Origin of the sequence: Janthinobacterium sp. NKUCC06_STL (assembly GCF_019345455.1) — a bacterium.
Classification (GTDB): Bacteria; Pseudomonadota; Gammaproteobacteria; order Burkholderiales; family Burkholderiaceae_D; genus Janthinobacterium; species Janthinobacterium rivuli.
Genome location: NZ_JAHKQY010000015.1, coordinates 1 through 57,671, shown reverse-complemented (window position 1 = coordinate 57,671; position 57,671 = coordinate 1). Strand labels below are relative to the sequence as shown.

The following is a 57,671-nucleotide window of genomic DNA, read 5'->3' as shown; positions in this document are numbered from 1 at the left end:
CACTATAAGGCATGGAAACGAGATTAAAAATCACTTCATCTATGCGTTTTTATCACAAGTGATGGCATCGCGGGAGCACGGCATGGGACAGTTCAGACAAATATCGACCTTCGTGGAAGTGGTGGCCAAGGGCAGCCTGTCGGCCGCCGCGCGCGCCGAGGGCATCGCCCCGGCCATGATAGGCCGGCGCCTCGATGCGCTGGAGCAGCGCCTCGGCGTCAAATTGCTGCAGCGCACGACGCGCAAGCTGGCGCTGACGAATGAAGGCGCCGCCTTCCTGGAAGATTGCCAGCGCATCCTCGGTGAACTCGAAGAGGCGGAAGCGGCCGTGGCCGAGCGCAGCGTCAAGGCCAGCGGCCATCTGCTCATTTCCGCGCCGGCCGGCTTCGGCCGCCAGCACGTGGCGCCTTTGATCCCCTCTTTTGTCGCCGAGCACCGCGACGTGACGGTGTCGCTGAACCTGAACGACCGCCTCGTCGACCTGATCGGCGAAGGCATCGACGTGGCCATCCGCATCGCCAGCCTGTCCGACTCCTCGCTCGTGAGCACCAAGCTGGCCGACAACCAGCGCGTGCTCGTCGGCTCACCCGCCTATCTGAAACGGGCGGGCACGCCCCGTATTCCGGCCGACCTGGCGAAACACAATTGCCTGGCGATCAGCAGCGAAGGCAGCCAGCGGGGCTGGACTTTCCGCGAAAATGGCAAGAATGTGATTTTAAAGGTGGCGGGCAATATGGTCTGCAACGATGGGGAAGTGCTGCACGACTGGGCGCTGGCCGGCAAGGGCCTGGCGTGGCGCTCGATGTGGGAAGTGGGCGCCGAGATCGCCTCGGGCCAACTGGTGACGGTACTGGACCAGTTCGCCGCGCCGGGCAACGACATTTATGCCGTGTTCGCCCAGCGCCGCCACTTACCGCTGCGCATACGGGCGTTTGTGGATTTTTTGAGGCACAGTTATTCGCAACCCGACTACTGGCGCGAGCGGGCAATCTAGCCACTGCAAGCTATATGGAAGAACGCAGCTGAGCGTAGGTTGGCGTAGGTTGGCGTAGGTTGGCGTAGGTCGGCTTAGCGCAGCGTAAGCCGACACCAGCCCATACGCCACCCTTGTCGGCTTACGCGCAAGCGCTAAGCCGACCTACCAGTGATGCCAGGCACGCAAAAAGAGCCGCGCAGCCCATAAAACCCTCGCAAAACCGATACTTCACGGAAATTTAGACGAAAAAAAATCCTCGGAGACCGAGGATTTCTTTATTTCGTTTGATCCAGCGTATTAGATTGGCTGAATGTTCGAAGCTTGCTTGCCTTTAGGGCCAGCGGTCACTTCAAAAGAAACGCGTTGGTTCTCTTGCAGGGACTTGAAGCCGTTCGACTGGATAGCCGAGAAGTGAGCGAACAGATCTTCGCCGCCTTCGTCAGGGGTAATAAAGCCGAAACCCTTCGAATCATTGAACCATTTTACGATGCCAGTTGCCATTACAATTTCCTATTTCAGTTAAGTTGGGCTTGCGCCCGTTATATCGTTTGAAGCAAGAAAGAAATGACAGACAAACTGCACTACTACCTCGAATCCAACGATGCCCAATTATACCAACAAAACTGAGAAAAACCATTCTTTCGCAAAATAAACTTGCGAACACTACTTTAATAGCCAAATCCCCGTCTTGCGGCGCCCTGTACCAGCGGCATGGAGACACTATATCCTAATCTGCGACGCGAGTGCTTTGCGTTGTATCAAATGAATCATTGCAACCACATTACTATGGCGCGGTCACTTACGCGGTGAAATGGGTGGCAGCCGCGTCGCGTCGCGCCCAGTCCAGCAGCGCCACCACTTGCGCCCGCACGGCAGACCATTCCGCCACCGCTTGCTCAGGGGTGTTGAGCATGGCGCGCACCAGTTGCTCGATGCGCCGGCACTCCTGCCCCAGCGCGGCAAAGCCAAAGGTAGCGGCCGAGCCGGCCACCGCGTGCAGCGCGCGGTGCAGCTCCGTCAACGGCTCCAGGCGGGGGCCTTCGCTGTCGCAGCGGCCGCTTGCCTGCGCAATCGCCTGCAACAGGGCCGGCACGCCAGCCGCATACTTTTCGTTCAGGGCGCGCAAACGCGCGCGGAAATCCGGGTCGATCAAGGTTGCCATCGCAATACTCGCCTGAGTTCGCTTACTTGGTGCCGAAGATGCGGTCACCGGCATCGCCCAGGCCTGGCACAATGTAGGCGTGATCATCGAGGTGCGAATCGAGCGAGGCGCAGAACATCTTGACGTTCGGATGCGCGTTCTGGAACACGGTCACGCCTTCCGGCGCGGCAACCAGCGCCAGGAAGATGATCTGTTCATCCGTCACGCCACGCTTTTTCAGCACGTCGACGGCATACACGGCCGAATTGCCGGTCGCTACCATCGGGTCGCACAAGATAAAGGTACGCTCATTCAAGTCGGGCAGGCGCACCAGGTATTCCACTGGCATGTGGGTGGTGGGATCGCGGTACACGCCGATGTGTCCCACGCGCGCCGATGGCACCAGGTTCAGCAAGCCATCGCTCATGCCGATGCCGGCGCGCAGGATGGGCACGATGGCCAGCTTCTTGCCAGCAATGACGGGCGCGTCGATGGTGACCAATGGAGTCTTGATTTCGCGCGTCGTCAGCGGCAGGTCGCGCGTGATTTCATAGCCCATCAGCAAAGTGATTTCCTTGAGCAACTCGCGGAAGGTGCGCGTCGACGTGTCGTGCTCGCGCATGTGGCTCAGTTTGTGCTGGATCAAAGGGTGATCGGTAATGAACAAATTCGGGAAGCGTGGATCTTGTTTCATCTTGTTTTTCTTTCTCTGTAGCTGGCGCGGCGGCAAGCCTGGGCCGCAAGCGCGCTGTGTATCGATAAAATGATGGATTGCAGCATTATCCCAGCCCCCAGCCCGCCTGTGGCCGGAATTTTCGAAATAATCGGATTTATTGAAATCAATACTCGCGCAGCGCGCGCGCCAGGATGGCCTTGCAATCGGTGCCGGCCGGCAAGCGGCCATACGCGCCGCCAGGCGCTTGCACCAGCCGCGACTGCAGGAAGGCTTGCGCCACAAACGGTGGCGCATGGCGCAGCAGCAAGCCGGCCTGCACGGCCAGCACGATGCGTTCGGATAATTGCCGGGCGCCGAATTCATCCGTTTGCGGCCCGTCCAGGTCGGCCAGCAGCCGCGCGCGGTATGCCGCAAAGTCGGCGTGTTCATCGCCGGCCAGCGCCAGTTCGGCCGCCAGGGCGTCGCGCGCGGCCGGCGACTTGCCGAAGGCGCGCAAGACGTCGAGGCACATGACGTTGCCCGAACCTTCCCAGATCGAGTTGACGGGCAGCTCTCTATATAAACGCGCCAGCGGCGCGTCTTCCACATAGCCGGTGCCGCCCAGCACCTCCATCGCTTCGAAGCCGAAGCCGGGCCCCCGCTTGCAGATCCAGTACTTCCCGGCCGGCGTCAGCACGCGCGCCAGCATCGCTTGCTGCGCATCGTCCTTTTCATCGAAACAGCGGGCCAGGCGCAGCGCGAAGGCCGTGGCAGCTTCCGATTCAAGCGCCAGGTCGGCCAGCACGTTTTGCATCAGCGGCTGCTCGGCCAGCGGCTTGCCGAACACGGCCCGCTGGCGTGCATGGTGCAGCGCCTGCGTCAAGGCGGCGCGCATGATGCCGGTGCTGCCCAGCACGCAATCGAGGCGCGTGTGGCTGGCCATTTCCAGTATCGTGGGAATACCCCGCCCCGGCTGGCCCACCAGCCAGCCGTAGGCATTGGTGAACTCCACTTCCGACGAGGCATTCGAGCGATTGCCCAGTTTATCTTTCAAGCGCTGCACGCGGATGGCGTTGCGGCTGCCGTCGGGCAGATAGCGGGGCAGGAAGAAGCACGACAATCCCCCCTCGTCCGCCTGCGCCAGGATCAGATGGGCATCGCACTGTGGTGCCGAAAAAAACCATTTGTGGCCGACGATGCGCCAGGCGCCGGCAGCCTCGCCGCCGAACAGGGTACGCGCCTCGGCCGGCGGCACAGGCGTCGCGCGCGTGGTATTGCTGCGCACGTCCGAGCCGCCCTGCTTTTCCGTCATGCCCATGCCGACCAGGGCGCCGCGCTTCTGCTCCACGGGCAGCGAGCGGGGATCGTATTCGCGCGAGAGGATTTTCGGCAGCCAGCGCGCAGCGATGTGCGGCAGGTCCAGCGCCTGGCGCAGGGCCGGCACCGAGGCATACGTCATCGTCACGGGACACTGCGTGCCGTTTTCCACCTGTCCCAATAATAGATAGGCAGCCGCGCGCGCCACCTGGGCGCCGGGGCCGGGCGTGGCCCAGGGCGAAGCGTGCGCGCCAGCGCCCACAAGGATGGCCATCAGTTCATGCCAGGCCGGATGGAACAGCACTTCGTCGATGCGGCGGCCAGCCCGGTCGAACTGCTGCAACTCGGGCGTGTGGATATTGGCCAGGCGCGCCAGCGCATAGGTTTCGGCGCGGCCCAGCCTGTCGCCCAGCGCGTCGAGCTCCTGCAAGGCCGCGCCACCGCCCTCGCGCAGCAGCGCTTCGATCAGCGCCGGGTCGCAGGCGAACAGATTGACGTTTTCAAAGGGCGTGGCCTGATTAAAAACTTCATGCGTGTCAAAGGCATTCATGGGAGTCTCCCGCGATTTGTTATCATGGCGCCCTTGCCGTCGCTGGCGCACCGTCAACACCGTCTGCCAGCCAGACTAGCGCAAAGCGCATGGCGGGGCAAGCGCGCCAGTGGAAGCAGGCGCAGATAAATGTTTCCATGTGGAATGAAAATGCCCACATGCCCCGCGCGACATGATTTTTTTCATGGAAGGCAGGAATATTTACAAAACCTGAAGCAATGTTGCTCTATTTCATGTAATCGGGTGCTTTTCAATGATACATTTCGTGTGGATCGCGTTCCGATAGCCGCCCTTTCGGCCCCTATGGCACGCGGCACGCACGACGCAGTCTTTCCGTTGGCGCCCTGCCCTGCAGCGAGCGCCGGCACTGATAACAAAAAGGTAAAAGCCAGCACGATGTTTTCCAGTACCCCATCCGCCGCCCACCGCGAGGCTCGCCACGAGTTGGACAACCTCATGGAAGAGGCAGGCGACGTCGTGTTCCGGCTCGATACGGACGGCCTGATCCTGTTCGCAAGCAAGCGCGCGGCCACCCTGTTTGCCGCGCCCTCGGGCATGTTCGGCCACTTGCTGCTGCCGCTGGCCGCCGAAGCGTCGCGCGCGGCGCTGCAGGCGGCGCTGGAAGACGCCCTGGAAGAACCGGGCCGCCTGGAAGTGCGCCTGCAAACGCCGGATCAGGAGATCTGGTTCGAACTGCGCCTGTCTTCTTATATGAACGCGGCCGGCATGGCCGAACTGCTGGTGGTCGGGCGCGACACGTCGGCCCAGCACAATACGGAAGAACGGCTGCGCCACATGGCCACGCACGACGCGCTCACGGGCTTGCCGAACCGCTTGCTGCTGTCGGACCGCATCCGCATGGTGATCGCCCAGGCCGCGCGTTCGGGCCAGGGCTTTTCCGTCGCCACCATCGGCCTTGATGGTTTCAAAAAGGTCAACGATGGCCTGGGCCACCCGGTCGGCGACGCCGTGCTGCGTCTGGCCGCGGCGCGCCTGCGCAAGACCCTGCGCGACAGCGACACCCTGGCGCGCGTGGGCGGCGATGAATTCGTCGCCGTGCTGCCCGGCAGCGCCACGGACGCGCAGATCAAGCTGGTGACGGGCCGCCTGCTGGCCACCCTGCAGGCGCCGTTCGAAGTCGATGGCCACACGATCTACGTGGGTGCCTCGGTCGGCGTGGCTATCTATCCGCTGCATGCGGAAGATGAAGTGCGCCTGGTGGCACTGGCCGATGCGGCCATGTCGCGCGCCAAGGAAACGGGCAAGGCCCGCTGCCTGGTCTACAGCCCGCGCCTGAATGGCCCGTCGGAACACGATATTTCGCTGGAAGCGGCCATGTTCCAGGCCGTGCGCGAAGGCGAGTTTTTACTCTTTTACCAGCCCATCGTCGACGCGCACACGCGGCAAATCCAGGGTTTCGAAACCCTGATGCGCTGGAAGCACCCGACCCTGGGCCTGGTGCCTCCCGTGCGCTTCATCCCGATTGCCGAAGCCAATGGCCTGATCAACCTGCTGGGCGCCTGGGCGCTGAAGGCGGCCTGCGTGCAGCTCAAGCAGTTCCAGGAAGTGGCCAAGCGGCCGCTGTACATCTCCGTCAACATCAGCCCGCGCCAGTTCCGCAACGACAAATTCCTCGACGTGCTCGATGACGCCATCGCGTTTTCCGGGCTGTCCGGCGAACACCTGGTGCTGGAAATTACGGAAGGCACCCTGATGATCGACCCCGTGCATGCGGAAACCATCCTCGTCAAGATGACGGAGCGCCGCGCGCGCATCGCCATCGACGATTTCGGCACCGGTTACTCCTCGCTCGCGTATCTGAAGCGCTTCCCCATTTCCGTGCTGAAGATCGACCGCACCTTCATCAAGGACTTGCCCGAATCGAGCAAGGATGCGGCCATCTGCAACACCATTCTTGACCTGGCCAAGCATTTGAACCTGTCCGTGGTGGCCGAGGGCGTGGAAACCGAAGAGCAGATGCATTTCATCGAGTCGCGCGGCTGCCAGTATGTGCAAGGCTACCTGACGGGCAAACCGATGCCGGCCCACGCGGCGCTAGCGGCCTTGAGCGACAAAACCTATGCGGCGCTGGTGCCTGCGCCGTCTGCCAATGAACCGCGCGGAGGGGTGCAATGAATCCAGGTCATTTCACGGTGCCGACACAGCTCGGCAAAAACACCCTGGACCTGCTGTGGGCGCGCACGCGCCAGCAGGGCGACATGCCCGGCTTCGCGAAAGCCATCAGCGCCATCCTGGGCGCCATGCGCGGCGAGGACGACCACGAATTCGACATCACGCAGACGGTGCTGTCCGACCCTGTCCTCACGCACAAGGTACTCAGACTGGCCAACAGCGGCATGTACTCGGCCTTCGGCCAGCGCGTCAACACCGTGTCGAAAGCCGTGCTGGTGCTGGGCATCGACGCTATCGGACACCTGGCATTGGGCTTGAAACTGATCGAGGAACTGTCGCAGGCCTCGCCCGATTCCGTCAGCGCCCACGTGGAAATGGAAAAGGCCGTGCTGGCCGGGATGGTGGCGCAGCAGGTGGCCACCAGCGCCGGCAGCCTGCAGGCGGAGCAAGCCGTCGTCTGCTCGATGCTGCACACCCTTGGTCGCATGATGGTGACGTTCTATATGACGGACTTCTGGGCCCGCATGCAGGCGCACGCCGGTCCCGGCAACGAGGCGGCCGCCGCGCGCGAAATCCTCGGCCTGTCGCTGCCGGAAGTGGGCTATGCCACGGCCGCCCACTGGGGCTTGCCGCAGCACCTGATCAACGGCATGCGTCCGATGGACCCGTCGCCGGATAATTCTCCCGTCAGCGGCGCCGACTGGATGGCCGGACTGTCGACGATGGCGGCGCGCTGCGCCGACTCGCTGTGGCATGACGATGCGGCCGGTGCGGCGCAAGTGCATGCGCTGATCGACGATTATGCGGGCACTCTGGGCATCACGGCGACGGACCTGGTGGTGGCCGTGGACAAGGCCAAGGCGATGGCGGCGGCCGACCTGTCGATCGCGCCCCTGTCGAAACCGGCCGAACGGCGCGCGCGCCAGCTGGCGTCCACGCGCATGCGCGCCGAAGGCAACCGCGTGCTGATCGGCGGCCTGGCCGACCTGCGCGGCGCCATCGGCAGCGCCAGTCCGGGACAGATGGTCTCGATGGCGCTCGAAACGCTGCATCAGGGTTTTGATTTTTCACGCTCGGTGGCGTTCGTGCGCAACCACAGGGATCATTTGTATTCGGCGCGCATCAGCATGGGCGAAGGCATGGCCGACCTGCAGGACCTGATGGTGTTTGGCGACGCGTATGAGCCAAACGTCTTCCACGCGGCCCTCAATAGCGACCGCGTGATTTTCATCGACAATGCGCGCGACCCGAAATTTGCCGCCAAGCTGCCGCAATGGTGGAAATCAACGTTGTCGGAAGCGCGCAGCTTCGTCGTGCTGCCCCTGTCGGCCAACGGCCACCCCACGGGATTTTTATATGGCGACTGGGACGACAGCTTCCCGCCAATTCAGCTGAACCAGACGGAATTCAACCTGATAAACGATATCCGAGCGTTGCTGGTGCAGTCGGTGGAGATGCGGCACCAGCTGGAGCTGGTGGCGAATAAAGTGGCGTGACCGGACGCCAACAATGTTGTCGGATTACGCGCTTTGCGCTAATCCGACCTACATTTTGCCGCTACGCATGGCATAGGTCGTAGGTCGGATTAGGGCCGCAGGCCCGTAATCCGACACCACAACATTCCTTACTTCAACTTCGGCGTATTCACGCTGACATCGCCGCATTGCGCGCGGTGCATCAGGGCGTGGTCGATCAGCACCAGCGCCAGCATGGCTTCGGCGATCGGCGTGGCGCGGATGCCCACGCACGGGTCGTGGCGGCCGAAGGTTTCGACCATCACGGGATTGCCTTCCTTATCGATCGAGCGGCGCGGCGTACGGATCGACGACGTCGGCTTGATGGCGATCGAGACACTGATATCCTGTCCCGTCGAGATACCACCGAGTACGCCGCCGGCGTTATTGCCGATAAAGCCTTCCGGCGTCAGTTCGTCGCCGTGCTCGGAACCTTTTTGCGCCACCGAATCGAAACCGGCGCCGATTTCCACGCCCTTGACCGCATTGATGCCCATCATGGCGTAAGCGATGTCCGCGTCGAGCTTGTCGTAGATGGGCTGGCCCAGGCCGACGGGCACGTTTTGCGCGATGACGTCGATGCGCGCGCCGATGGAATCGCCGTCGCGGCGCAACTGGTCCATCGCTGCTTCCATGCGCGCGATCAGGTCCGCGTCGCCGCTGGCGGCAAAGAACGGGTTCGCATGCACGTGCTCCCACGACTGGAACGGCACGGGAATGTCGCCCAGCTGGCTCATGCAACCCTTGAACGTGGTGCCGTACTGCTGCAGCAGCCATTTCTTGGCGATCGCCGCCGCGCCGACCACGGGCGCCGTCAGGCGCGCCGAAGAGCGCCCGCCGCCGCGCGGATCGCGCACGCCGTATTTATGCCAGTAGGTGTAGTCGGCATGGCCGGGGCGGAAGCTTTCCGCGATATTGCCGTAATCCTTGCTGCGCTGGTCTTCATTGCGGATCAGCAGCGCGATGGGCGTACCCGTCGTCACGCCCTGGTACACGCCGGACAGAATCTCCACCGTATCGGATTCCTGGCGCTGCGTCACATGGCGCGACGTGCCCGGCTTGCGGCGATCCAGTTCGGGCTGGATATCGGCTTCCGACAGGATCAATCCAGGAGGACAGCCATCGATCACGCAGCCGATGGCCGGACCATGCGATTCGCCGAAAGTGGTAACAGTAAACAGCTTGCCAAAAGAATTGCCGGACATAGTAGGAAGTGTGAGGACTGGAAAACTCAATTCTACCAGCCTGCGGGGCATGCCATGCCGCTAATGCCACGCCAGGCCCCGATATTCCCCCACCCATCTCGCCATTTTAAAATCCCGCGTATTTTTTCATATAAAAAATACCAGAGATGAGTTGCAATCATGCAATACAACAAATATTGCTCCACAGAATAGATTTAAAAAAACATTTTGCTTATTAAATAGCTATATACTTGGACGATGGACCATCAGAAAATGTGCGATCCTCGGCAGTACCTGAGTGCTACATTTTCGATGCGCCCTGAGTGCATCAGAAATGGTCAGGGCTAGGCGCGGCGCCGAAGACAGTACGCAAGTACGGCGAGGCGCTGCAACAACGCCATGGACATTTCTGATGTGCTCACATCTCGTTCCGAGTCATCCTGGAGAAGCTATACATGCCCGCACCGATCATCCCCCTTGACGCCAACAAGGACGATCACGACGACCTGGTATTCCTCGATGAACAACCAGCGGCGCCCCTGACGGCCGCACCGCGCAGCGTCTGGCGGGTGATGATCATCGACGACGATGAAGACGTCCACTCCACCACCACTTTCGCCCTCGGCAACCTGGAAATGCAGCACCGCCCGCTGGAATTCGTGCATGCGTATTCGGCCGGCCAGGCGCGCGAACTGCTCAAGCATGAAGACGACATCGCCGTCATCCTGCTCGACGTGGTGATGGAACAGGATGACGCGGGCCTGCACCTGGTGCGCTACATCCGCGAAACCCTGAAAATGACGGACGTACGCATCATCCTGCGCACGGGCCAGCCCGGCTATGCGCCGGAAATCGACGCCATCCGCGATTTCGACATCAACGACTACAAGACCAAGTCCGAACTGACGCGCATCAAGCTGTTTACCACGGTGACGGCCGCCATCCGCTCGTATGAGCAGATCCGTTCGATCAGCAGCAGCCGGCGCGGCCTGGACCGTATCGTCCACGCCAGCACGCAGCTGATGGCCCTGCACGGCGTGCAGAATTTCTCGGCCGGCGTGCTGGCGCAGATCGCCGACCTGCTGGGCATCCGCGCCGACGGCGTGCTGTGCGTGCAGGATTTGCAGGACAATGGCGCACGGGAACTGCTCGTTTCGGCCTGCACCGGCAGCTTTTCCAGCTTGCCGCACAGCGCGCTGTGCGGCCTGCAAAACCCGCGCGTGATGGCCGCCATCGAGCACACCCTGGCGCAGCGGCGCAATGTGTACGCGCACGACTACGCCACCCTGTACTTCGCTGGCAAGGCCAGCCGCGACGCGGCCGCCTACCTCGTGCTGCCGCGCCCCCTGTCGGCCATCGATGAAAGCCTGCTGGAAGTCTTCTGCAGCAACGTCGCCGTGGGCCTGGACAACGTCGAGCTGGTGTCGCACCTGCACAATGCCGCCTTCTACGATCAATTGTCGAAGCTGCCCAACCGCACGCGCCTGGTGGAAATCCTCGACGCCACCCTGGCCGGCCCCGCGCGCGACGACGCCACCCTGTCACTGGTGGACCTCGACCATTTTGCCGAGACCAACGACGCGCTGGGACACCAGTTCGGCGACATGCTGCTCGTGGCCGTGGCGGGACGCCTGCAAACCCAGCTGGGCCCCCAGCTGACGGTGGCGCGCCTGGGCGGCGACATCTTTTGCGTGCTGGGCGACTCCTCGCAAGTCAATCCTAACAACATCCTGGCCCTGTTCCAGGCGCCGTTCTGCATCGATGGGCAGGACGTGCAATTGTCCGCCACCCTGGGCCTGGTGCGGCTGGGCGAACATGCGGGCACGGGCGCCGATGCGCTGAAGGATGCCGATATCGCCCTGAAGCGGGCGAAAAGCCAGCAGCGCGCCGGACACTTCTATTTCTCGCGCAGCATGGGCATCGAAATCCGCGAACGAGTGCGCATGATGCACGCGCTGCGCACGGCTTTCAGCCAGGGCCAGCTGTTTGTCGTGTATCAGCCGCAGATCGACCTGACCACGCGCCGCCCCGTGGGCGCCGAAGCGCTGCTGCGCTGGCAGACGCCGGACGGCAAATTCATCTCGCCCGACCGCTTCATCCCGATTGCCGAGTATTCGGGCATCATCATCGACCTCGGCGAATGGGTGCTGCGCACGGCATGCCGCGAACTGGTGCTGCTGCGCGAGCAGGGCCACCGCAACTTCGTCATGTCCGTCAACGTGTCGCAGGTGCAGTTCCGCCACCCGCTGTTCCTGGAAATGCTGCGCGCGGCGCTGGAAGAGACGCAGGCGCCGCCCGAATTCATCGAGCTGGAAATCACGGAATCGATGGCCATGGAAGAGCCGGACCTGCTGATCAAAATGCTGTGGCAGATCAAGCAGACGGGTGTCAGCATCGCCATCGACGACTTCGGCACGGGTTTTTCCTCGCTATCCTATTTGCAGCGCCTGCAGGTCGACCGCCTGAAGATCGACCGCGCCTTCGTCACCGAGATCACGGGTTCCGCGCGCGGCAGCAGCATCGCCGAAATGGTCATCCAACTGGGCCGCAACCTGGGCCTGGCCGTGATCGCGGAAGGCGTGGAAGACGAGCGGCAGGCGCAAATTTTGCAGGCCCTGGGCTGTCCGATGGCGCAAGGGTTCCTGTTCGCCCGCCCGATGACGGCCACGGCGCTGGGCACCTGGCTAAACAACGAAGCGTTGCAGGGCGCTGCCTAGGCATCACTTTGAATCAACCATGCAAAACGCCGGCAGTTGCCGGCGTTGTTTTTACTCGATCAGCGTCGCTTAATCGGTGGTTTCGGCCGGCCAGTCGCGGATATACGCTTTCAGCATCTGGTTCTCGAAACTTTGCGCTTCGAGCACGGCGCGCGCCACGTCGTAGAAGGAAATGACGCCCAGCAAGGTCTTGGCGTTCATGACGGGCAGGTAGCGTGCGTGTTTTTCCAGCATTATGCGGCGCACTTCGTTGACTTCCGTATCCGGCGTCACGGTGATCGGGTGGTCATCCATGTGCTTGCGCACGGTGCCGCCGCCGATCTGGCCCGCGTTTTCATGCAGCGCGTTGAGCACCTCGCGGAAGGTCAGCATGCCGACCAGGTCGCCAAATTCCATGACCACCAGCGAACCGATGTCCTTTTCAGCCATGGTATTGGCCGCGTCAAGCAGGGGCTGGTCAGGCGTGACCGTGTAGAGGATATTGCCCTTGACTTGGAGAATTTCAGATACTTTCATATTGGCCGTCCTGTCCGCGTGATTGGTATTTTAGTTATTCTAGCCCTTACTGCGACTGTAGCCTATGCCTGCGGAAAAATCCAGCCTTGCGCGCAATCAAATCGAGGGGGATTGCGCGCACCTTTTCGTTACGCTCTGCGGCGGAACCAGCCGGCGATGGACAGGCGTTCGCGCGCTGTCGGCAGCACTTCGTGCAGCATCTCGCCCGACATGAACATGGCCATGCGTCCCGCTTGCGGCAAGACATCCACCACAGGCGCGCCTTGCGGATGCAGGCGCAGCGCGCCGCCGTGCCCGGGCAGCCAGTCGTCGTTCAGGTACAGCACGACGGACACGGTGCGCTTGTCGTCATCGCGGAAACGGTCCAGATGGGCACGGTAAAAGGCGCCCGGCGCGTACAGGGCGAAATGGCTTTCGTACTCTTCCAGTCCCAGGAACAATTCGCGGTTGAGCATGCAACGCAGCGCTTCCATGTGCGCCAGGTAGCGGTCGCACGCCTCTGAACGACCCGGTTCCAGCCATTCGATATGGTCGCCGCGGATGTCCGGCTGCAGCAGCGGTGCATGGCCGCTGCCCACGCCGGCGCCCTTCATCTTGCCGCTGAGCATGGATTGCACGCATTCGGCGGCCAGCTGGCGGCTCAGTTCAGGGGAGATGAAATGCTCTTGCATGAGCCAGCCTGCGTGGCACAGGCCGTCGACGATAGAAGGTCCGGGTACGGCGAGGTCGCCGTCGAACGATATTGCGGGCATAAAATCTTTCCTGGTGGACATGCGATGAGAGTTCGCCTGAAGCCCAGGATTTCGCTGGCACGTAGCAGCCTTCCCTGCGGCGCGGCGCACGCGCACAGGTCAAACAGCCCGAATATCGCTGATCCGGTATCCTACCACCGCCACACCGCGCCGGTCACTTTTTTTACACCGCAGCTTACACGCGCTGCTCGCCAGCACGGCGCCATGCGCCCTGCACGAGAGCCCTTTTGCTCAGAGGTAAATCAGGTTACGATCTTGCCACTATAAAACTTGGCGGAGACACCATGAGCGGCCCGAAATACCCCGGTTTCGATACCTTATCCCTGCATGCGGGCGCCGCGCCCGACCCGGCCACGGGCGCGCGCGCCACGCCCATCCACTTCACGTCTTCGTTTGCCTTCAAGAGTTCCGAGCACGCGGCTTCGCTGTTCAATATGGAGCGGGCCGGCCACGTGTATTCGCGCATCTCGAATCCCACCAACGCCGTGCTGGAAGAGCGCATCGCCGCCCTCGAAGGCGGCGTGGCCGGCATCGCCACGGCCAGCGGCCAGGCCGCCATGCACCTGGGCTTGTCCACCATCGCGGGCGCCGGATCGCACGTCGTCGCCTCGCGCGCCCTGTACGGCGGCTCGCACAACCTGCTGGCCTACACCTTGAAACGCTTCGGCATCGAGACGACGTTTGTCGACCCGCGCGACGTGGACGCCTGGCGCGCCGCCATCCGGCCCTCTACCCGCGTGCTGTTTGCCGAAACCCTGGGCAATCCCGGCCTCGACGTGCTGAACATCCCGCAAATTGCCGCGCTGGCGCACGAACACCAGCTGCCGCTGATGCTCGATTCGACGTTTACCACGCCGTATTTGCTGCGCCCCTTCGAGCATGGCGCCGACCTGGTGTTCCACTCGGCCACCAAATTCCTGTGCGGGCATGGCACGGCCATCGGCGGCCTGCTCGTCGATGGCGGCACCTTCGACTGGCAAACGGCATACGACAAGACGGGGCGTTTCGCCGAACTGTGCGAGCCGTATGACGGCTTCCACGGCATGGTCTTCGCCGAGGAATCGACTGTAGCGCCGTTCGCCCTGCGCGCGCGGCGCGAAGGCTTGCGCGATTTCGGCGCCGTCATGAGCCCGCACAATGCCTTCGCCATCTTGCAGGGCATCGAAACCCTGGGCTTGCGCATGGACCGCCACGTGGCCAATACGCGCAAAATCATCGACTTTTTGCTGGCCAATCCGGCCGTGGAGTCCGTGTCCTACCCCGAACTGCCGTCGCACCCCGATTACGAGCTGGCGAAAACCCTGCTGCCGAAAGGCGCGGGCGGCGTGTTTACCTTCCGCCTGCGCGGCGACCGTGCAGCGGGCCAGCGCTTTGTCGACAGTCTGAAAATATTCTCGCACCTGGCCAACGTGGGCGACGCCAAGTCGCTCGTCATCCACCCCGCCTCCACCACGCATTTCCGCGTGCCCGACGACCAGCTGGCGCAGGCGGGCATCACGCAGGGCACCATGCGTCTGTCCGTCGGCCTGGAAGACGCCGATGACTTGATCGAAGACCTGGCCCGTGGCCTGAAACTGTCGCAGAAAGGCGCCTGAGATGCTGCTCACCATCGACAACACCACGGCTTACTGCTACACGGGTGGCAAACCATTCAACCCGAACCAGCCGACGGCCGTTTTCATCCACGGCGCGCAGAACGACCATTCCGTGTGGGCCCTGCAGACGCGCTACTTTGCCCACCACGGCTGGAACGTGCTGGCCGTGGATTTACCGGGCCATGGGCGCAGCCTGGGCGCGGCGAAAACCACGGTGGAAGAGCTGGCGCGCTGGATACTGGCCGTGCTGGATGCGGCCGGCGCGGCCAGGGCCCTGCTGGTCGGCCACAGCATGGGTTCCTTGATCGCGCTGGAAGCAGCATTCCTGGCGCCCGGGCGTGTCAGCCACCTGTCCATGCTGGGCTCCACCTACCCGATGAAGGTCTCGCCGGCGCTGCTGGAAACGTCGCTCAACGATGAACAGGCGGCCATCGACATGGTCAATATCTGGTCGCACTCGTCGATCGCGCAAAAGCCGTCGTTCCCCGGCCCCGGCTTTTATGCCATGGGCGGCGCGCGGCGCTTGAAACAGCGCATCGCCACCCTCAACCCCGATCATGTGTTTCACACGGATTTTTTCGCCTGCGATGCCTACGCGAACGGCGGAATCGCCGCCGCTTCGGTACACTGTCCGACTTTATTTATTTTCGGCGCGCGCGACATGATGACGCCGCCCAAATCGACCCGCCTGCTCACGTCTGCCATCGCGCATGGCACGGTGGTGCAAGTCGACAGCGGGCACGAATTGATGGCCGAGCAGCCGGACGCCGTGCTCGACGCGTTGTTTGCGTTTGCGCAAACGGCAGCAGTATAAGCACCCGCCACGCGGACTTTTTTAGGATAGACGAATGATGTTGTTGAATACCCTGCACGATGAATTGACTGGCCGCGGCAGCGGCACGGAAGCGGAGCGGCACGAACGCTATAAATGGCTGGAACAGCTGCGCTTCACTAACCCGCTGGCGGACGAAGGCGGCCCCATGGCCGGCATTCCATACTACCAATGGTGCCGGCTGCCGCAGGCGCTCGTCGTGGCGGGCCAGCACACGGATCTGCTGGTCGGCACCACGAGCTCCCAGTACCTGGTCTTCGAGGGCCGCCACGCGGCCGCCTTCGCGGCCGAACTGGGCCTGCAATACGACGCCAACAACCGCATCGACCGCCCCGGCGGCCTCGACGAACTGCTCGACGCCTATGAAGAGCAGGAGGACGGCAGCTGGGCGACCTTGCCGAATGAACCGCCAGCGGCACCGCTGGCCGGCTGGGACGATGTGTACTTCCGCGTGCGCGACCTGAGCGACGGCAGGACCATCCAGAGCGTGACCACCATCGCCTACGAGAGCAGCCGCTTCCCTGGTTACACCCTGCTGGGCACGACCTTTGTGGGCGTCGGGGCCATCGTCCACGACGACGAAACGGCGCAGTATATGCAGCAAATCTTCGCCGACTGGGCCATCCAGCGCGAATGCGCCGCCACCTGCCCGGTTGCATCCACGCCCTGGCCCCACGCGCCGCGCCAGGTGCCGCCCGAGACGTTCGGCACTGCGTTCGACTTTGGCCGCAACCTCGCTTACCTCGACGCCCTGCTGGCCGCCTACGGACGCGCGCAGGCGCAGGCGGAAAACGACGGTGGCGACGCGGCTTACTGGGCGTGCGCCGCCGCCAGCACGGCTTACCAGGTCTTCTCGCTACGCTACACGGCAGGTTTGCCCTTGCCTGACGTGGAACCGGCGCTGGAAACGGCCGTCGCCGCCTGCGAAACGGCGCGCGCGGCCCTGGCCGCAGCCTACGATGACGACGCCTTGCCGGCCTTTGATTTCGAACAATTGACGGATTACGCGCGCACCCTGCAGCTGCTGGGCGCGACCCTGCTGTTCGGCCGCCACGACCTGACTGCCCGCCTGGCCGCCCTGCAGACGGCCTTCGATGGCGAAGACGGCGTGTACGAGGCGCTACTGTCCACCGTTGATCCCCAGCGTCCCGCCGTCGACGAATGGTATTTCGCAGAACCCTATTCAGCCCTGTTCGAGTGCCTGGATGCGGACGATGCCGCGCAGCAGCTCGATCACCTGCAACACTACCTGGCAAGCTGGCACGGCGCACTGGTGCGCGAAGACTGGTTCAACGGCCATTTGCGCGCGCAAGGCTTGGGCGGCTACTACGGCCTGTGGGCTTTCGAGGCGGCCGCCGCGGCCAAACACCTGGGACTGGAGCGCAGCGCGCTGGCCCACTGGGTCATGCCGCCATCGCCCTGAATCCCCCGTTCACTTTCAGACAAATATCAATGATCAATACCGCAGCCCTGTTCAGCACCGCCTTTTTGCCCGGCCAAGCCGGCTTCGACACCGAGACGATCACGGGCCTGGCCGAGTGGCGGCTGGACACGCCGATGCTGTTCAAGCTACTCATCGGCGCCGGCACGCAGACCACCGCCTGGCCCATCTACGGCGATGGCGAGGACTGCCCCTGCGTGCTGGCCGCGCCGATGGCGCAGGCGCAGGCCAGCTGGCAAGCCTTGTCCGCGCTGATGGACAAGCCGCGCGACGCGGCCGCCATCGTCGCGCGCGGCGCCATCAGCGCCTTGCTGGCGGGCGGCCAGCCATGGCTGATCCTCGATGGCGCACAACTGATCCCGCACGATATCGGCACGCCCGACTACGCGGCCGGGCTCGACGCGCTGCGCGCCGAGGCGCAAGCCTTGCTCTCTGCCTTGCTGCGCGGCGACCGGGAAGCGCTGGCGCCGTTGCTGGCCATCGGCGCCGCGTCGCCTGCCACCGGCTACTGGTCGGCCACGGCCAGCGCGCAGCTGGCCAATGTCGAGGAACTCGGCACGGACGAACTGCCTTTCCTGCAAGGCCTGGAAGTGGTGGGCTGGGAAGAAGACGCGCTGTGCTATGAAGTGAGCACTGCCGGCGAACCGGACGTCACCGGCCTGGTCACGCCGTATGGCCGCTGGATCGTGCCGCTGTCGCAGCGCTATGTGGACCTGGGCGTTTACTATGCGGACGATGGCTGGATCACCTTTGCCACGGCGGAAGCGCCCGACGCGCACGGCGTCATGGACTTGAACGGCACGCTGGTGCTGCCGCCCGCCCCCGGTGCCCTGTACGTGATCAGCCCCCACCTGCTACAGCAAATCGATCCGGACGGCGCCAGCCGCTTGCTGCGCCTGCCCGACGGCGCGCTGCTCATCGACAGGGTGGATAACATATGCCTGCGCAACGATGGCTTGATCGACATCGAGCGCCAGACAGACCAGACTGACGATGACAAAAAACGCAATGTGTATGGCGTGGTCGACAAGATGGGCAAGGTCGTGGTGCCGCCAGCCTACAGCTCCGTGCAGGATATCGGCACGAAGAAAAAAATCGCCATCGTCAGCCAGCGCATCGCCGGGCGCTTCCTGTTTGGCCTCGTCAATAGCCAGGGCGAGCTGCTGGCGCCATGCCAGTACGAGGCCATCGACTGCGCCACCACCTCGTCGCCGCCCAAATTGCGCAAGAACCTGATCTTCGCCATCGACGCGCAAGGCCTCGCGTGCATGCTGACCCTGGATGGAAAACAGGCTTTCACGCCCCTGTATCCACCCGCCCACCATTTGCGTGGCGTCGCCGTGCAAAGCGACTTTTTATACGTCGTCAAGGATGGCATGGCCTGGAGCATGGATTTCACGGGCCAGTTGCTGGAGCAGTTCGACACCGTGGAAAACTTCAAGGCGGCGATCACGGCCCAGTTGAGCGAGTCTATCGGCTTGAGCAAGAAAAATCCCGAGAAAAAGCCCCCCAAGCGCCGCAGCTTCACGCCCGCGCAAATCCTGGCCAAGGCCGACCGCGAGCAATTGCGCGCCATCGCCGCCCTGCTCTTGCAAGGCGATGCGGAACTGGCCGCGCGCTGCGTGGACATCACGCTCGAAGAACTGGCGCAGGACGACCCGGAAGAAGAATACGAAGGCGATACGCCCGAGGCGGCCTGCTTCTTCCTGCTCTGGTCCACGGCTGCCGATGTGCTGGGTCACGGCGCCACGCTGGACTGGAAATCGGTCGATGAAGTGCCGCGCATCGCCCAGCATATCGGCCTGCCCGCGCTGCAGGACTTCCGCTGGGCGCAGCGCGAGGATGGCGACGCGATGGCCGACGGCCTGGCCGCCATTGCCGCCCACCTGGCGCCGCATCAGCTGCGCCTGGTCAACCTGCACGGCGACGAGGACACCTATTATCTGGGCGTGGTGCGCGCGCAGGATGCGGCCGCGTTCCAGGCGGTGGCGCTGCAGGCGGCCTTGCGGCCCGTGCTGCTGTGATTTTTGCAAGACAAGGAATCCATGCACGCAAAAAAATTCATCGATGATGTCGTCGCATCCAATGCGTCGCTGCTGGCGCTATATGCGCAGGGATGCGAGGGGCAGACCCGGCTTGGCGCCCTGCTCGACGAACTGGCACTGGCCGATGGCCAGCGCGAGCAAGTCCTGGCCCTGATCAAGCTGGCGATCGATGACGCCACATACCAGCTGGTGTGCGGCATCGAGGGCAGCGCCTCGCTCGGCGACAGCCAGCAGGATTACACCCTGCTCGACGAAGAGGGCAATACGCTGACGGGCGCGCTCGATGTCCTGCTGTACGAGCGGCTCAACCCCTGATTGCCCATCAGGCGCAGCGCACGTCCCCAAAATGCTGGGCCAAAGTCAGGCCCAGTCCCTGCTCCACGGCGTTTTCCACCTGCGCCGCCAGCGCGGCCGCTTCTTCGGCCGCCTTGATGTCGCGCTCATTCGTGGAACCGGCCGGGTAACCGGAGTTCACGCGCATGCCGCCGAAGACAAACAGGCGGTAGACGTCGGCCAGGCTGATACGGTTGACGTTGCCCAGCAAGACCCAGTGGTCGGAACTGTCGGCCACGCGCTTGCCCCACTGCACCCGCACGGCGCCATCCACGTTGACTCGTCCTACCCAGCCCTGCTGCACCATCTTGTCGAGCAGGGTTTCCATCTCTTCGAAGCCCAGGCGCGTGCTGCGGCGAATTTCCGCCGCGCCCACCAGGGCCGAATCGGCGCAGTGACAAGCCTGGTGCAGCACTTTCAGGATAGCGACGGCGTCGACGAATTCGCTGCCCGGCGCCGCCTCGTACCACCAGCGTTCATATTTCACGACGGGCAAGGCGGCCACCAGCAAGGCGCCCACCAGGGTGATCATCCAGCTCAGGTAAATCCACACGAGGAACAGCGGCAAGGCGGCCAGTGCGCCGTAGATGCGCGAATACGTGGGGAATTCCTGGATGAATTCGCCGAAGCCGCGCTTGGCCACCTCGAACGCCAGCGCCGCCAGCAAGCCGCCCCAGGCCGCGTCCCGCCAGTCCACGTCGCGGTTCGGCACGGCGATGTACAGCAGGGTAAACGCCAGCATGGTCAGGCCGATCGACACCAGGGTATAAAACACGGCGCCGATGAAAGGCACGGCGCCCACCACGCCGCTGGTGGCCATGAAGAGGCGCGACGTCACCGTCAGCGACACGCCCACCAGCAGCGGTCCCAGGGTGACGATGGCCCAGTAAACCAGCAGACGCTTGGTCCAGCGGCGCTCCTGGCGCACTCTCCAGATGCGGTTGAAGACACGTTCGATCAAGCCCATCATGCCCACCGACGTGACGATCAGGGCGCCCGCGCCGATGGCCGACAAGCGCGTGGCCTTCGATGCGAACGTGGTCAGATAATCGAGGATGGTGTTCGATATGCCCTTGGGCATGACGCTTTGCACGAAATAGTCTTCCAGCGCGTGGCGGAAGGTATTGAATAGAGGGAAAGTGGTGAAGATCGCCAGGGCCAGGGTCAGCAACGGCACCAGCGCGAACACGGTGGCGAACGTCAGGCTGCCGGCCACTTGCGGCAGGCTTTCCTCGCGCACGCGGCGGCGCGCGAATTGCAGCAGGTCGCGCGTTTCGGACCACGTCAGGCCACGCACAATGTCGGCACCGATGTGCAGGGTGCGCCACAGGTATTGAAAGAACGGGATTATATATTTTGAAAACATGTGCAAAATCAGAACGGCGCCATGACAGCAGTCGTATCAGGCTGTAAAGCGCCCTATAATACCAATGATGAAGCCAACCAATCTGATTATTCTCGTATTGTTTTATTCACGCCATGGCGCCACGCGCCAGTTGGCCGAGCTGATAGCCCAGGGAGTGGAAAGCGTGCCTGGATGCGATGCGCGCCTGCGCACCGTGCCCGCCGTCTCCACCGTGGCCGAGGCGACGGCGCCGGAAGTGCCGCCCGATGGCGCGCCTTATGTGGAACTGGAAGACTTGCAGGAGTGCGCGGGCCTGGCCCTGGGCTCGCCCACGCGCTTCGGCAACATGGCTGCCGCCATGAAGTACTTCTGGGATGGCACGGCCAGCGACTGGCTGGCCGGCAGCCTGTCCGGCAAGCCCGCCTGTGTGTTCACGTCCACTGGCAGCCTGCATGGCGGCCAGGAATCGACCCTGCTGTCGATGATGATTCCCCTCTTCCACCACGGCATGCTGGTCATGGGCCTGCCCTACACGCATCCCGAACTGATGACGACGTCCACGGGCGGCTCGCCGTATGGCGCCACGCACTGGTCGGGAATCGATGGCGACAAGGCCCTGAGCGACGATGAAAAGCGCCTGGCCATCGCCCTGGGCCGGCGCCTGGCGGAAAACGCCGCGAAATTGGCAGGCGCATGATGCACGGCGTACTGCACAAGTATTTTCACTGGGGCGCCATCGCCAGCCTCGTCACCCTGATCATCTGGTGCGTGCTGTGGGAAACCGTGATCGCGCCGCTGCAGCCGGGCGGCTCCTGGGTCGTCCTGAAGGCCGCACCCCTGCTCATCCCACTGTACGGCGTCATCAAGCGCGACGTCTATACCCTGCAATGGTCGTCGATGGTGATCCTGCTGTATTTTACGGAAGGCGTGGTGCGCGGCTACAGCGACACGAACCCCACCTCGGCCCTGATGGCCTGGGGCGAAGCGGCCATCGTCTGCGTCTATTTTGTCTGCGCCGTGCTGTATCTGCGTCCTTACAAAAAGGCCGCCAAGCGCATGGCCAAAGAGCTGCTGGAAAAAGTGAATAAAGTGAGTATCAAGAAATGACTGAAAAAGCCGATTTTCTCGCCGCCTGCCGCGACCTGCTGGGCGAAGCCTACGTACTCACCAACGACGCCGACACAGCGCCCTTCCTCACCGACTGGCGCGACCGGTTTACCGGCAAGGCCCTGGCCGTGCTGCGCCCCGCCACGGTGGAACAGGTGGCAGGCGTGCTGCGCGCCTGCGCGCAATGGCAAGTCCCCGTCGTGCCGCAAGGCGGCAACACGGGCCTGGTCCTGGGCAGCATCCCGGATGCGGCCGGCACGGCCATCGTGCTGTCGCTGGCGCGTTTGAACAGCATCCGCGCGCTCGATCCCGTCAACCGCACCATCACGGTGGACGCGGGCTGCATTTTGCAAACCATCCAGGAAGCGGCCAGCGCCGCCGGCTGCCTGTTCCCCTTGTCGCTGGCGGCCGAGGGCAGCTGCACCATCGGCGGCAACCTGGCCACCAACGCGGGCGGCACGGCCGTGCTGCGTTACGGCAACACGCGCGAGCTGTGCCTGGGCCTGGAAGTGGTCACGCCGCAAGGCGAAATCTGGAGCGGCTTGCGCGGCCTGCGCAAGGATAATACGGGCTACGATTTGCGCGACCTGTACATCGGCGCCGAAGGCACCCTGGGCGTCATCACGGGCGCGGTGATGAAGTTGTACCCGCAGCCGAAAGCGTGCATCACGGCGCTGGCCGCCATGCCTACGCCCGCCCACGCCCTGCGTTTATTAAGCCTGATGCAGGACCATTGCGGCGCCAGCCTGACGGGTTTTGAACTGATGTCGCAATACTGTTTGCAACTGGTGGCGGAACAGTTCCCGCAACTGCCGCGGCCTTTCGCCGAGCCGCATGGCCAATATGTGCTGCTCGAATTGTCCAGCAGCCAGTCCGAGGCGCACGCCGTCGAATTGCTGGAAGCGAGCATCGGCGCGGCCCTGGAAGACGAGTTGATAGCCGACGCCGTCGTCGCCAGTTCCGTGGCGCAGTCCGAGGGACTATGGCAGCTGCGCGAACACATCCCGCTGGCGCAGGCGCAGGCGGGCAAGAACATCAAGCACGATATCTCGCTGCCGATTTCCTGCATCGCCGACTTCATCAGCGTCACGGATGCGGCCCTGGCAACGGCCTTCCCCGGCTGCCAGCTCGTGTGCTTCGGCCACCTGGGAGACGGCAACCTGCATTACAACGTGGCGCCGCCACTCGGCATGACGGACCGCGACTTCCTCGCCAACCAGGATGCCATCAACCGCATCGTGCATGACCAGGTCCATGGCTTTGGCGGCTCCATTTCGGCTGAACACGGCATCGGCGCCCTGAAAAAAGCGGATCTCGCCCGCTACAAGTCGCCGCTGGAACTGCAGCTGATGCGCGCTGTCAAACAGGCGCTGGACCCGCAGAACATCATGAATCCGGGGAAGATATTGTGAGATCGCCGTCCCTCCTGCTCTGCGCCATGGCCTTGCTGGCCGGCTCCGCCAGTGCGCAGGACGTCTACAAATGCGTGCAGGATGGCCACACCAGCTATAGCGCCACGCCCTGCACGGCCGGCCAGCTGCAAATCCTGGAAATCCCCTCGCCGCCGCCGGCCGTCGACAAGGGCGCGGCCACGCGCCAGGAACGGGTGGCGAGCCAGCTGGAAGCGGCGCGCAAGAAACAGGAAAAACTGGAAGACCAGGCGCGCGAGCGGGCCGCCAAGCAGAAGGAAACGCGCGACAAGCACTGCGCCCAGCTGCGCCTGGAACAGAAATGGGCGGCGCAGGACGCCGTCGGCGCAGGCGACAAAAACCGCGACGCGGCCCAATTGAAAGCGCGGCGCGCCGGCGAACGCCTGGCCGTCGAATGCTTGAATTGAGTGCGCCGGCAGCAAATCCCGCGGGCACGCGCCTGCTGTCGCGCTGGCTGCTGCTGGGCGAGTGGCGCGCGCATCCCGTGCGCGCCTTCGTCGCCATCCTCGCCATCGCCATCGGCGTGTCGCTGGGCTTTGCCATCCACCTGATCAACGCGGCCGCCTTCAATGAATTTTCCACGGCCGTCAAAAGCCTGTCCGGCCAGGCCGACGTGCAGGTGGCCGGGCGCGAAACGCTGTTCGACGAAAGCATCTACCCGCAGCTGGCGCAGCGCGACGGCGTGGCCGTGGCCTCGCCCGTGCTGGAACTGCAAGCCGGCGTGGCCGGCAAGAGGGACAGCGGCCCGCTGCACATCCTGGCGCTCGACGTCTTTCGCGCCGGCTTCATCTCGCCCGACCTGATCGGCGCACCCGCCGAAGGCCAGCCTTTCGACACCCTGGCCGACGACGCCGTCTTTCTGTCGCCCGCCGCCTTGCACTGGCTGGCTGTCGCCGAAGGCGGCCAGGTGGCCCTGCAATCGGGCACGGGCACGGTAGCGCTGCGCGTGGCCGGTTCGCTGCAGCGGGCGCGCGCCGGCCAGCGCATCGCCGTGATGGATATCGGCGCGGCGCAATGGCGCTTCAACAAGCTGGGCAAGCTGTCGCGCATCGACTTGAAACTGCGCCAGGGCGTGAACCGCGACGCCTTCCAGGCCGATCTCGCGCGCGCACTGGAAGCGCAGTATCCGGGGCGTTTCCAGGTGGCCCAGCCCAACGACGAAAACCAGAATAGCCGCAACAATAACCTGAGCCGCGCCTACCGGGTCAACCTGACGGTGCTGGCCCTCGTCGCCCTGTTTACGGGCGCCTTTTTGGTCTTTTCCACGCAGGCGCTGTCCGTCATCCGACGCCGCGGCCAGTTCGCGCTGCTGCGCGTGCTGGGCATGGAGCGGGGCCAGTTGCTGCGCCAAGTGCTGCTCGAAGGCGCCAGCCTCGGTATCGTCGGCGCGGCGCTGGGCATCGCTGGCGGTTACGCCATGGCCGCCGTGGCCCTGCGCTTCTTCGGCGGCGACCTGGGCGCCGGCTATTTCGCGGGCGTGCAGCCGCAGGTGCAGTTCACGCCCGTCGCCGCCTTCGTGTATTTCGCCCTGGGCCTCGGCGTCGCCTTGCTGGGCTGCGCCGCGCCCGCGCTGGAAGCGGCCCGCGCGGCCCCCGCCATCGCCCTGAAATCGGGCAGCGAAGAAGTCGTGACGACGCGCCTGGCGAAAACCTGGCCGGCGCTGGCTTGTTTGCTGCTGGCCGGCGCCTTGACGTTCCTGCCGCCCGTGTTCGAACTGCCGCTGTTCGGCTATCTGTCCATCGCGCTGCTGCTGATCGGCGCCATCGCCCTGATGCCGCAGCTGGCCGCCGTCGTCTTCCGCTTCCTGCAGCGCGCCTGGCTGCGCACGGAAACGAGCAAACATGCGCCCGTGCGCAGCCTGACCCTGGCCCGCCTGGCGAATGCCTCGGGCCAGGCCGGCATCGCCCTCGGCGGCGTGCTGTCGAGCTTTAGCCTGATGGTGGCAATGGCCATCATGGTGTCGAGTTTCCGCGTCTCCGTCGACGACTGGCTGCTGCAGATCTTGCCGGCCGACGTGTATGCGCGCACGGCCGCCAGCGGCGGCACGGCAGGCTTGAACCCGCGCGAACAGGCCAGCATCACCGCCCTGCCCGAGGTGGCCAGGGTGGATTTCCAGCGCGTGCGCTCGCTGTCGCTGGCGCCCGACCGTCCCAACGTGGCGCTGCTGGCGCGTCCCATCAATTTGCCAGACCCGGGCAAGAGCATGGTGCTGGTGGGTGACACGCTGCCCGTGCCGGCAGGCAGCCGGCCCGTGTGGCTGTCCGAGGCGGCGGCCGACCTGTACAACGTCAAACCGGGCCAGCAGATCGCCCTGCCGCTGGCGGGCGGCTTGCACCAGTTCTTTGTTGCCGGCATCTGGCGCGATTACGCGCGCTCGTCCGGCGCCATCCAGATGCCGCTGGACGATTACCGCGCGCTGACTGGCGACAATGACGTGAGCGACGCGGCCCTGTGGCTGGCCAAGGACGCCACGGGTGACGAACTGCAAACACGTTTGAAGGCCTTGCCCTTCGGCGCCAGCCTGGAAGTGTCGAACCCCTCGGCCATCCGCGCCCTGAGCCTGCAGATTTTCGACCGCAGCTTCGCCGTCACGTATTTATTGGAAGCCATCGCCATCGTCATCGGCCTGTTCGGCGTGGCCGCCACGTTCTCGGCGCAAACCCTGGCGCGCGCGCGCGAATTCGGCATGCTGCGCCACGTGGGCGTGACACGCGGGCAGATCTTGTCCATCCTGGCGATCGAAGGCGGCGCGCTGACGGCGCTGGGCATCGCCACCGGCTTTGTCCTGGGACTGTTGATCAGCTTTGTGCTGGTCTTCATCGTCAACCCGCAATCGTTCCACTGGACCATGCAGCTGCACCTGCCATGGCCATTGATCGCCACCGTGGCCGGCGCCCTGCTGACGGCAGCCGCCGCCACGGCACTGATCGCGGGCAGGCAAGCCCTGTCCGCTGGCCCCATCCGCGCCGTCAGGGAGGACTGGTAATGCGCCGTGTTTTCATGTTGATATTGACGCTGGCCTTGCCTGCCCTGGCCGCGCCGCCCGCCTTCGCCCCCGTCACGCCGCTGCCGGCCGGCCAGACCCTGCGCCTGCCGCACGACTTCGGCGCCCATCCCGCCTATAAAACGGAATGGTGGTACGCCACGGGCTGGGTCAAAACCGCAGGCGGCGAGCAACTGGGCTACCAGGTGACCTTCTTTCGCAGCGCCACGGCTACCGATACGCTGAACCCCAGCGCGTTCGCGCCGAAACAGCTGATCATCGGCCATGCGGCCCTGTCCGATCCGAAGGTGGGCAAGCTGCTGCACGACGAGAAAAGCGCGCGCGAGGGCTTCGGCCTGGCTTACGCCAAGGTGGGCGACACGGACGTCAAACTCGACGACTGGCGCATGCAGCGGCACAAGGACGGCAGCTACCGGGTCAGCCTGGCCGCGCGCGAATTCAACTTGCAGCTGACCCTCGCGCCCACCCAGCCCGTGCTGCTGCAGGGCCAAGGCGGCTATTCGCGCAAGGGCGCGCGGCCCACGCAATCGAGCTACTACTACAGCGAACCGCAGCTGCGAACCACGGGTACGATCGCGCGCGCGGGCGGCAAGGCCGAAGCCGTGACGGGCACCACCTGGCTCGATCACGAGTGGTCCAGCCAGGTGCTCGATGCGGACGCCAGTGGCTGGAACTGGATAGGCGCCAACCTCGATGACGGCGGCGCCCTGATGGCCTTCCAGATCCGCAGCAAGACAGGTGCTAAACTATGGGCGCACGCGACATGGCGCGATGCCTCCGGCAAGATGACGCAGTTCGCGCCCGGCGACGTCGATTTCACGCCCACGCAGCTGTGGCGCTCACCCCGCACCCAGGCCGAATACCCGGTCGCCACGGAGATCCGCACGGGCCCCACGCGCTGGCAGATCAAGCCGCTGCAGCCGGACCAGGAGCTTGATTCGCGCCGTTCGACGGGGGCCGTGTACTGGGAAGGCGCCGTGACCGTGGAGCGCGACGGCCAGCCCGTGGGCCGCGCCTACCTGGAAATGACGGGCTACGTGCAGCCGATGAAGTTATAAGCAATTATAAATATGCGATACCAGATACAGTAAAGACTAAGCGAAAAACAATGACAACCAGCACAGAAACAGGCAGCACCAGTACAACAACCGCCACAAGCACCGCAGCAACTCCCGACACCGGCACCAGCCGCGAGCTGAAAAAAGGCAGCCTGGCAGCCTTCAAGGGCTTGATGCCCTTTTTGACGCCGTACCGCAAGCAGTTCTTCCTGGCCGGTATCGCGCTGGTGGTGGCCGCCGCCTCAACCCTGGCCATTCCTGCCGCCTTCAAGCAGATGATCGACCTCGGCTTCGGTGGCGCGGCCGGTTCCAAGAGCATCCAGCACGTCGACCTGGTGTTCCTCGCCCTGTTCGGCGTCGCGTCCATCCTGGCGCTGGCCACGGCCGCGCGCTTTTACACGGTGTCGTGGCTGGGCGAGCGCGTCACAGCCGACATCCGCAGCGCCGTGTACCGCCACGTCGTCACGCAAAGTCCCGCCTTCTTTGAAACCACGCAGACGGGCGAAGTGCTGTCGCGCATCACCACCGACACGACCCTGATACAGGCCGTCGTCGGCACCAGCATCTCGATGGCGCTGCGCAATGTGCTGCTGTTCCTGGGCGGCCTGGTGATGCTGTTCGTCACCAGCGCCAAGCTGGCCGGCATCATCATCGGCCTCTTGATCCTGGTGGTAGTTCCCATCATCGTGTTTGGCCGCAAGGTGCGCAAGCTGTCGCGCGACTCGCAAGACCGCATCGCCGACGCGTCGGCCATGGCTGGTGAAATCTTCAACGCCATGCCCACCGTGCAGGCATTCACGCACGAGAAAATCGAATCGAAACGCTTCGGCGACTCCGTCGAAGGCGCTTTCATGACGGCCATGCGCCGCATCCGCGCCCGCGCCTTGCTGACCATGATCGCGATTTTGCTGGTCTTCGGCACCATCGTCTTCGTGCTGTGGCTGGGCGCGCGCGCCGTGCTGGAAGGCTCGATGACGGGCGGAGATCTGGGCCAGTTCATCCTGTACGCCTCCATCGTGGCTGGCGCCATCGGCGCCCTGTCCGAAGTGATGGGCGAAGCGCAGCGCGCCGCCGGCGCCACCGAACGCCTGCTGGAACTGATGGCCCTCAAATCGGACATCGAGTCGCCTGCCACACCGCTGCCGCTGCCCGCCCGCGCAGCAAACGGCGCCGCGCTGTCGCTCGACGACGTCCTGTTCTCATATCCATCACGCCCAGATACCGCGGCGCTCGATCACGTCAGCCTCGACATCCGCGCCGGCGAAACGGTGGCCGTCGTCGGTGCGTCGGGCGCCGGCAAGACCACCCTGTTCCAGCTGTTCCTGCGTTTTTATGACCCGCAAAGCGGCAGCATCCGCCTCGACGGCGTGGATATCAAACAGCTCGACCTGCACACCCTGCGCGACGCCATCGGCATCGTGCCGCAAGATACCGTGATCTTCTCGGCCGACGCCATGGAGAACATCCGCTACGGCCGCGCCGGCGCCAGCGACGAGGAAGTCATCGCGGCCGCGAAAATGGCGGCCGCCCACGAATTCATCGAGCGCCTGCCGAACGGTTACAAATCCTTCCTCGGCGAACGTGGCGTGCGTTTGTCCGGCGGCCAGCGCCAGCGCATCGCCATCGCCCGCGCCCTGCTGAAAAACCCGCCGCTGCTGCTGCTCGATGAAGCGACGAGCGCGCTGGACGCGGAATCGGAACGCCTGGTGCAAAAAGCGCTGGAAGCGGCCATGGTGGGCCGCACCACCGTCATCATCGCGCACCGCCTTGCCACCGTGCAGCGGGCCGACCGCATCATCGTCATGGAAGACGGCAAGATCGTCGAGATGGGCACGCATGCGTCGCTCGTCGCAATGAAAGGTATTTACGCCAACCTGGCGGCCCTGCAATTCCATCACGCACAAATCAATTAAACAGAACCATCATGAACGCACTTTTCCACGCCAACCTGGGCATCACCGATTTCTGGACCTTTTTATTGGGGACCATCTTCATCGTCATCCTGCCCGGCCCCAATTCCATGTACGTGCTGTCGGTCGCCGCGCAGCGCGGCGTGCGGCCCGCCTACCAGGGCGCCTTCGGCATCTTCGCCGGCGACCTGATTCTGATGGTGCTGTCGGCCTGCGGCGTAGCCTCGCTGCTGAAAGCCAGCCCGGCCCTGTTCTACGTGGTGAAATACATCGGCGCGGCCTACCTGGGCTGGATCGGCCTGCAAATGCTGATAGGCTGCTGGCGCAAGCTGCGCGCGCCCACGCCGGCCGATGGTGAAGCGCCTGTCGCGCCAGCGCCTGTCAAGGAAAGCGATCCATTCCGCAAGGCGCTGATCATCAGCCTGATGAACCCGAAAGCCATCCTGTTCTTCATCTCGTTTTTCATCCAGTTCGTCGACCCGGCCTTCCCGAACCCGGTGCTGTCCTTCGTCGGCCTGGGCCTGATTTGCCAGGTGATCAGTTTTACCTATCTGACGGCCATCATCTTTGTCGGCGCGCGCCTGGCCGACACCTTTCGCCGCCGTCGCCGCCTGTCGGCCGGCATGGGCGGCGGCGTGGGCGCCATGTTCATCGGCTTCGGCGCGAAACTCGCCACGGCCACCCTGTAAGGAATGACCGTGACCGAGTTCGAACTGCGCCAACGCTGCCACACCGTCCTGCCGGGCCACCGCCAACCGACGCCTGCGGCCACCTTTGCCGCCATGGCCGCCTGGTGCGAGGCCAACGACATCGCGCACGACACCTATGGCGAAGGCGCGCTGATCGAACAGTTCGAGCACAAGATCGCCGGCCTGCTCGGCTTCGAGGCGGCCGTGTTCTGCATCACGGGCACCATGACGCAGGTCACCGCCCTGCGCCTGGCGTGCCAGGACCGCGGTTCGCGCCTGGTGGCGCTGCATCCGACTTCGCACATCCTGCGCCACGAACGGGGCAACCACGAATTGCTCGACCACTTCAAGGGTTTGATGCTCGGCGACCCGCACCGTCCGTGGACGGCGGACGATTTGCGCGCCGTGCCCGATGCGCTGGGCGCCGCGCAATTGGAGTTGCCGATGCGCGAAATCGGCGGCCAGTGCCCGTCGTGGGACGAATTGAACGACATCAAGCGGCACTGCCGCGAGCACAACATCCATCTGCACATGGATGGCGCGCGCCTGTGGGAAGCGCAAGCGGGTTTCCAGCAGTCCCTGCCCGCCATCTGCGATGGTTTTGATTCCGTGTACGTGTCGCTGTACAAGGGCATCGGCGGCCTCGGTGGCGCCATGCTGGCCGGCAGGCGCCCCTTTGTCGAACGGGCGCGCGAGTGGTTCCGCCGCCAGGGCGGCAATATCGTGCACCGCACGCCCTACGTGGTGGCCGCCGCCATGCAGTTCGACGCGCGCCTGGCCGCCATGCCCCGTTATTTTGCGCGCACGCAGTGGCTGTACGCGCTGCTGCGCGATTTTCCATCGATAGCCGTCAATCCCGCCCAGCCGCAGGCCAACATGCTGCACCTGTATTTGCCCGTCTCGCGCGAGCGGGCCATTGCCATCCGCAACCAGGTGGCCGCCGACCACGGCATCTGGCTGTTCGGCCGCGCCAGCCACGCGGCGCTGCCCGGGCACAGCGTGGTGGAATGGTATGTGGGAGATAACTTGCTGGAACTGCCCGACGACAGCGTGCGGCTGGCCTTGACCTTGCTGGATCAGGCCATGCGCATCAAAGCCTGAGCGTAGGTCGGGTTAGCGCGCAGCGCGTAAGCCGACAACTCCCGAAAATCCATGCACCCCAAAAAAAAAGCGCCCGAAGGCGCTTTTTTCATTTCATGGCGGCCGGGTCGGCCGCCACTACCTGCTTAGAACTTGTAGTTGTAAGCGAGACCGATCAACTGCATGCGGGTCTTGAACAGGCCCTTGGTGGTTTCACCGTTGCCGGTGCAGCCAGTCTTGACAGGCGAGCAGTCGTTTGTGTAATTGACATCAGCATCCTTGAAGTCGATATAGCTGTAGGCCAGGTCGATCGAGGAATTGGCGTTCAGCTTCCAGTTCGCGCCGATCGAGTACTGCATGCGGTCGCTGTCCGGCAGCGCTGGGTGGCGCAACTCGGCGCTGCGCACTGGCGCCTGGTCATGTGCGATACCGGCGCGCAGCAGCAGATTTTCGCTGTATTTGTAGTTGGTGCCCAGCGACACGCGGTAGGTATCTTTCCAGTTCTGGCGAATGCGCTCGGCGCCTTCGGCCGTCGGCGGGAACTGGATGTCCAGGTTCTCCAGGCGCGAAGTGCGGGTCCAGGTGACGTCCCCCATCAGAGCCCAACGATCATCCATCTGGTGGAAGGCGTTGACCGACAGGGTTTCCGGTGTGCGCAATTCCACCAGCGCCTTGGAATTGACCTTGTTCGAGGCCTTGGCGATGAAGGCGTTCACGGCCGGGTTGCTCGTCACTTGCGAGAAGTCCCAGATGGTGCTGCCTTTCAGCTGGTGCGAAATCGACGAGCGGTAAGCGATACCGAAACGCGTGCCTTCGTTCAGCTGGTACAGATAGCCGAGGTTGAAGCCAAAGCCCCAGTCATGGCCATCCATCGACGCGTGGCCGTCATTGATCTGTCCCTGCAGCGCAGTTCTCGCGGAGACAAACGCTGCCATGCCTTGCGTTTTCAGGATATTGCCGAGGAAGGCCGTCGATGCGGCTGGCGCTTTCTCGCCCAGGAAAGCAACCGTGCCCGGCACGTCCACGCCCTGGCCCAGTTCCGCCTTCATGTATTCGGCCGTTACGCCAAAACCGAACGAGTGATGCTGGTCCAGCTTGAACGACACGGAAGGATTCAGAGCGATGGCTTCAAGCTTGATATTGGTGATCGCATAACGGCCATGCCAGTCATTGCCATAGTCGAGCTTGGCGCCATACGGCACGAACAGGCCGGCACCCACAGTCCATTGATCATTGATCTTTTTGCTGGCATACAAGGCAGGCGCCACCACCGCATCCGGGGCGTAATCCTTGGTGGCCGTGAATGGCGTACGGTTACCCTTCCAAAACTGCTGCGAGCCCGTGTCCTGGTAGGTCGAATGCGGTACTACCAAAGTGCCGCCACCGACGAACTGCGTGCCTTCCAGGCGCGACAGGCCGGCAGGGTTGTAGAAAATGGTCGAGGCGTCGGCCGCTTCGGCGCCGCTGGCGTCGGCCGTGCCCTGGGCGGAAACGCTTTGCGAGCCGAAACGGTAGCCCGATGCTTGTGCGGTGGAGGAAATGCCGGCGAAAGCGGCAACGATCAGGAGGGGCAGATATTTATGTTTCAAGTTGGTCTCTCTTTATTATATGAAGGTCTTCGGCACACTATCGCGGGCATCCCAAACTGCCCCGTCTTGCACTTTTCTTGCCGCCGTGAACTCCAATTCACTGACGGCATGAGCGAAGCATATAATATTTTTTAGAAAAAAGCGAACGTTCGCTCTTTTTATGAAACAGCGTTGTTTTTCTCGTCCATCGCGCCGTTCTACAGTGCCAGCGCAGGGGCTGGCAGCGGTATCAGAAAGCGCTGATGCATCAGCGACAGCATCTGTTCGGCGGGCACGGGGCGCGAGATAAAATAGCCCTGCACCTCGTTGCATTGCAGGGCGCGCAGGATGTCGAGCTGCTCGCGCGTCTCCACCCCTTCGGCCACCACGCTCATGCCCAGCGCATGCGCCATCGACAGGATGGCGCGCACGAACACTTCGCCCTGCTCCGAGCGGCCCAGCTCCATGGTGAAGGCGCGGTCGATCTTCAAGCCATCCATGGCGAACTTCTGCAGCTGCGACAGCGACGAGTATCCGGTGCCGAAATCGTCGACCAGCAGGCGCACGCCCAGCGCGCGGATGGCAGACAGCTGCTCCACGGCGCGGTTCTGTTCATCCATCATGGCCGATTCCGTGATTTCCACCTCGATCAGCCGCGCATCGATGCGGTGGCGCGTCAGGGCAGACGCCAGCACCTGGTGCACGTCGCCGCGGCCGAACTGGCGCGCCGAGACGTTGATGGACACGGGCACCAGTTCCAGCCCGCTGGCCTGCCAGCGCGCCATCTGCAGGCACACCTTTTCGATGACGACTTCGCCCAGCTGCGAAATCAGGCCGCTGCTCTCGGCCACGGGGATGAATTCCAGCGGCGGCACCATGCCATGTTGCGGATGGTGCCAGCGCACCAGCGCCTCCATGCTGCACAGCTGGCCGCTCATGGCGTCGACGCGCGGCTGGTAGACGACGAGGAACTGGTCCTGCTCCAGCGCCGCCACCAGGCTTTGCTCGAGTTCGCGGCGGTTGCGGATGGTTTCGAACAGTTCCGGCTGGAAGAAGCGGTGATGGCCCTTGCCCGCCACTTTCACGGCATACATGGCGATGTCGGCGTTCTTCAGCAGCACATCCGTCTCGGCGCCATCGCGCGGATACAGGCTGATGCCGATCGAGGCGCCCATCTTGTGGCGTTCGCTGCCCAGGTAAAACGGTTCGTCGAAGGCGATGGCGATGCGCTGCGCCACCTGTTCGGCGCGGCTGTCGTCTTCCACCGGGTCGAGCACGACGACGAATTCGTCGCCACCCAGGCGCACCACGTGGTCGCCCGGCCGCAGCACGGCCTTCAGGCGCAAGGAGGCGGCGCGCAGCACCTTGTCGCCCTCGGCATGGCCCTGCGTATCGTTGATATCCTTGAAGCCGTCCAGGTCAATGAACAGCAGCGCCAGCATGTGCCGCGCGATGGCGGCGCGGCCCAGGGCGCCGGGCAGAAATTGCTGCAGCCAGTAGCGGTTGGGCAAGCCCGTCAAGCCGTCTTCATTGGCCAGGCGGCGCAAGTCGCGCTCGTGCTCCTTGGCCGTGCTGATGTCTTGCAGGGTGACGGCCAGGCGGTCGCCGCTGCGCACCACGCGCCGGCGTATCCAGCGCAGCTTGAAGGGGTTGCCTTCCGGCAGTTCGATCTCTTCCTCGGAAAAACCGGAAACCATGGCGGCCCGGTAATTATGGATCAGGTCGCGGAAATACGGCTCATGGGCGCGCGACTGCAGGCGCATGCCCAGCAGCTGTTCGCGGCGCACGCCAAAATAGCCGGCGCCCGGCTCGTTGCAGTCGACCATCTCGAAATCGAGGATGCTGCCATCCGCGCCGCGCAAGGCGGCAATGATATAAAAGCCGTCGCTCGTGCCTTCGGTGGCCATGCGGTAGGCATTGCGCACGCCTTCGGACTGGTGGTGGCGCCACGCCAGGCGCAGCGACAGCACGGTGGCGACGGCGGCAAAGGCCAGCAGCAGCAAGGTGACTGCGAAGGCAATGCCGAGATAAATCGTGCGCGTTTCCTCGTAGGGATGCAGCATTTCGCCATCCGACAGTCCGACCACGGCCGTAAACGGATAGGCTTTCAGCGCCTGCCAGCCCACATAGCGATTTTGCTTGTCAGAAAAAGCGATCCTGCCGCCGGAATGCATGGCGCCGCTCTCCGTTTCCAGAAAGCTGGTGTCGAGGAATGGCGTGCCCTGGCCGCGCCGGGTCGGCAGCACGCGCGCGCCCAGGCGCGTGCTGAACAGCTCGCCCTCTTCGCCCACCATGGCCGACATGCCGAACTTGCCAAAATTGACGCTGTTGTAGAATTCGGAAAAATAGCTGGAATGAATGGAAATGAGCAGCACGCCGTCGAAATTGCCATCCTCATCTTCCAGCCGGCGCGTGAAATGCACGAGGCTTTCGTCGGCGCCGGGGACCGTGGCTGCATCGTCCGCATTGGCCGCATTGACCCTCCCCAGCGCGATGCGCAGCGCGCTGGAATTGCTGCGCCAGTGGCGCAACAAAAAATCGCTGCGCTCGTTGACGCGCAGGCGCTGCAGCGGCGCCGTGGCCGTCACCGGGTGGCCCTTGCGGTCGAGGATGGCGACGATGGCAAATTGCGGCAAGGCATACATGCCCTGCATCTTCAATTGATCGAGACGCAAGTGGCCGCGCGAGTTTTCCCACTCATACTTGAGCTGCAAGGTCAGCTGGTCCATCTGCTCCAGGGTGCGCAGCAGATACTGGCCATATGCTTTCGACAACGAGGACACGCCGTCGAGCGCCTGCTGCTGCGCCACCTTCTTTTCCGCCTCCAGCTGCAGCAAGGTGGCCGTCCACAGTACCGCGCACAGGACCAGCCCCAGCAAGGGCCAGGCCAGGATCAGGCGCAGGTTGGCTTTGAGAAAATCGGCCCTGCTCATCTCCACCACGGCGGCGTTGTTATTATTTACAAATTGTCGCAAGAACATGGTGCAGCATCTGCCGTTTCTGTGTATTTCTTTAAGGACACACAAATTACCACAGAGTCATGTTTGCAGGTAAGACAGCAGCGTAATTATGTGCGTGGGCCGCGGCCCGCCTGTCGCGCCTGCGTTACAATCACCATCCTTACCGTTGGAGAAATACATGCAGCAATATCAAGATTTGATCAAGACCGTGCTCGAAACGGGCAGCTGGCAAGACAACCGCACGGGCATCCGCACCCTGAGCGTGCCGGGCGCCATGATGCGTTTCGACTTGGCTAATGGCAATTTCCCTGCCGTGACGACCAAGAAACTGGCTTTCAAATCCGTGATCGGCGAATTGTGCGCCTTCCTGCGCGCCTCGCGCAACGCGGCCGAGTTCCGCGCGCTGGGCTGTAAAGTCTGGGACCAGAACGCGAATGAAAATGCGCAATGGCTGGCCAACCCCTACCGCGAAGGCGAGGATGACCTCGGTCCCGTGTACGGCGTGCAATGGCGCCAGTGGCCCGCCTATAAACTGCTGGCCGCCGACCAGCCCGCGCAAATTGCCGACGCGCAAGCGAACGGTTTTACCTTGATCGCCCCCATCGTCGAAGACGGCGTGCAAAAAGTGCTGCTGTACAAGGCCGTCGACCAGTTGCGCGAGTGCCTCGACACCATCATGACGAACCCGGGCAGCCGGCGCATCCTGTTCCACGGCTGGAACCCGGCCGTGCTGGACGCCGTCGCCCTGCCCGCCTGCCACTTGCTGTACCAGTTCATCCCGAACGCCAGCACGCGCGAAATCTCGCTGTGTTTATATGTGCGCAGCAACGATATCGGCCTGGGCACGCCGTTCAACATCGCCGAAGGCGCAGCCCTGCTGCACCTGGTGGCACGCCTGACGGGCTACACGCCGCGCTGGTTCACCTATTTCATCGGCGACGCGCACATCTATGAGAACCACCTCGACATGGTGGAAGAACAATTGAAGCGCACGCCGTTCCCGGCGCCGCGCTTCGTCATTTCCGACCGCGTGCCCGACTATGCCAAGACGGGCAAGTACGAGCCGGAGTGGCTGGAAAAGATCGAGCCATCGGATTTCTCGCTGGAAGGCTATGAACATCACGCGCCGATCAAGGCCGCGATGGCCGTCTGATGGCAGTCACAGCACTCGCCGCCCTGCACCGCAAGCTGTTTGACGAAACGGATGGCAGCAAGTTCGCCCGGCTGAAAGAGCGGCTGATCAAAAAGCATGCCGCGGACGAGCGGCTGGCCGTGCTCGAGATCCTGATGGCGTATGCGCGCGATGGGCAACTGCTGCACTGGCGCAGTTTTTTGATGAGCGATATCGTGCATCTGGTGGAAGGCAGTCAACATGCGGCCTTTTTCACCTGGGCACTGGAGCAGCCCGCACTGGCGTACTGGGCCGTAGATGGCTTGCTGAAAAGTACAGGCGTGGACGCATATGCGCCCCTGGTGGCGCTGGCGGCGTCGAGCGCCACCAGCCTGGAAGTGCGCGCCAAGGCGATCAAGAGCCTGGCCGTGTTCAGCCGCCAGCCGTTTGACCAGGGCTTGCCTGCCGATCCCGGCCACTGGAAGGCAGAGCAGCTGCGACTCAGCGCCGTGCTGGCCTGGCAAGCGGATGGCTACCCGGACGGTGCAGGCTACAAGGCGCCCGCCACGCATTACTCGCTGACCCAGCCGCTGTCGCGCCTGGAAAAGGCAGCCACCTTCCTGGAACGACAACTGGCGCTGCGGCGCCAGCGCGAACAGGACCTGGCGCAACCGTCGAACTGGCTGACGCTCGCCAGCGCCGAGGACATGGCCGCCATCGACGCGCACTGGGTATTGCCGGAGATATACCGCCGCTTCCTGGAATGGTATTCGCCGCTGCGCGTGCATGTCGACGGCAAGCGCTTTCCCCAGGGCCTGCACCTGTACGGCGCGGCCGAGCTGGTGAAGGCCCAGCACGGCTACTCCGTCCATCCCGAGCGCCATCACGCAATCGCGGGCTGGCCGCCGAAGCTGGTGGTGATTGCCGATGCGGGCGGCGACCCGTACTGTGTGCATCTGGAAGAAAGAAGCATCGACGGCGACTTGCCCGTGTACCGCGCCAGCCATGGCACGGGCGAATGGCGCTTTGAGCAGCATACGGACGATTTCATCGACTTCCTGCAAGAAATCGCGCTGGCGGTCTAGCCTGCTTCTCCCGGCCCGCCCGGACCGGGGCCGCCTGGGCCGCGTCCGCCCGGCGGACCGAAACGCGGCTCGCGCTCGCCCTCTTTCGCCGCCGACGTGGTGCCGCCCAGGCGGTACGACAGCCCCACATAAATCATCCGTCCATCGAAGCGCCGCGTGCTCGTCTCGCGCAGCGAGGCGCTGTTGATGACGGTTTCCATCTTGTTGCTGCTGAACACATCGGTCACATTCATGACCAGGCTCAGCTGCGGCGTCACCGTGTGGCGCCAGCTCACATTCAAGGTATTGTTCGGCGAGCGGTAGCCCTGCCCCGACAGCATCTTGCCCTGCATTTGCAGGGCCAGCTGCAGCTGGTTGGCGGTGTTGAACTGGTAATTGAGGCGCGCGCGGCCGCTCAGGGCATTCGCCGTGCGCGTGCTGCGGTTGCCCAGGTCGTCCGAGCTCGTTTGCTGGCTGCGCGCCAGGTTGCCGCTCGTGTTCAAGGTCAACGATGGCGTCAGCTTGCCGCTGACGCTGAATTCCAGGCCGCTAGAATGGCTGCCTGCGCCGTTTTCCCGCGTGGTCAAGAGCACATTGTCGCTGATAAAGTAGCGGTAATCGACGATGGCGTCCGTGTCGCGCCGGTGATAGGCGCGCAAGCTGCTTTCCAGGCCCGCGATTTTCGTTTCATAGCCGATCTCGAACGAATCCGTCTGCGTCGGTTTCAGCTTCGGGTTGCCGGCCGACACATTGAACTCATCGCGGTAGACCACGTACGGATTCAGGTCGCCCGCATTCGGGCGACGGATGCGGTGCGCATAGCTGAAGCGCACATTGCTCTCGTCGCTGACTTTATAGGTAGCAAACAGGCTGGGAATATAGTTGACGTAATTGTTGCTGGCCTCGCTGCCGCTGGTGATCTGGCGCACGTTCAAGTCCGTGTATTCGGCGCGCAAGCCAGCCAGCGCGCCCCAGCGTTCGCTCAGGCGCATCTGGTAGGAGCCGTACAGCGCGATGGTGCGCTCGTCGAGCTCGAAACGGTTGCTGCGCATGGGGTTGACGGTTTCCAGCAGGCTGGCCGGGTTGATGTCCGTATATAAAGTGTCAAAACTGCTCTTGTTGTCGGCCACCTTGTAGCCCAGCTTGGCCGTGCCGCCCGCCAGCGGACGCTCGTAGTCGCCGCTGAAGTCGACGATGCGGTTGCCCGTCTCGCTGTGCTGGCGCGCGCGGCTGTCGAAGGCATAGGCCGGGGCCAGCGCGTAGGTATTGGCGTAATCGCTGTCGCTCTCGTTGGTCGACGAGGACACACGCAAGTCGATTTTGAGGGTTTCGCCCGGCAACTCGCCCTTGTGGTCGTAGCGCGCGCCCCAGCTGGTGTTGCGGCTGTCGCCGTTGCGCACGGTGCTGCGCACATAGTCGCCGATGGTGCTGCCCGTGCTGTCGCCGTTGATGTAGCGGTCGAGCGAGCGCTGGTCGTTGCTGCGCCCGTTATACGACACACTGGCGGCCAGGGTGTCGTTGGCGTTCAGGTTGTAATTGACGGTGCCGTGCAAGCCCAGCGAGTCATTCAAGCCATTGTTGCTGGACTGCTGGCTGCTGGGGGCGAAAGCGCCAGTGTCGCGTTCCAGGCGTTCGCGGCTGACCTCGCCCACGGAATTGCGGCCGTCATGGCGCACATTGATGCCGCCCTGGTAGCCCCACGGACCTTCGTTGTAGGTGCCGGACACGGCACTGTTGTAGCGCCCTGCGATGCCCGCATTCGCGTTGACGGTGGCAAAGCCGCCCGGCTTGCGGTTGCGCCGCATCACCAGGTTCAGGATGGGGCCGCCACCGGCCTCGTTGCCAAACTGGGCGCCGGGATTGTTGATCACTTCCACCGATTCGATATCGTCGGCCGCCATGGCGTTCAGGGTGGCGCCGCGCGAATCGCCCTGCAGCATGGCTGAGGGCTTGCCATCGATCAATATCTGCACATTGCTGCTGCCGCGCAGCGATACGGAACCATCGGGATCGACGGCGACCGACGGCACATTGTTCAAGGCATCGGCCGCCGTGCCGTTGCTGCTGCCCACGTCGGACTTGACGTCGTAAACCTGCCGGTCGATGCGGCCCGTGGGACGTTCGGCCGTCACGCTGACGGAAGGCGTAGACGCGGCGACGGGCGCCTTGGCTGGTGCGGGCTTGACGACGGTGTCGCCGCTGGTAGTCGTGGTTTGGGCCTGGACGGCGGCGCCGGAGACGAGCAGGCTGCCGCCCGCCAGACAGTGAAAGAGGATTTTATGCATTTGCTTAAAAAATAATGGAGACGCTACGGATGAGGCACTACGCCGTGGCGTGAGGGCACAGGCATGGGCACAGTTCCAGCATGCCACGACTCCCTTGCGCAAAGCAAATGCGAACCATTGTTATTTACTTCAATTTACAAATCTCTTGCACTTGTGGTCATACAGCCTCATCCGATGACCACTACCTCAGCAAGCCATTGCCGCGCGCCAGTTTCAGCCAGCCCGGATATTCCGTCATCAACAAATCATACAGTTCCGCATCGCTGTGCTCGTCGGGCGAGCTGACGGAAAAGTAATTGGCATTGTCGACCAGGCGGCCCTGCAATTCATCGAGCTTTTCCAGGAACGGGAAGTCGGAATCGGCAAAGGCGGAAAGAAACTTGCTTTTCGACTTGCGCCCCTTGCCGATGCCCATGAATTGCCAGAAGATGGGCTCATTGCTGGCCCAGCGCAATTGTTTCTCCGTCGTCGCCTGGTCGCTCGTGCCGCCATCGGTCACGAACATGACGTACACGGGTAACTCGGCCGCGACGGGGCGCGTGCGCTCGTCGCCGGCAGCGTCGGGGAAATAAAATGCGCGTATCGCCTGCATGGCGGCGCCGTAGCGCGTGTCGCCTTCCAGCGGATGGCGCTGTATCGCCTGGCCCACGTAGGTATTGCAATTGCTTAAAGCCATGGGCGCCGGATGGTGGACGTTTTTGCCGAAGAGGAAAACATCGATCTCGCCATCGTCGTCGAACTTGCAGCCCAGGGCCAGAATGCGTTCGGCAAAGCGCTGCACCAGTCCCTCTTTATACAGCCGCCCCATGGAGCCGGAAATGTCGAGGCACAGACACACCTTGGCGCGGTGCTCCGACAGTCCCACTTTTTGCAGCGACACGCCGGCCTGCTTGACCAGGCTGACCAGTTGCGGCGCTTCCCGTTCCACGCGCTTTTCCAGGTTGATCTTCGCCTGCATGACGGCCGACGCCGCCGCAGGGGTGGCAGCAGCGGCTGGCGCGGCCTGATCGACTTCGCCGCCGAAGTGGCGCACCAGCGCATCGAGTCCCCCATTAAAACCTTGCCCCACGGCCATGCAGCGCCAGCCGCCATCCTTGCGGTAGAGTTCAAGCAGCATGACGGCTTTTTCTTGCGCAAAATCAGATCCCGCGAAGGCGAAACGGGCCAGCTCGCGTCCTCCCGCCTGCAGGCGCACGTGGCCAGCTTGCAGCTGCGACATCACGCCGCCGCCATCGATGGACGCCGTCAGGACGAGGCGGTCTATGCTGGCCGGCAAGCGCGCCAGTTGCAAGGCAAACTCGGCCATGTCACCGGCGCTGCCCGCGCGCGCTTCCACGCCGCCGCACGGCGTGCGCGGCTGGTTGAAAAAGGTCATGTAGCGTTCGTCGGACAGCTTGCCGGCCGTATCGAGGCCGAAGCAGGCCACGTCGAGCGCCAGCCCCTGCGCGGCCACGCCGACCTGCAGCACGCCATCGGGAACGAGATTGGCCAGCGGCAAGCGCTGTCCCTTGGACAAGGTTTCCATCAGTGCCTCCTAGGCGATATAGCGGCGTGGATTGTCCGCATTGCAATCATCTTCATCTTCCTTGTCCTCGCCCTTGAAAACGACGGGACCGTTGAAGGCCAGTTGCAGGCTGTCGCCCTGCCAGCTCAGCCATGGCGTCGCTTCGCTGCCCGGTTCCGACGTCTTGCCCGACGGTTCCAGAATGATGCTGTCGGGCGTGATGCGCGCCATGCCGATCACATAGGTGTAGACGGTATCGTCGTCGGCCGCCTTGGACAAACGGAAATCGAACGCGCACTCGACGATCTGCTCGCCATATTGCATGACCATCTTCGGCCGCATGGACGCGACCGAGACGGCGCCATTGGCCACCGCCGAATACACGCTGAAGACGAGGCCCACCGTACCGCCGTAATGCTGCGCCAGCGCGGGATTGACTTCCACCGTTTCCGTGGCCGGCTCCTTGCCCGATGCGCCCGCCACGTCGCCCAGGTGGCGCACGAAGGGCATCGTATCAAAGTTGCCGGGCGTATCGGGCGCCTGGATGAAGCGCATCTGGCCGTTCGGCAAGAGGATGCCGACCCGCAAATCAAGGTCGTCGTTATCGTCGTCGCCATCGCCGTTATCGACCCAGCTGGCCTTGACGGTGAGTTTTTTCGGCGCGCCCGCGCCCTTTTCCAGCGACACCTTGTGCGTCTGGCCCGCCTTGGTCAGTGAAATCTTCGACAGGGAAATCTTGGGCGGCGGCGCCGGTTCAGGTTCAGCAACCGCCTGCGCCACTACACCGCCAAAATGGGCGACCAGCGCATCGAGGCCACCGTTGAAACCCTGGCCCACGGCCATGAAGCGCCAGCTCCCGTCCTTGCGGTAGAACTCGCCCAGCATGACGGCTTTTTCCTGCGCAAAATCAGCGCCCGCATATGTGTAGCGGGCCAGCTCGCGCCCGCCGTCGAGCAGGCGCAGATGGCCGCTGCCCAGCTGCGCCATGGTGGCAGCGCCATCGATGGCGGCCGTGACGACCAGGCGTTCGATGGAGGCGGGCAAACGCTCCAGTTGGTAGCTGAAACCGGCCGCATCGCCGGACGGCGCCGCGGTTTCCACGCCGCCACACGGCGTGCGCGGCTGGTTAAAGAAAGTCATGTAGCGGTCGTCGGACAGCTTGCCGGCGGCATCGAGGCCGAAACAGGCAAAATCGAGCGCCACGCCGGCGCTGGCGAGGCCCAGTTGCACGACATTGCCCGTGACGAGGCCGGACAGCGCCAGGCGCTGCCCCTTGATCAGGTTTTCCATGGGACTATTTATTCAGATGTGAGAGCTTCGGACAACGGCTCAGGGCAAGGCGCGTCGTCCGAAGACAGTACGAATGTACATATGCGTTGAAACGCCTGACAAAACCGTAGCGAGCGGCAACGAGTTGTGGCCGAGACGCGGAGCTGTGCTTTAGCACAGTGAGCATCGGAGGCCGCAAATCGCGACGCGCAGTAGGTTTTGACAGGTGTTTTTATGCGTTGATACCAAAAGAGCGGGCCAGAGGGCCCAGGCCGCCTTTGAAACCCTGGCCGATCGCCTTGAATTTCCATTCGCTGCCGGCGCGGTAGATTTCGCCGAAGATCATGGCCGCTTCCGTCGAGCCGTCTTCCGACAGGTCGTAACGGGCGATTTCCGCGCCGTTGTCGCCGTTCAGGCAGCGGATATAGGCCTTGCCGACCATGCCGAAATTCTGCTTGCGGTTTTCCGCGTCGTGGATGGTGACGGCCACGGCGATCTTGTCGATATCGGCCGGCACGTTGGCCAGGTCGACGGAAACTTTCTCGTCGTCGCCATCGCCGCCGCCCGTGGTGTTGTCGCCCGCGTGGACGATGGAGCCGTCAGCCGACTTCAGGTTGTTATAAAAAATGAAATCGGCATCGGAACGGGCCTTGCCATCCGTTTTCAGCAGGAAGGCGCTGCCGTCCAGGTCGAATGCGGCGCCATCGGTGGCGCGCGGGTCCCAGCCCAGGCCAATCACGATTTTCTTCAAGCCAGGAGCTTCCTTGCTCAGGTTGACATTGCCGCCTTTTTGCAAACTGATCGCCATGGTGTTTCCTCTTTATTTAATAAGGTTGGTTGCTAAGGGTTGCATTCGGTGTTTCAGGTCACGTCGCCGGCACCCCGGCTTGATGAGCCATGAGCCTACCATAAAGTGACGGCTTGCCAGCCGCGCACTATTGAAAATAATGCCATGAGGAAAATACCGAGCCGCTGCCTCGAGGTGAAAAATGGCGGATAATGCCACTCGACAAAAAATTTCACCCTCCTTGAACCCAGGCTTGTCCTTGAACAATACCAAGTTGAACAATACAAAGACACGGCTCGACTGCATTCCTGGCACCCTGTGCGACGCGCGCCTGTGGTCGCGCCTGGCGCCTGCCCTGGGCGACGCCTTCGATCTGCGGCACGTGCCTCTGCACCAGGCGCGCACGCGCCCGCAGATGCAGCAGATGATCGCCAGCCACAGCGCCCAACACGCCCATCTGGTGGGCTTTTCGCTGGGCGCCTACCTGGCGCTCGAACACGCGCTGGCGCACCCGCGGCGCGTGAAATCCCTTACTTTGATCGCCAATTCAGCCCAAGGTTTGCTGCCGGCGGAAGTCGACGCGCGCCAGCGTATCGTCGCCATGCTCGAGCGCAATGCCTATACGGGCATCACGCGCCAGCGCCTGCGCGAACTGCTGCACCCGTCACACCTGGACGATGCCGCCATCACGGGCCTGATCCAGCAGATGGGGCTGGACCTGGGCAAGGACGTGCTGCTGGCGCAATTCATCACCACCATAGACCGCCCCGACCTGATGGCGCGCTTGCCGGAACTCGGTTTCCCCGTGCTGATCGTGGGCGCCGAAGACGACAAGCTCGTCCGTCCCGACGATCTGCGCGCCATGGCGGAGCGCCTGCCGCAAGCCACATTGCACATCCTGAAAGACGATACCGGCCACATGATTCCCTTGGAAGCACCGGGGCCGCTGGCCGACGCCATGCGTGCGCATCTGGAGGCCGCCGGCAATTTCAACGATAATGACGGGCATCGGGCTACGCCCCCACCTTTTTCACAGAACCAATGAGCCATTTGACCATCATCGTCGCCACCGACCAGCAAGGCGGCATCGGCATCGACAACACCCTGCCGTGGAAATTGCCGGAAGACCTCGCGCATTTCAAGCGTCTGACAACGGGCCACCCCATCCTCATGGGCCGCAAGACCTTCGATTCCATCGGCCGCCCGCTGCCGAACCGCCGCAACATCGTCATCACGCGCAATCCGGACTGGCGCCACGAGGGCGTGGAAGCGGTGTCGTCGGTGGAAGCGGCCATCGCCCTGCTGGACGGCAACCAAGGCTATGTCATCGGCGGCGCGGAAATCTACAAGCAGGCATTGCCCTTGACACAGCGTTTGATCATCACGGAAATCGGCCAGACCTTTGACTGCGACGCCTTTTTCCCTGCCCTGGAGAATGCTGTGTGGCAAGAAACCGCGCGCGAGGTGCACGTGTCGGAGAAATCCGGCCTGCCTTACGCCTTTGTCACGCTGGAACGCAAAGCCTGATAAGGTTGAAAGTGGTTAGCAGAATGTTGCTGTAATACCCCTGTCACACCCATGCGTCACGCTAGTGCAAGCTTGTGACGCTGTGGGGTGATATTTTTTTCCCGCAGAGGCCGCATTTCTGCGAGAATCCCGTTCTTATTTTTTTTCTGCGGCTGCCCGGTTGCGTTACCGCCTGGCTGTCGCGCCCTAGTCCGCCCCTCCACATAAGTCAGGGGCGGCTTGCTTTTTTGGAGACATGCATGAAATTTCGTTTCCCTATCGTCATCATTGACGAGGATTTCCGTTCTGAAAATACGTCCGGCCTGGGCATTCGCGCCCTTGCCGCCGCAATGGAAAAAGAAGGCATGGAAGTGCTGGGCGTGACCAGCTACGGCGATTTGTCGCAATTTGCCCAGCAACAATCGCGCGCGTCAGCCTTCGTGCTGTCGATCGACGATGAAGAATTCGGCGGCGGTTCCATCGAGGAAACCGACCACGCCTTGAAGTCGCTGCGCGCCTTTGTCGAGGAAATCCGCTACAAGAACGCCGACATCCCTATTTATCTGTACGGCGAAACGCGTACCTCGCGCCATATTCCGAACGATATCCTGCGCGAACTGCATGGCTTCATCCACATGTTCGAAGATACGCCGGAATTCGTCGCGCGCCACATCATCCGCGAAGCGAAATCGTATCTGGACGGCCTGTCGCCGCCATTTTTCCGCGCGCTGGTGCACTACGCCAACGACGGTTCCTACTCGTGGCATTGCCCCGGCCACTCGGGCGGCGTGGCCTTCCTGAAGTCGCCGATCGGCCAGATGTTCCACCAGTTCTTCGGTGAAAACATGCTGCGCGCCGACGTCTGCAACGCCGTCGAAGAGCTGGGCCAGCTGCTCGACCATACGGGTCCGGTCGCCGCGTCCGAGCGCAATGCGGCGCGCATTTTCAATGCCGACCATTGCTATTTCGTCACCAACGGCACCTCGACTTCGAACAAGATGGTGTGGCACTCGACCGTGGCGCCAGGCGACATCGTCGTCGTCGACCGCAATTGCCACAAGTCGATCTTGCACTCGATCATCATGTGCGGTGCCATTCCCGTGTTCCTGATGCCGACGCGCAATCACCTGGGCATCATCGGTCCTATCCCGCTGCATGAATTCACGCCGGAAAGCATTGCCCGCAAGATCGAGGCAAATCCGTTCGCGCGCGAAGCGAAGAACAAGAAGCCGCGCATTCTGACCATCACGCAATCGACCTACGATGGCGTGATCTACAACGTGGAAACCCTGCGCGAAATGCTGGATGGCAAGATCGACACCCTGCACTTCGATGAAGCGTGGCTGCCGCACGCCACTTTCCACGATTTCTACAAGAATATGCACGCCATCGGCAAGGACCGTCCGCGCGCCAAGGAATCGATGATTTTCTCGACCCAGTCCACGCACAAATTGCTGGCCGGCCTGTCGCAGGCCTCGCAAATCCTCGTGCGCGAATCGGACACGGTCAAGCTGGACCAGGACGCCTTCAACGAAGCTTACCTGATGCACACGTCGACGTCGCCGCAGTATTCCATCATCGCCTCGTGCGACGTGGCCGCGGCCATGATGGAAGCGCCGGGCGGCACGGCCCTGGTGGAAGAATCGATCATGGAAGCGCTCGATTTCCGCCGTGCCATGAAGAAGATCGACCAGGAATGGGGCCAGGACTGGTGGTTCCAGGTCTGGGGTCCGGCCACCTTCAACGACGAAGGCATGGGCCAGCAGGAAGACTGGATGATACGCGCCGAGGATGACTGGCACGGTTTCGGCGATCTGGCTCCCGGATTCAACATGCTCGACCCGATCAAGGCGACCATCGTCAACCCGGGCCTGTCGCTGGACGGCCAGTTCGGTGACACGGGCATTCCCGCGTCCATCGTCACCAAGTACCTGGCCGAGCACGGCGTCATCATTGAAAAATGCGGCCTGTACTCGTTCTTCATCATGTTTACCATCGGCATCACCAAGGGCCGCTGGAATACCCTGTTGACAGCCTTGCAGCAATTCAAGGACGACTACGACAAGAACCAGCCGATGTGGCGCATCCTGCCGGAATTTGCGGCGGCCAACCCACGCTATGAAAAAATGGGCTTGCGCGACCTGTGCCAGCAAATCCACGATTTCTACAAGGCCTACGACGTGGCACGTTTGACGACGGAAATGTATTTGTCGGACATGATCCCGGCCATGAAGCCATCGGACGCTTTCGCCAAGATGGCGCACCGCGAAATCGAGCGCGTGGCCATCGACGAACTGGAAGGCCGCATCACGTCCATCCTGCTGACGCCGTATCCACCGGGCATCCCGCTCTTGATCCCGGGCGAACGCTTCAACAAGACCATCGTCGACTACCTGCGCTTCGCGCGCGACTTCAACGAGCGCTTCCCGGGCTTCGAGACGGATGTGCATGGTCTGGTGAAACGCGAAGTCGATGGCAAGCGCGGATATTTTGTTGATTGCGTGAAATTGGACGAGAACGTCTAAAGACGTTGACGTTCGTTGAACTTCATTAATGGCGCCGCCTGATGCAAATCAGGCGGCGTTTTTCATTACGGGCTACCGCGCACGCTTGCGCCAGATCAAACGGCTGGGGTGTCGGACTTCTAAGATGGGCCACTCATGCCCTCGTGATGGCTGGCATATGGCGCTCAAGGTCTGGCTGGAGATTATGCAGCAGGCGGCGGCTGGCAGCGGCGCCTTGCTGATGACGGCCTTGAAGCAGGCTCAGGTAACTGTAGCCCGGCGGCACGATGGCGACGAGGACGGTGCGGGCATCGTGCTGTTTGCCGAAGCCGATAGCGTGCTGCTGCAAGCGCTGCCGGTGCTGTGCCGCCATGCGCGCGTGCTGGCCATTGCCGCCTGCGGCCATCCCCCGAGCTGCGCGCAGCAGCGCGCCCTGATGGCCGCTGGCGCCCTCGATGTGCTGCTGTGGCCTGGCGGCGTCATCGATACGGGCCAGGTGCTGGCGCGCCTGCAGCGCTGGCAAGCCGTGGCGCAGTTGCTGGCGTCCGGCGCCGTGCGCCAGCAGCTGGTGGGCGACAGCGCGGCCTGGACCGCCTTGCTGCACCAGGTGGTGGAAATGGCCGCCTTCAGCCAGGCACCGATGCTGATCACGGGCGAAACGGGCACGGGCAAGGATTTACTGGCGCAACTGGTTCACCGTCTCGGCAACTGCAGGGGCGACTTCACCATTCTCGACTGCACCACCCTGTCGCCGGAACTGGCCGGCAGCGAACTGTTCGGCCACGAAAGGGGCGCGTTTACAGGCGCGGCGGCGGCGCGCGACGGCGCGTTTGCCCTGGCCGACGGCGGCGTGCTGTTCCTCGACGAAGTGGGCGAACTGCAACTGCCCCTGCAGGCGCAGCTGCTGCGCGCCATCCAGGAGCGCAAATACAAGCGCGTGGGCGGCAATACCTGGCAGCCGACGCAATTTCGGCTCGTCTGCGCCACCAACCGCGAACTGGAAGACGAGGTGGCGCGCGGCGCCTTCCGTGCCGACCTGTATTACCGCATCGCCGGCTGGCGCTGCCAGACGCCACCCCTGCGCGAGCGCCAGGACGACATCCTGCCGCTGGCCCGGCATTTCCTCGCCGAACTGGCGCAACGGCCGCCGCCCGCGCTGGACGCCGCCGTGAGGGAATACCTGCTGCTGCGCGACTATCCGGGCAATGTGCGCGAACTGCGCCAGACCGTCACGCGCATCTGGCACCGCCATTGCGGCCCCGGCCCCATCACCATCGGCGCCCTGCCGCCCGAAGAACGGCTGCTGGCGCCGCCCTGGCCCGACCAGCACTTCGAGGCGGCCGTGCGGCGAGCCCTGGCGCAGGACTGCAAGCTGTCGCACATCACGCGCTGCGCCACCGATGTGGCCATCCGCCTCGTGCTGGCCGAGGAAGGCGGCAACAACCAGCGCGCCGCCGCCCGCTTGGGCGTGAGCGACCGCGCGCTGCAGATACGCCGCAAGGCGGCCAGCTGCGCAGCGCAGCTGGCGCCGCCTGATGTTGTGCCACCATAAGACCGGCAACAGCCAGACGGCTATAGTCGGCCCATGTCCAGCCCAGCCTGCCATCGCCTGTCCGCCTGTTTCGAACTGTCGCGCCCCGGCGCGGCGCCGCAGCTGCGCGCCATGGAAGGCTTGCGCGGCCTGGCCGTGCTGCTGGTGTTTCTTGTCCACTATGTCAGCCTGGAAGCGCCATGGCGCGGCGACGGCAACGCCATCACGCCGCTGGCGACGGCCCTGCACAGCATGGGCAATGCGGGGTCGACCTGTTTTTTGTGCTCAGCGGCTATCTGATCTATGGCTCGCTGATGTCCCGCCAACAAGCGCTGCTGCCCTACCTGCGCCGCCGCGCGCGCCGCATCTATCCCGTCTACAGCTGTGTCTTCGTCCTGTACCTGCTGCTGTCGTGGGCCCTGCCGTCGGAAAGCAGGATACCGGCGGCATGGCCGCAGGCAGTCGCTTATCTGGCCAGCAATTTTCTGTTGCTCAGCGGCTTCACGGCGGCGCCACCGTTCATCAGCGTGGCCTGGTCGCTCAGCTACGAAATGCTGTATTACCTGCTGATCCCCCTGCTCATCCTGGTCTTCGATTTGCGCCGGCGCAGCCGCAGCTGGCGCGGCCGCTTCTTCGCCGTGCTGACCTTGCTGGCAGGCGGCCTCTTCGCCATCTTCGGCGGCCCCGCCCATTTGCTGCTGTTTATCGCCGGCATCCTTGCCCATGAAGCGCTGGCAGCGCCCGCCTGGCGCGCGCCGCCCCCCGCACTGGCCGCCTGCGCCGTGCCGTGCGCGCTGGGCTGTTTGTTGCTGCCACTGGCACTGCTGCTGAAACTGGCATTGCTGGCGTGTGCCTTTTTCCTGCTTTGCCTGTGCTGCTTCCAGGCGCGCGCCAACTGGCTGGCGCGCCTGTTTTGCTGGACGCCCTTGCGCTGGCTGGGCAATATCAGCTATTCCTACTATCTGATCCACGGCCTGGCGCTGAAAGGCGCCTTCCTGGCGCTGGCGCTGTTTCATCCGCCGCAAGCGCATGGCCTGGCCTTCTTTTTACTGTTGATGCCGCTCATGCTGGTTCTCAGCCTGCCACCGGCAATGACACTGTTCCTGCTCGTCGAGCGGCCGCTGTCATTGTTGCCATCACAGGCGTCCGTGCCTGCGATGGCGACGGCTGCGGTGTCTAGCCCAGCCTTGCCAGCCGCAGGAAATTCTCCCCCAGGATGAGCGCGGCATCGGCTGGCGGCAAGCCCAGCAGATGAATCTTGTGCAATTCCAGCCCCGGATGCAGCCAGGGGCCGTCCGAACCGAACAGGACCTTGTGCGGTCCCGCACGGCGCACGGCCTGCCCCAGCAAGTCGAAGCGGCGCACGCCCGAGCTGTCCGTATGGATGTTAGGGTGGCGCACCAGATGGTCGATCAGCGCCAGCTGTGCAGCCCATTCATCGCCAAAGCTGCCCAGGTGCGGCAGGATAAAGTTTACGTCGGGATACTGCTGCGCCAGCAATTCCGCCACGGCCACCTCGCCGGCCGGGTCGTACAGCACGGGCAAGCCGAAGAAGCGCGCCGCCTCGCACAGTTCGCCGCTGATGCGCGCGTCAAGCCGGTGCGCCTTGATGCCGACAAAGCCGTAACGCTCGACGGCCGTGCGCACCATGTCCTGGATGCGGCCCCGGTCGCGCCGCGCATGCACGAAGGCAAAGCCGTAAAAACGCTGTGGATCGGACGCGACCAGGCGCGCCACGCCATGGTTGGCGATGGCGTAGTCGGAGTGGAAGGTCGCGAACAGCACGCTGCGGGCGATGCCGGCCGCTTGGGCGCGGCGCAGGTAGGCTGGCAGCGGCGCATCGCTGTCCCACGGCCCGCTCAAGCCGTCGCCCGGTCCCGCATGGCAGTGGCAATCGATGATCATCGTGCCACGCTATTGCCAGTCGCCCATGACGACGATGCGGTTGCCGCGCCGGCGCCAGCGTCCGCTTTCATCTTCCTGCTGCGGCGCAGGCGAGCGAAAGTGCGGCAATTGCTGGTGCAGGGCCCGCGTCAGCGCGCTTTCCACGGCGCCCGCGCTGCCGTCGCCGTCGGCCGCCAGGCGCGCCGCCTGCCCCGCGATGCGCACGAAGCGGCGCGCCAGTTCCAGTTCGCGGTCGGCCGGCGCTGCGCTCTCCATTTCGAGTTCCAGCGCATTGCTGGCCGCGCGCCCCAGGGCCGACCCGAGCGCTGTGCCCACGCCCGGTATCGGTATCATCGAGCCGAGGGCGCCACCGACAAAGGGCAAGGCCGTCTTGGCCACGGCTTTCAAGGCGCCGCCCAGCGGCTTGGCCACCTTGGCAAGGGTAGCGCCCACCTTCTTGACGCCCTTCCACACGCTCTTGAAGACATTGCCGAGAAACTGTTCCAGTTCCTCTTCGCTGGACACTTCCAGCAACTCCATGGCCAACTGCAATTCTTCCTCTTCGCTCAAGACAGCCGGCGCGCGGCCCTTGCCGGGCCAGTCCCGGCCGAACTCCAGCACTTCAAACGCGGCGCCGGCCCGCTGCCGGCATTGCGCACATTCGCATTCGAGTTGGTGCATGATGGTCTCCTTCGCAGTCATCAAGTGCTGGTGTCAACCCCACATTTCACCGAGCACGGCCATTTCCAGTTCGCGCCGCTGGTTGGTCAGCACGCCGCGCCGGTGGGTAAACATGTCGCTGTGGATATCCTTTTCCATGCTGCGCCGCTGCGCGGCCGAGGATAGCGGCGCCACGTATACGTCGTGCGCGCTCATGTCCATGCCCATCATCTTGCCGCACAGGTGGTGCTGTTTCAGGCGCCGCCGCAAATCATCGGTCTGGCCACTGTAAGCGCGCCGGCCATCCTTGGTGTCGAACTCGATCACATACAGGCCCGGCCCCGTGGCCTTCGCATCGTTGACGGCCTGCGGAATCGCACCCACAGCCTGGTAGCGCAAGGCGGCCGCGCCCGGCACACGGCCCAGGGTGGACGCCAGGATGGGTGGCACTTCACCCTGCATCTGGTCGCCATCCTGGTCCTGGTCTGGATCCTGGTCCTGCGCCGGCTCCTGCTGGCCGCCGGACACGGGATACGGCGCCGTATCCATGGTGGGATAAATGGTGGGATAGATGGCGCCATAGCCGCCCCAGCCCCGGTAGCGCGGCGGATACGGCAAGGGTGGCGGCGGATAGCGTGGCGGCCGGCGCCCCTGGCCCTGGTAACGTGGCGGCGCGGGACGGCGCGGCCCCCGCAGCGGTGGCCTTGCGCGCAATCCGCCACCGCGCATGGGCATGGCACCGCGTCCGCCGCCCGGGCGCGCACGCTCGCCTTCCCATCCACGCTCCCACTCACTCTCCCATTCACCTTCCCACTCGCCCTCTTCCTCCCCTTGCCACTCCTGCGACCACTCTTGCGACCATTCCTGTTCGCCGGCCGCTCCCGGCTGCCCCGCAAAGGGCAGCACTTCAAACGCTTCGTGCATATCGCCTCCTGATGTGATGTTCAAGCAAGTTCATCGCCTGTTCCAGTTGCCGCGGCGTCTGGTCCGCCCGCAGCAAAAAAGTCAGCGCGCCGGGACCATTCCCCGCTTGCGCCAGCGCCAGCACGCCCGCTGCGTGCAAGGGTGGCTGCAAATGGGCGCGGCCGGGCAGGCGCTGCACGGGGAAGCTGCCACCGCGGCAAACGATGCCGGCCGCCGCCATCCCCGTCTTCCATTGCGCCACCCTGTCCGCCAGCCTGGCGCGCAAAACGTCGCCATGGCGCGCATTGAGCGCCAGCGCGCGCCGCGCCGCCGCCAGCACGGCGGCCGACGGCGGACTGGCGTGCACGCGCGTCTGGCTGTGCGCCGCGAAGCGCCGCAACAGCTTGCGGCTGCCGGCCAGCACGGCCAGCGGCACGCCAAATCCCTTGGCCAGCGAGGCGCCGACGATCAGCGATTCTCCATGCAAGCCATGCAGCCGCGCCGAGCCGCCGCCCTGTGTACCCATCACGCCCAGCACCTGCGTGTCGTCCAGCAACAGATAACCGCCGCCCTGCTGCGCCAGGGCCGCATAGCCGGCCAGCGGCAAGATCTGTTCGCTGCCCGGCACATAGCCATCGGCCAGGATCAGGGGACGCCGCCCTTGCCGGCCCCAGGTTTCCACCAGTTGCCGCAAGGCCGCCATCTCGCCGCTGGGAAACAATCGCAGCGGCAAGCCCAGCGCCTGCGCCCGCTCGGCGCCCCAGCGCGCGATGGCGTAGCTGCCGCCATCGACGAGGATCACCAGCCGCTCGGCAGCCAGCATGCCGAACAGGTCCCAGAACAAATGCAGGGTCGACGGCAGCACGCAGGCCGCTTCGCAGCCTTGCAGCGCAGCCAGGTCCATGGCCAGAGCCTGCGCGCCGGGCGGTTCCTGCAGCGCGGCCGGCTGGCCCAGGCTCAAGCTGCTCCACGGCGCCAGCGCGGCTGCCGGATGGCGCATGCCCAGGTACAGGGCACTGCTAAAGTCGAGCATGCACGCGTCCCCTCCCGCCCTAGACGCTGCGCAGCTGCTGGCTCAGGCGCTGGCGCAGCAGCACCGAGGGCATCGTCGATTCGACCACCGGGTCGCTGCTGTCGACGGACAAATCGACCCCGGTGGCGGCGCGGTAACCGTGGATATAGCCCTGCACCTGCGGGCGCCAGAAGCGCGCCCAGTTGAAGGCCTGCGTCGGTTCATAAATGTCGCTCCAGTTGCCATAGCGCACGGAGAGCAGCAATTGCTCGCCAAAGATGGCCAGGTTACGGAAGTGCATCACGCTCGTATCCGTCCAGCCCTGCAGTTTCTTCATGGCGTCAACCCTGTCCATCCACGGTTCCGGATACGCCACCATCACGCGCGTCGGCAAGAATTCACGGAACTCGGGCCGCGCCAGCATCCATTGCTGCATCAGCATCTCGATGCGCGCCGTCGACGGCAAGTCGCCGAACTGGTTGTGCGCGCCCTGCGACAGGATCAGGTGGATCTCTTTCAAGGCATTCAGCACGGGGAAGGCGTCCGCCTTCACGGTGGTGTCGTCATCCTGCTTGTAGAACGAAGTGAGCAGGCGCAGCAAGTGGTGGAAGGCCTCCAGGAATTTGGAGCGGCTATCGGCTGGCCGGAAGTGCTGCACTGCCTTGCCGTCCAGGCGCACACCGTAGTGATGGTCATACTCATAGTTCCGGCGCATCACGGTCAGCCGATGCTGTTCATCCTGCGTGTATCCCCAGAGTAAATTATTCAGCGGACGCAACATGTCGATTTCCGTGTTCGACAGGGGATCGAGATGGTTGCCCGGCGCGCGCAGGTTCTGGAAGCGCTGCGCGATGGCGTTCATGGTTTGCACCAGCATGCCCTCTTCATGCCAGTAGGACCAGATCAGTTCCAGCAGGCAAGGATTGGCCAGCTTTTCCTGGATGATGCCAAAGCACAGGTCGACTTCGCCTTCCTGGCCGCGCGGGATGCTGATGGGAATGTCGGGCAGCTTGCGGCGGATCACGGCCAGGTAGGGCAAGGTCTGGAAGCCGTCGATGTTTTCCAGGTAATCGTTGCGCAGCACGGTTTCCAGGTCGCGTCCCTGGGGTATGTCGCGCCGGTCCAGGTAGGCGTTGTCCTCGGCCGGATTGAAGGCCAGCGGCTGGTTCAGCACGCCGCAATTGACCATCACGAACGCTTCCGTCGCCACTTTCAGCACGCGGTAAGAATCGGCATCGGAAAACGGCAGCGCGCGGCGCTGCTTGAGCTGCTGGAACACCTCGGCCTTTTTGACGAAGCGCTCCTGCTCGAAACCGCGCACATTGGCCAGGTCGCCGCAAAACAGGCTGTCCATGAAATGCAGGTAATTGGTAAACGACATCGCCTCGGTGCTGTTGCGTATCAAGGTCCACAGCGGCAAGTCTTCCGTCGGCTCCGTTTCCGTGCGCGTCAGCGACACGCCCACATTGCCCGAGATGGGTTGCGGCTGGCGCTCTTCCGTCTCGTATTCCGCATCCACGGCCAGCATGGCGTTCGGGCTCAGCCCTTCGGGCACGGGCAAGGCGCTGCGCAATTCGGGCCGCTGCGACAGCATCATCTGCCCCATGAAACGGTGCATGCCGGCGCGCCGCACGGGGGTGGAAAAGGTATTCGCCGCGCCGCGCATGGGCACCCATGGCGCGGCGGCCAGCACCTGCACCTGGTCGCGCCCATCGGCGCTTTGATCGCCGTCAAAGGAAACGGTGGCCACGGCGCGGTCGCCCACCCTGCCGAAATGGCAGTCGCTGGGCTGGCAATCGGCTGTCTCGAACACCAGTCCCACCTGGGGATTGAGCTGGGGCGTGAAGCACAGCACGGCGCTGCAACCGGCCTGCACCATCACGCACTGGGGCGCCGTGGCGGGGAAATTGCCATACACCCCCACGTAGCTGCCCGTCGCCAGGTCGGCAAACACGGTGCGGCCGGTGCCGTCGGTCCAGCGCACGCCCACCAGCATGGCGGAATCGGCTACCCAGGTGGCGGCATTGAACAGATGGCAATCGGCATCCATGCCCCGATACAGGCTGATGGCGGCATTGACGACCCTCACGCCGCTGTCCTGTTCGTGTACGGTGACAGCGATGCTGCCGCCGTGGTGTTTCGGACCGGCCTGGCCCGCCGCCCCGCTCTTGCTGCTCATCTTGCCACCCATATTGCTGCTTATCTTGCTGCTCATGTCATTCTCCTCAATGGATAATCAAACGCGACGCCAGGGGCGGCAGCGGCCTGCCGGACTGGCGGCCATGCCGCACGACATCGGCGCACAGCTCCGACGTGTCCAGCGTGCTGCGCAGGGCCCAGTGGCTCAGCAAACGTCCCAGCAGCTCGCTTTCGTCTTCCGGGCTCAAGGTGCCGCTGGCGCGCGCCTGGCCCAGCACGGCGAACACCAGGGTTGGCGTCGCCTGGTACATCTGCGCCGGCGCCAGGGTCCAGCTGCGAAACAGCTGCGCCAGCATGGCCGGCTGGCGTGTGTGCACGGCCATGGCCTCGACCAGCGAGCCGCCGCGCAAGGCTGGCGGCCGGTGCTGCACCAGCAAGCCCACGAGGGCAGCCATGCTGGCCTGCAACTGTTCCAGCAGCCGCTGCCGGGCAGGCGGCAGACCCGTCAACGGGTAGTACGACAGCCACAGCTGCTCCAGGCGGTCCCACTGCGGGTGCGGATACAAGGCCCGCCCCATGGCGCAGCTCAGGCGCACCCGCAGCCATGGCACCGGGTGGGGATCGTCGATATTGAGGCGGAAGACAAACACGCGCGGCAGGCTGACCACGCCGATCAGTCCCAGGGTGGCGGCCACGCCCACCCGCGCCAGCGACCAGAAATCGGCCACGATTTCGGATATCCACCGTTCCCACAGCTGCCATACGTGTACGGCACCGCTGCCGCCGTGCTGCATCGCTTGCAGCACGGGCCGCAAGGACGCCACCAGATCCAGCAGCGCCGCACCCTGGTGGCCCACCTCGTGCACCAGCGACGAGGCGATGCTGCTGCCGATCATGCGTTCGCGCGGCAGGCGGATGATGGCGACGGGATTGTCGCCGCCGCCCGGCAGGCGCGTGCGCGCACGGCGGATGGCCGCGCCCGGTCCCCGGTCCAGGTAGCAGATCACGGGCGGCGCCTGATACACATTGCCGGGCAGCGCCAGCGCATCGGCGGCAACGATGTCGAGGCCAGCCAGCCACACGCCCGTCTTGTGCTCGCTGCGCTGCGTGATGACTTCGTTGAACAGGTCGAACTGGGTCAGCGCGGCATTGAACTTCAGGCGCAGGAAGGTAAAGCGGCGCTGCGCCTCGGCGGCCGTGGCCATGCTGGCGCCGTCGGCGTGCTCGCGCCGCAACCACCACTGGAACTGGGCTACCATGCGCCGCAGTTCGCGCCGGCCCTGCACCAGCTGGCTTTCGATGGCCGACTGGGCGCTGGGCATCAGGGCGGCCGCCAGCACCGTCGGTTCGATCAGCGCGAACGGCTCCAGCCGCGCCAGCCGGGTCAGCAGCGAGCGTGCCTCCTGCGCCAGCATCCAGGCAGCGTAAGCGCCGATGGCCATGATGTCAGACGCCGTACAGGACGATTTTGTGGCCCTGGCGCGCCCAGCGCCCGCTGGACTGGCGCATGCCGCCCTGGCCCTGGCCGCGTCCGCCGCCCTGCGCCATGCCGCCGCCCACACCGGCGCCGCTGCCATTTTGCGTGGCGACCTGGCTGCCGGGGCGCCCCAGCAAGCCGGGCGCGGCCACGCCGTCATCGCCATCCTGCACGACATCAATC

At 63.9% G+C, this 57,671-nt stretch carries 46 protein-coding genes and 1 pseudogene; 26 read left to right on the top strand and 21 right to left on the bottom strand.

Features of this window, described 5'->3' with window-relative positions:
- Nucleotides 1-82: 82 nt before the first annotated feature.
- On the top strand, nt 83-994 hold the full coding sequence (locus KO539_RS28560; protein ID WP_035819455.1) for a LysR family transcriptional regulator: 912 nt from the start codon (nt 83-85) through the stop codon (nt 992-994).
- A 279-nt stretch (nt 995-1,273) separates the two neighbouring features.
- Here the strand turns inward: KO539_RS28560 and KO539_RS28555 are convergent, their stop codons facing one another.
- From KO539_RS28555 to KO539_RS28540, 4 genes are all read right to left on the bottom strand, one after another.
- The gene (locus tag KO539_RS28555) at nt 1,274-1,477 is read right to left on the bottom strand and encodes a cold-shock protein (RefSeq protein ID WP_010398811.1); all 204 of its coding nucleotides are present in this window, start codon (nt 1,475-1,477) and stop codon (nt 1,274-1,276) included.
- Nucleotides 1,478-1,775: 298 nt separating this feature from the next.
- Nucleotides 1,776-2,138, bottom strand: a complete 363-nt coding sequence (locus KO539_RS28550; RefSeq protein ID WP_219313604.1) for an Hpt domain-containing protein — start codon at nt 2,136-2,138, stop codon at nt 1,776-1,778.
- A gap of 22 nt (nt 2,139-2,160) precedes the next feature.
- Nucleotides 2,161-2,811: a uracil phosphoribosyltransferase gene (upp, locus tag KO539_RS28545; protein WP_219313602.1), complete on the bottom strand. Its 651-nt coding sequence runs from the start codon at nt 2,809-2,811 to the stop codon at nt 2,161-2,163.
- Nucleotides 2,812-2,956: 145 nt separating this feature from the next.
- Entirely contained in the window at nt 2,957-4,639 is a 1,683-nt protein-coding gene (locus KO539_RS28540; protein WP_219313600.1) for an isovaleryl-CoA dehydrogenase, read from the bottom strand.
- Between the two features lie 456 nt (nt 4,640-5,095).
- Here KO539_RS28540 and KO539_RS28535 point away from each other — a divergent pair, with 456 nt between their 5' ends.
- Complete coding sequence (locus tag KO539_RS28535) at nt 5,096-6,775, top strand: putative bifunctional diguanylate cyclase/phosphodiesterase (RefSeq protein ID WP_374106500.1); 1,680 nt, start codon at nt 5,096-5,098, stop codon at nt 6,773-6,775.
- Nucleotides 6,772-8,268 carry an HDOD domain-containing protein gene (locus KO539_RS28530; protein ID WP_035819462.1) on the top strand — a complete coding sequence of 499 codons (1,497 nt, stop codon included), beginning with the start codon at nt 6,772-6,774 and terminating at the stop codon, nt 8,266-8,268. The genes KO539_RS28535 and KO539_RS28530 overlap by 4 nt, the downstream gene beginning before the upstream one ends.
- 128 nt (nt 8,269-8,396) lie before the next feature.
- On the opposite strand, the gene aroC is transcribed toward KO539_RS28530, so the two are convergent.
- Nucleotides 8,397-9,491, bottom strand: a complete 1,095-nt coding sequence (gene aroC / locus KO539_RS28525) for a chorismate synthase (RefSeq protein ID WP_070224428.1) — start codon at nt 9,489-9,491, stop codon at nt 8,397-8,399.
- Between the two features lie 434 nt (nt 9,492-9,925).
- On the opposite strand from aroC, the gene KO539_RS28520 reads away from it, so the two are divergent.
- Entirely contained in the window at nt 9,926-12,187 is a 2,262-nt protein-coding gene (locus tag KO539_RS28520; RefSeq protein WP_219313596.1) for a bifunctional diguanylate cyclase/phosphodiesterase, read from the top strand.
- Nucleotides 12,188-12,256: 69 nt separating this feature from the next.
- On the opposite strand, the gene KO539_RS28515 is transcribed toward KO539_RS28520, so the two are convergent.
- Nucleotides 12,257-12,703: a CBS domain-containing protein gene (locus KO539_RS28515; RefSeq protein ID WP_010398828.1), complete on the bottom strand. Its 447-nt coding sequence runs from the start codon at nt 12,701-12,703 to the stop codon at nt 12,257-12,259.
- Between the two features lie 128 nt (nt 12,704-12,831).
- Complete coding sequence (locus tag KO539_RS28510) at nt 12,832-13,455, bottom strand: 2OG-Fe(II) oxygenase (RefSeq protein WP_219313594.1); 624 nt, start codon at nt 13,453-13,455, stop codon at nt 12,832-12,834.
- Between the two features lie 284 nt (nt 13,456-13,739).
- On the opposite strand from KO539_RS28510, the gene KO539_RS28505 reads away from it, so the two are divergent.
- The 5 genes from KO539_RS28505 to KO539_RS28485 are packed head-to-tail and all read left to right on the top strand — an operon-like array spanning nt 13,740 to nt 19,683.
- Complete coding sequence (locus KO539_RS28505) at nt 13,740-15,050, top strand: O-acetylhomoserine aminocarboxypropyltransferase (RefSeq protein ID WP_219313592.1); 1,311 nt, start codon at nt 13,740-13,742, stop codon at nt 15,048-15,050.
- A 1-nt stretch (nt 15,051) separates the two neighbouring features.
- Nucleotides 15,052-15,864, top strand: a complete 813-nt coding sequence (locus KO539_RS28500; RefSeq protein WP_219313590.1) for an alpha/beta fold hydrolase — start codon at nt 15,052-15,054, stop codon at nt 15,862-15,864.
- A 34-nt stretch (nt 15,865-15,898) separates the two neighbouring features.
- Nucleotides 15,899-17,305, top strand: coding sequence for a PoNe immunity protein domain-containing protein (locus tag KO539_RS28495; protein WP_219313588.1), 1,407 nt, complete (start codon nt 15,899-15,901; stop codon nt 17,303-17,305).
- Nucleotides 17,306-17,334: 29 nt separating this feature from the next.
- Nucleotides 17,335-19,347, top strand: coding sequence for a WG repeat-containing protein (locus tag KO539_RS28490; RefSeq protein ID WP_219313586.1), 2,013 nt, complete (start codon nt 17,335-17,337; stop codon nt 19,345-19,347).
- 21 nt (nt 19,348-19,368) lie between these two features.
- Nucleotides 19,369-19,683: a hypothetical protein gene (locus KO539_RS28485; RefSeq protein ID WP_219313584.1), complete on the top strand. Its 315-nt coding sequence runs from the start codon at nt 19,369-19,371 to the stop codon at nt 19,681-19,683.
- Nucleotides 19,684-19,690: 7 nt separating this feature from the next.
- On the opposite strand, the gene KO539_RS28480 is transcribed toward KO539_RS28485, so the two are convergent.
- Complete coding sequence (locus KO539_RS28480) at nt 19,691-21,067, bottom strand: YihY family inner membrane protein (protein ID WP_099403191.1); 1,377 nt, start codon at nt 21,065-21,067, stop codon at nt 19,691-19,693.
- 67 nt (nt 21,068-21,134) lie between these two features.
- On the opposite strand from KO539_RS28480, the gene wrbA reads away from it, so the two are divergent.
- Genes wrbA through KO539_RS28435 form a run of 9 tightly spaced genes read left to right on the top strand, consistent with a single transcriptional unit; the run spans nt 21,135 to nt 31,345 of the window.
- On the top strand, nt 21,135-21,743 hold the full coding sequence (gene wrbA / locus KO539_RS28475; RefSeq protein ID WP_152281303.1) for an NAD(P)H:quinone oxidoreductase: 609 nt from the start codon (nt 21,135-21,137) through the stop codon (nt 21,741-21,743).
- Nucleotides 21,743-22,153: a DUF2069 domain-containing protein gene (locus KO539_RS28470; protein ID WP_374106501.1), complete on the top strand. Its 411-nt coding sequence runs from the start codon at nt 21,743-21,745 to the stop codon at nt 22,151-22,153. Before wrbA ends, KO539_RS28470 begins: the two co-directional genes overlap by 1 nt.
- Nucleotides 22,150-23,565, top strand: coding sequence for an FAD-binding oxidoreductase (locus tag KO539_RS28465; RefSeq protein WP_219313580.1), 1,416 nt, complete (start codon nt 22,150-22,152; stop codon nt 23,563-23,565). Before KO539_RS28470 ends, KO539_RS28465 begins: the two co-directional genes overlap by 4 nt.
- Nucleotides 23,562-23,990: a DUF4124 domain-containing protein gene (locus tag KO539_RS28460; RefSeq protein WP_219313578.1), complete on the top strand. Its 429-nt coding sequence runs from the start codon at nt 23,562-23,564 to the stop codon at nt 23,988-23,990. The genes KO539_RS28465 and KO539_RS28460 overlap by 4 nt, the downstream gene beginning before the upstream one ends.
- Nucleotides 23,978-26,569: an FtsX-like permease family protein gene (locus tag KO539_RS28455; RefSeq protein WP_219313576.1), complete on the top strand. Its 2,592-nt coding sequence runs from the start codon at nt 23,978-23,980 to the stop codon at nt 26,567-26,569. The genes KO539_RS28460 and KO539_RS28455 overlap by 13 nt, the downstream gene beginning before the upstream one ends.
- Complete coding sequence (locus KO539_RS28450) at nt 26,569-27,645, top strand: carotenoid 1,2-hydratase (protein WP_219313574.1); 1,077 nt, start codon at nt 26,569-26,571, stop codon at nt 27,643-27,645. The genes KO539_RS28455 and KO539_RS28450 overlap by 1 nt, the downstream gene beginning before the upstream one ends.
- A 50-nt stretch (nt 27,646-27,695) precedes the next feature.
- On the top strand, nt 27,696-29,558 hold the full coding sequence (locus tag KO539_RS28445) for an ABC transporter transmembrane domain-containing protein (protein WP_219313572.1): 1,863 nt from the start codon (nt 27,696-27,698) through the stop codon (nt 29,556-29,558).
- Nucleotides 29,559-29,569: 11 nt separating this feature from the next.
- Nucleotides 29,570-30,244 carry a leucine efflux protein LeuE gene (leuE, locus tag KO539_RS28440; RefSeq protein WP_219313571.1) on the top strand — a complete coding sequence of 225 codons (675 nt, stop codon included), beginning with the start codon at nt 29,570-29,572 and terminating at the stop codon, nt 30,242-30,244.
- A 9-nt stretch (nt 30,245-30,253) separates the two neighbouring features.
- A complete protein-coding gene (locus KO539_RS28435; protein WP_219313569.1) occupies nt 30,254-31,345 on the top strand; it encodes a beta-eliminating lyase-related protein in 1,092 nt (363 codons plus the stop codon).
- Nucleotides 31,346-31,470: 125 nt separating this feature from the next.
- Here the strand turns inward: KO539_RS28435 and KO539_RS28430 are convergent, their stop codons facing one another.
- Nucleotides 31,471-32,913, bottom strand: a complete 1,443-nt coding sequence (locus KO539_RS28430) for an OmpP1/FadL family transporter (protein WP_219313567.1) — start codon at nt 32,911-32,913, stop codon at nt 31,471-31,473.
- A 197-nt stretch (nt 32,914-33,110) separates the two neighbouring features.
- A complete protein-coding gene (locus KO539_RS28425) occupies nt 33,111-35,873 on the bottom strand; it encodes an EAL domain-containing protein (protein ID WP_219313566.1) in 2,763 nt (920 codons plus the stop codon).
- Between the two features lie 157 nt (nt 35,874-36,030).
- Here KO539_RS28425 and KO539_RS28420 point away from each other — a divergent pair, with 157 nt between their 5' ends.
- Both KO539_RS28420 and KO539_RS28415 read left to right on the top strand, forming a co-directional pair.
- Nucleotides 36,031-37,005, top strand: a complete 975-nt coding sequence (locus tag KO539_RS28420) for a thymidylate synthase (RefSeq protein ID WP_099403180.1) — start codon at nt 36,031-36,033, stop codon at nt 37,003-37,005.
- Nucleotides 37,005-38,048, top strand: a complete 1,044-nt coding sequence (locus KO539_RS28415) for an SMI1/KNR4 family protein (protein WP_219313564.1) — start codon at nt 37,005-37,007, stop codon at nt 38,046-38,048. The genes KO539_RS28420 and KO539_RS28415 overlap by 1 nt, the downstream gene beginning before the upstream one ends.
- On the opposite strand, the gene KO539_RS28410 is transcribed toward KO539_RS28415, so the two are convergent.
- The 4 genes from KO539_RS28410 to KO539_RS28395 all read right to left on the bottom strand — a co-directional run bounded on the left by KO539_RS28410 (nt 38,045) and on the right by KO539_RS28395 (nt 43,893).
- Entirely contained in the window at nt 38,045-40,312 is a 2,268-nt protein-coding gene (locus KO539_RS28410; protein ID WP_219313562.1) for an outer membrane beta-barrel family protein, read from the bottom strand. The genes KO539_RS28415 and KO539_RS28410 overlap by 4 nt on opposite strands.
- A gap of 181 nt (nt 40,313-40,493) precedes the next feature.
- A complete protein-coding gene (locus tag KO539_RS28405; RefSeq protein WP_219313560.1) occupies nt 40,494-41,837 on the bottom strand; it encodes a VWA domain-containing protein in 1,344 nt (447 codons plus the stop codon).
- Nucleotides 41,838-41,846: 9 nt separating this feature from the next.
- Nucleotides 41,847-43,106, bottom strand: a complete 1,260-nt coding sequence (locus KO539_RS28400; protein ID WP_219313558.1) for a TerD family protein — start codon at nt 43,104-43,106, stop codon at nt 41,847-41,849.
- 211 nt (nt 43,107-43,317) lie between these two features.
- Nucleotides 43,318-43,893 carry a TerD family protein gene (locus KO539_RS28395; protein WP_219313556.1) on the bottom strand — a complete coding sequence of 192 codons (576 nt, stop codon included), beginning with the start codon at nt 43,891-43,893 and terminating at the stop codon, nt 43,318-43,320.
- 238 nt (nt 43,894-44,131) lie between these two features.
- On the opposite strand from KO539_RS28395, the gene KO539_RS28390 reads away from it, so the two are divergent.
- The 6 genes from KO539_RS28390 (at nt 44,132) to KO539_RS28365 (ending at nt 50,633) form a co-directional block, all read left to right on the top strand.
- Nucleotides 44,132-44,917 carry an alpha/beta fold hydrolase gene (locus KO539_RS28390; RefSeq protein WP_257626531.1) on the top strand — a complete coding sequence of 262 codons (786 nt, stop codon included), beginning with the start codon at nt 44,132-44,134 and terminating at the stop codon, nt 44,915-44,917.
- The gene (locus KO539_RS28385) at nt 44,914-45,399 is read left to right on the top strand and encodes a dihydrofolate reductase (RefSeq protein ID WP_219313552.1); all 486 of its coding nucleotides are present in this window, start codon (nt 44,914-44,916) and stop codon (nt 45,397-45,399) included. Before KO539_RS28390 ends, KO539_RS28385 begins: the two co-directional genes overlap by 4 nt.
- 239 nt (nt 45,400-45,638) lie before the next feature.
- Complete coding sequence (locus tag KO539_RS28380; RefSeq protein WP_099377431.1) at nt 45,639-47,903, top strand: arginine/lysine/ornithine decarboxylase; 2,265 nt, start codon at nt 45,639-45,641, stop codon at nt 47,901-47,903.
- 157 nt (nt 47,904-48,060) lie between these two features.
- Nucleotides 48,061-49,434 (top strand): sigma-54 dependent transcriptional regulator, encoded by a 1,374-nt coding sequence (locus tag KO539_RS28375; protein ID WP_257626530.1) that lies wholly within the window; start codon nt 48,061-48,063, stop codon nt 49,432-49,434.
- A 33-nt stretch (nt 49,435-49,467) separates the two neighbouring features.
- On the top strand, nt 49,468-49,713 hold the full coding sequence (locus tag KO539_RS28370; protein WP_219313548.1) for a hypothetical protein: 246 nt from the start codon (nt 49,468-49,470) through the stop codon (nt 49,711-49,713).
- Complete coding sequence (locus KO539_RS28365) at nt 49,614-50,633, top strand: acyltransferase (protein WP_257626529.1); 1,020 nt, start codon at nt 49,614-49,616, stop codon at nt 50,631-50,633. The genes KO539_RS28370 and KO539_RS28365 overlap by 100 nt, the downstream gene beginning before the upstream one ends.
- Here KO539_RS28365 and KO539_RS28360 read toward each other — a convergent pair.
- From KO539_RS28360 to KO539_RS28330, 7 genes and pseudogenes are all read right to left on the bottom strand, one after another.
- Nucleotides 50,590-51,318, bottom strand: a complete 729-nt coding sequence (locus tag KO539_RS28360; RefSeq protein WP_219313544.1) for an amidohydrolase family protein — start codon at nt 51,316-51,318, stop codon at nt 50,590-50,592. The two genes, KO539_RS28365 and KO539_RS28360, sit on opposite strands and share 44 nt — an antisense overlap.
- Nucleotides 51,319-51,327: 9 nt before the next feature.
- Complete coding sequence (locus tag KO539_RS28355) at nt 51,328-51,978, bottom strand: hypothetical protein (protein ID WP_219313542.1); 651 nt, start codon at nt 51,976-51,978, stop codon at nt 51,328-51,330.
- Between the two features lie 33 nt (nt 51,979-52,011).
- The gene (locus KO539_RS28350) at nt 52,012-52,881 is read right to left on the bottom strand and encodes a GIY-YIG nuclease family protein (protein WP_219313540.1); all 870 of its coding nucleotides are present in this window, start codon (nt 52,879-52,881) and stop codon (nt 52,012-52,014) included.
- Nucleotides 52,865-53,893, bottom strand: a complete 1,029-nt coding sequence (locus tag KO539_RS28345) for an aminotransferase class I/II-fold pyridoxal phosphate-dependent enzyme (RefSeq protein ID WP_219313538.1) — start codon at nt 53,891-53,893, stop codon at nt 52,865-52,867. The genes KO539_RS28350 and KO539_RS28345 overlap by 17 nt, the downstream gene beginning before the upstream one ends.
- A gap of 19 nt (nt 53,894-53,912) precedes the next feature.
- Nucleotides 53,913-56,087, bottom strand: coding sequence for a hypothetical protein (locus tag KO539_RS28340; protein WP_219313536.1), 2,175 nt, complete (start codon nt 56,085-56,087; stop codon nt 53,913-53,915).
- A gap of 10 nt (nt 56,088-56,097) precedes the next feature.
- Entirely contained in the window at nt 56,098-57,453 is a 1,356-nt protein-coding gene (locus KO539_RS28335; protein WP_219313534.1) for a hypothetical protein, read from the bottom strand.
- A gap of 4 nt (nt 57,454-57,457) precedes the next feature.
- A pseudogene (locus tag KO539_RS28330) lies at nt 57,458-57,671 on the bottom strand (hypothetical protein); the annotation flags it as partial.

What these genes read in the sequence shown, in the direction of transcription:
- KO539_RS28560 (WP_035819455.1), top strand. Translation starts at nt 83, where the DNA reads ATGGGACAGTTCAGACAAATATCGACCTTCGTGGAAGTGGTGGCCAAG.
- KO539_RS28555 (WP_010398811.1), bottom strand. Translation starts at nt 1,477, where the DNA reads ATGGCAACTGGCATCGTAAAATGGTTCAATGATTCGAAGGGTTTCGGC.
- KO539_RS28550 (WP_219313604.1), bottom strand. Translation starts at nt 2,138, where the DNA reads ATGGCAACCTTGATCGACCCGGATTTCCGCGCGCGTTTGCGCGCCCTG.
- upp (WP_219313602.1), bottom strand. Translation starts at nt 2,811, where the DNA reads ATGAAACAAGATCCACGCTTCCCGAATTTGTTCATTACCGATCACCCT.
- KO539_RS28540 (WP_219313600.1), bottom strand. Translation starts at nt 4,639, where the DNA reads ATGAATGCCTTTGACACGCATGAAGTTTTTAATCAGGCCACGCCCTTT.
- KO539_RS28535 (WP_374106500.1), top strand. Translation starts at nt 5,096, where the DNA reads ATGGAAGAGGCAGGCGACGTCGTGTTCCGGCTCGATACGGACGGCCTG.
- KO539_RS28530 (WP_035819462.1), top strand. Translation starts at nt 6,772, where the DNA reads ATGAATCCAGGTCATTTCACGGTGCCGACACAGCTCGGCAAAAACACC.
- aroC (WP_070224428.1), bottom strand. Translation starts at nt 9,491, where the DNA reads ATGTCCGGCAATTCTTTTGGCAAGCTGTTTACTGTTACCACTTTCGGC.
- KO539_RS28520 (WP_219313596.1), top strand. Translation starts at nt 9,926, where the DNA reads ATGCCCGCACCGATCATCCCCCTTGACGCCAACAAGGACGATCACGAC.
- KO539_RS28515 (WP_010398828.1), bottom strand. Translation starts at nt 12,703, where the DNA reads ATGAAAGTATCTGAAATTCTCCAAGTCAAGGGCAATATCCTCTACACG.
- KO539_RS28510 (WP_219313594.1), bottom strand. Translation starts at nt 13,455, where the DNA reads ATGCCCGCAATATCGTTCGACGGCGACCTCGCCGTACCCGGACCTTCT.
- KO539_RS28505 (WP_219313592.1), top strand. Translation starts at nt 13,740, where the DNA reads ATGAGCGGCCCGAAATACCCCGGTTTCGATACCTTATCCCTGCATGCG.
- KO539_RS28500 (WP_219313590.1), top strand. Translation starts at nt 15,052, where the DNA reads ATGCTGCTCACCATCGACAACACCACGGCTTACTGCTACACGGGTGGC.
- KO539_RS28495 (WP_219313588.1), top strand. Translation starts at nt 15,899, where the DNA reads ATGATGTTGTTGAATACCCTGCACGATGAATTGACTGGCCGCGGCAGC.
- KO539_RS28490 (WP_219313586.1), top strand. Translation starts at nt 17,335, where the DNA reads ATGATCAATACCGCAGCCCTGTTCAGCACCGCCTTTTTGCCCGGCCAA.
- KO539_RS28485 (WP_219313584.1), top strand. Translation starts at nt 19,369, where the DNA reads ATGCACGCAAAAAAATTCATCGATGATGTCGTCGCATCCAATGCGTCG.
- KO539_RS28480 (WP_099403191.1), bottom strand. Translation starts at nt 21,067, where the DNA reads ATGTTTTCAAAATATATAATCCCGTTCTTTCAATACCTGTGGCGCACC.
- wrbA (WP_152281303.1), top strand. Translation starts at nt 21,135, where the DNA reads ATGAAGCCAACCAATCTGATTATTCTCGTATTGTTTTATTCACGCCAT.
- KO539_RS28470 (WP_374106501.1), top strand. Translation starts at nt 21,743, where the DNA reads ATGCACGGCGTACTGCACAAGTATTTTCACTGGGGCGCCATCGCCAGC.
- KO539_RS28465 (WP_219313580.1), top strand. Translation starts at nt 22,150, where the DNA reads ATGACTGAAAAAGCCGATTTTCTCGCCGCCTGCCGCGACCTGCTGGGC.
- KO539_RS28455 (WP_219313576.1), top strand. Translation starts at nt 23,978, where the DNA reads ATGCTTGAATTGAGTGCGCCGGCAGCAAATCCCGCGGGCACGCGCCTG.
- KO539_RS28450 (WP_219313574.1), top strand. Translation starts at nt 26,569, where the DNA reads ATGCGCCGTGTTTTCATGTTGATATTGACGCTGGCCTTGCCTGCCCTG.
- KO539_RS28445 (WP_219313572.1), top strand. Translation starts at nt 27,696, where the DNA reads ATGACAACCAGCACAGAAACAGGCAGCACCAGTACAACAACCGCCACA.
- leuE (WP_219313571.1), top strand. Translation starts at nt 29,570, where the DNA reads ATGAACGCACTTTTCCACGCCAACCTGGGCATCACCGATTTCTGGACC.
- KO539_RS28425 (WP_219313566.1), bottom strand. Translation starts at nt 35,873, where the DNA reads ATGTTCTTGCGACAATTTGTAAATAATAACAACGCCGCCGTGGTGGAG.
- KO539_RS28420 (WP_099403180.1), top strand. Translation starts at nt 36,031, where the DNA reads ATGCAGCAATATCAAGATTTGATCAAGACCGTGCTCGAAACGGGCAGC.
- KO539_RS28415 (WP_219313564.1), top strand. Translation starts at nt 37,005, where the DNA reads ATGGCAGTCACAGCACTCGCCGCCCTGCACCGCAAGCTGTTTGACGAA.
- KO539_RS28410 (WP_219313562.1), bottom strand. Translation starts at nt 40,312, where the DNA reads ATGCATAAAATCCTCTTTCACTGTCTGGCGGGCGGCAGCCTGCTCGTC.
- KO539_RS28405 (WP_219313560.1), bottom strand. Translation starts at nt 41,837, where the DNA reads ATGGAAACCTTGTCCAAGGGACAGCGCTTGCCGCTGGCCAATCTCGTT.
- KO539_RS28400 (WP_219313558.1), bottom strand. Translation starts at nt 43,106, where the DNA reads ATGGAAAACCTGATCAAGGGGCAGCGCCTGGCGCTGTCCGGCCTCGTC.
- KO539_RS28395 (WP_219313556.1), bottom strand. Translation starts at nt 43,893, where the DNA reads ATGGCGATCAGTTTGCAAAAAGGCGGCAATGTCAACCTGAGCAAGGAA.
- KO539_RS28385 (WP_219313552.1), top strand. Translation starts at nt 44,914, where the DNA reads ATGAGCCATTTGACCATCATCGTCGCCACCGACCAGCAAGGCGGCATC.
- KO539_RS28380 (WP_099377431.1), top strand. Translation starts at nt 45,639, where the DNA reads ATGAAATTTCGTTTCCCTATCGTCATCATTGACGAGGATTTCCGTTCT.
- KO539_RS28375 (WP_257626530.1), top strand. Translation starts at nt 48,061, where the DNA reads ATGGCGCTCAAGGTCTGGCTGGAGATTATGCAGCAGGCGGCGGCTGGC.
- KO539_RS28370 (WP_219313548.1), top strand. Translation starts at nt 49,468, where the DNA reads ATGTCCAGCCCAGCCTGCCATCGCCTGTCCGCCTGTTTCGAACTGTCG.
- KO539_RS28365 (WP_257626529.1), top strand. Translation starts at nt 49,614, where the DNA reads ATGGCGCGGCGACGGCAACGCCATCACGCCGCTGGCGACGGCCCTGCA.
- KO539_RS28360 (WP_219313544.1), bottom strand. Translation starts at nt 51,318, where the DNA reads ATGATCATCGATTGCCACTGCCATGCGGGACCGGGCGACGGCTTGAGC.
- KO539_RS28355 (WP_219313542.1), bottom strand. Translation starts at nt 51,978, where the DNA reads ATGCACCAACTCGAATGCGAATGTGCGCAATGCCGGCAGCGGGCCGGC.
- KO539_RS28350 (WP_219313540.1), bottom strand. Translation starts at nt 52,881, where the DNA reads ATGCACGAAGCGTTTGAAGTGCTGCCCTTTGCGGGGCAGCCGGGAGCG.
- KO539_RS28345 (WP_219313538.1), bottom strand. Translation starts at nt 53,893, where the DNA reads ATGCTCGACTTTAGCAGTGCCCTGTACCTGGGCATGCGCCATCCGGCA.
- KO539_RS28340 (WP_219313536.1), bottom strand. Translation starts at nt 56,087, where the DNA reads ATGAGCAGCAAGATAAGCAGCAATATGGGTGGCAAGATGAGCAGCAAG.
- KO539_RS28335 (WP_219313534.1), bottom strand. Translation starts at nt 57,453, where the DNA reads ATGGCCATCGGCGCTTACGCTGCCTGGATGCTGGCGCAGGAGGCACGC.